Below are 57,671 nucleotides of genomic sequence, written 5' to 3' on the forward strand. Positions count from 1 at the left end.
TACTACTGGTGGAAAATGAACTGTATCAATCCAATCCCCTTCTTTATCCAAGAAAGTACCAAAAATCATGGTTTCCATTTTGATGGTCCTGGTGAATTTTGCTGTGACCAGGTAACCGATGATTTGTACTTGCCGATTAATGAATTTTTTAAAATCTTGCGCCTTTATTGTGGGGATATCTGGATTTTTTAACAATAAAAAAGGCGGAGCCAATGGAAATTCTAAAATGTCTAATTGGTCCAAGATGTCTTCTCTGGGGTCATTTTGCTCCAAACTGGGGATTTTAAGGTCTTTGTATTGGACCTGACCGAATAATTGTGGAGAAGGCTTTCGGTTGTTTTGCTTGTGCAATATAAAATGGGCTTCCCAAAGCAATGCTTGCTTACTTTTTGGGAGAAACCTGAAGGCGTCTATGCGGATCAGGATTAGTAATTGCTCTAAGCTGATATGAACCCGGTTTATCAAATCATTAATGCTTGAAAAAGGCCCTCCCACTTCCCTTTGACGGAGGATGGCTTCTGCGATTTCCTTTTGCAGATACTTCAGGTGAATAAAACCCAGATAAACCGTTTTGCCAACAATTTTTGTTAGGTAATTGCTTTCATTGATATGAGGAGGCTGTACGTCAGCTCCATTCATTCGGAGTTCATGGATGTAAAACTCAGTTCTGTAAAACCCACCAAAATTGTTGATCACCCCAACCATAAACTCCAAAGGATAATGGGCTTTAAGGAATAGGCTTTGATAGCTCTCCACTGCGAAGGACGCGGAGTGTCCTTTTGCGAAAGAATAACCCGCAAAGCTCTCTATTTGGTGCCAGACTTCCCTAGTGATATTGTCACCTCGGCCTTTAGCTTTTGATTTTTTGAAGAAACTTTCTTTGACACGCTCAAATTCTTCCCTTGACCTGAACTTGCCACTCATACCCCTTCGCAGGATGTCTGCTTCATCAAAGGACAAGCCTGCAAAATGGTGGGCCACCTTGATGACATCCTCCTGATATACCATGATCCCATAGGTTTCTGGCATGAGTTCGTATAATACCGGATTGGCTCTTTTTTTTCTCTCTGAGGGGGTGCGGTGCCGGTAAACATATTCCCGCATCATGCCGCTTCTGGCCACCCCAGGCCTGATAATGGAGCTTGCAGCCACCAATTCCAGGTATTCCTGGGTCTTGAGTTTGGCCAATAGTACCCTCATGGCAGGGGATTCCACATAAAAAGCCCCTATGGTCCTACCTTTTCTGAGGTGTTCTTTTATTTTTGTATCCTGTTTAAAAGTGGCTACCTGATGAATATCAATGGTCTTTCCCTGGTTTTCTTGGATGATTTCCAAGGTGTCCCTAATATGTCCCAGGCCCCTTTGGCTGAGAATGTCAAATTTTGAAAAGCCAATCTCCTCGGCCACCACCATGTCAAAATGGGAAATGGGATAGCCTTTGGGGGGAATTTCAGTGGCTGTATAATAATGGATGGGATGCTGGGATATGAGGATTCCTCCCGCATGGATGCTCAAATGGCTGGGCATACCCTGGATCAACTGTCCATATTTCAACACCAATTTCCCTAATTTGTCCGGAATGTATTTTCCGGGCTGAACGGCATATTGAATCAGGGCTTCGATATCCGTCTTAGGCATCCCAAATACCTTTCCCAGTTCCCGGATGGCCAGGTTCATCTGGAATGTGGTGTGCGTGGCCAGAAGGCAAACATGTTCATTTTCAGGGGAGTTGTATTTGTTGAAAATATATTCGATGATTTCGTCCCGGTCTTTCCAGGAAAAATCAATGTCAAAATCAGGAGGGTTTTTTCTGTATAGATTGATAAATCGTTCAAAATATAAATCAAGCTCTAATGGATCAACATCCGTAATGTAAAGGCAATAGGCAACCATGCTGTTGGCTCCACTTCCCCTTCCGACATAGTAGAAGCCTTTTTTTCTGGCATAGGTGACTAGGTCAAAATTGATAAGAAAATAGGAAACAAAGTTTTTTTGCTGGATGATGTCCAACTCTTTGTGGATGCGTTGAATTTGAATTTCCGAGAGCTGACCATATCGCTTTAGGGCACCTTTAAAGGTTTCATCACGGAGTTTTCGGTAATCTTCTACTTCCGAACCTATGATTTCCTTCCTGTTTTCCACTGGTAAATAGCCTTGGTAAAAGTTGCAGCCATATAATAAGTCCAAAGTGTTTTCCAGCAGCCATTCTGCTCCATCACATTTTTTGAGAAGCTCTTTTTTGCTTGTAAAACGGTCGGTATTTTGTCCTTGTTCTGATACAGGAAGCTTGCTAAGCAAAGTGTTCAGGTCCATAGACCGCAATAGCCGGTGAATATTGAAAGATAATTGGGAGCAAAAGGTGACGGGCTGTAACAGAACCCACTTTTCCTTTTGGTCTTTCCATTTTGAAAGTAAGGCCTTTTTGATCTGGGATGGGGCTAGCCCCAGGTATTCTCCATTTCTAAGCGGGAAGTAGTCCTTTGGAAATGGGTAGATGACCGCACAATGTGGCCATTCAGGTGCCCGGTCCTGAAATGGTTTTTTTTTCTTTTTGTAAAAAGAAAGGTGTTGGTTGAGGGAAAAAAAGCCATGATGGTTTCTGGCAAGTCCAATATACTGCTGTTGGGTGCCGTTCCTGAAGTCAATTCCAATTACCGGGTGCATATGTTCCTTTTTCATCTCTTGAAGAAAGGGGAAGACACCGGCGGTACAGTTGATATCTGTCAGGGCAAAGGTTTTTAACTCGTTAGATTGAGCCTCTTTTATCAATTGTTGGATGGACATGGTGCCATACTTGAAACTGAAGTAGGAATGACAATTAAGAAACATGACACTGGAAAATCATTAAGTAATCAGGGTAGATGTGTTTGTTTTATAAACATTTTAATGTTTGTAATTTAAACAAAAATTAAATAATGGACAAGAAGAAAGGGCCGGGTTAGGAAAGTAAGGGGATTTTCAAGTTTTCAGGCAGAAAGGTGATTTTTTATTATATTTGTATCCTGAAATCAGGATGGATATGAAAAGTAAGTTGGCTGCTATTTTGACAGCAAAATGCCCCAGATGCCGGAAGGGGAGCCTTTTTCCGGTTACATTATTAAGTTTTAGAAAGCTTTCGGCAGTCAATTCAACCTGTCCTCATTGTAAGGTAGTTCTGGAACCAGAGCCAGATTTTTTCTATGGTGCTATGTATGTGAGCTATGCTTTGTCAGTAGCATTGTTTATCTGTGTCATGGTTGTCCTGAATTTTGTCTTTGGCGACCCAGGCATTTTGGTTTATATTAGTTCTGTTGCCGGGACCAATGTTTTATTCCTGCCATTGATGCTCAGGTACTCAAAAGTCTTGTATTTGTATGCAGCCGGGAAAATCAAGTTTGACCCCAATCTTAATCAATGAGTTTTTAGAAGTACAAGAAACAATCTTTTTAAATTCATTAGGTATATGCTTGGGCTGATGATGATGGCTTAAGCTTTAGAGCAGGGGAAATGGGCTATATTATAAGGATAGCGTAACTTAGAGGCGATGACAATAAGGTGTTTTTTTTAATTGTTAATAATCAATTGTTTACTGATCTGGTATTTTCAAAATAAAGGTTAAATTTAGATAGGTAAATCTAACCTTTTTGGGTAGGAAAGCTTGATGAAATGAATAAAGGTCAAGTTTTGGAATGACCTTAGGAGGATTGGTGAAAAAAATTTTAATTGATCCATGATTTTCAGAATTCTGACACTTCCGGTAAGGTACACATTTTCCAAGGTGAAAAAAGCCGTTGGTAAATTGGGTGAAATCAAAATAGAGCCGCTATATGCTTTTGGGAATAAAAGGCATATTTATGTTAAGGGGAGAGTGATCGAGGCTTACAAACAGAGTAAACCTTCTGCAAGAAAAAATTATTTCCAAAATATTTTGGGCGCTTTGAGGCGGTATGCTGGAAGCAGTGTGCCTGATGCCAAGGTGGAAATTTCCTATTTGGGGGTGAAGAAAGTTGTAGAAAGTGATGAGGAGGGGATAATAGATTGTGTTTTTGATTCGGTCCATTATAAGGAAAATGAAAAGCATAAGGTAGGTTTTAAATTAATCCCTGAAGAGGGCCTGACTCCCGAAAAAAACTGGACCTTTATTCCCGTAAGGCAATACGAAGAACAGCACCATCGGGGAATTATTTCCGATATAGATGATACCATTTTGATTTCCAATGCGACTGTTTTGGGTAAAAAGCTTTGGTTGTCCATTTCCAAAAACGCTTATACCCGAAGACCGTTTCCAGGGGTAAGTGAGTTCTATCATTTGCTTACTGAAGGGGGGAAAAATCCAGTTTTTTATGTTTCCAGTAGTGACTGGAACCTATATGACTTGATTCGGGATTTTTTGAATTATAGAAAAATACCTGATGGCCCATTATTATTAAAGGATTTTCATGTCAACCTAAAAAATATTTGGAAATCCGGTGGTGGGGACCACCAACATAAACTTGAAAAAATCGAATTGTTGTTCGATCTGTATCCAGGGATGAAATTCATATTAATTGGGGATAGCGGGCAGCACGACCCGGAGCTTTATGCCCAGGTCATTAAGGATTACCCCGGAAGGGTTTTGTCAGTTTATATCCGGCAGGTCAAAAAGGAAATGAATGAGGCTAGAAAGATATTGTTGAAGCAAATCAATAATTCTCCAGATTCACCAGAGATGGTTTTTGTTAGTTCTACGGAGGAAGCTATTCGCCATGCCAAAAGCAATTCACTAATCCATTCATGATTATGGCTAAGCAGTTTTTATGTATTTTAAACCCAATATCCGGGGGGGATATCGACAGGAATGATATTAAAGATTGGATCAAGGGAAATCTCCATGGAATAGAACTCACCATATGGGAAACAACGGGAGACAATGATTGTGAAAAAATAAAGTCAATTGTTGATGAATCCTCATGGGATGGAATTTTGATCGGAGGGGGAGATGGAACCGTAAAAATGGTAGTCAGTGCTATTTTGGAGACATCCATTCCTTTGGGCATCATTCCCTTAGGATCAGCCAATGGCTTGGCCACCTGTTTGGGCATACATGGAGTTTCTGATGCTATTTATGCTGTGAAAAAAGATAAGGTTATGGCCATGGATTTATTGAGAATCAATGGCGAAATCTCTTTGCATTTGAGTGATTTTGGGTTTAATGCAGGGTTGGTGAAAAAATTTTCCAACCAGACACAGAGGGGGATGATGTCTTATTTCAAAAGTACACTTTCACAATTTTTTGAAATGAGGCCTTATCGGTTTGAAGTGAATATTGATCATAAAAAGATCAAAATAGAAGCTAAAATGGTGGTTATTGCCAATGGGAGTTATTATGGTACCGGAGCAAATATTAACCCTCAGGGCAAAATGGATGATGGATACTTGGAGGTAATTGCCTTGAACCCAGATGGCTTGGAGGATTTGGTTGGGCTTTCCCTGGATTTGTTTCGTGGTGAGCTTTCCGATTCCCCTATTACCAAAATTTGGTCGGGCCATGAGGTAGAAATCAAGAATTATGATGGAGCCGATTTTCAGATTGATGGAGAGGTGATGCCGGAAACCGAATTTGTTCACGTTATATGTGAAAAGCAGAAGGTCCACTTTTTTAGTTTAATTAAGAACTAAAATGAGCTGTCCGGTACTGGTGATTTTATAATAAAGGCCAATCAAGCTTTTAAGTCTATTTTTAATTGAGTTATTGGCCAATTGAAAATGTTTTTTTGGTTATTGGATTTAAAAAAAATCAATAAATAATATGGTTCTTTTTTATCCTCCAATAGGCTGCATTATTCCAAATGAAAAAAGATGAAAAATCGAGGAAAGGAGCTGAATGTTTTGATTTTTCAGCTCCAATTGATTTTTAAGAAAGTAAAGCTCTTTTTTGGGCCATAACATATCCTAAGTGCATAGCCTCATGCATGGCATCAAATGCAATGGCTTCCGAAATATTGTTTACTCTTATTCCAAAACTGGTGGTATAGGGATGGTATTCTGAAAACTTATTTTTTTCCAAATCCTCCTTTAATGCTTCCAGGTTAGCAATGGCCATGGATTTTAGCTTTTCCAGGACTTCACTGCTGATTTTTTTTCAGGCTTGCTCCCTTTTCTAAATGCATCCAAAATATCCTCATCAATTAATAAAGGAAGGCCTGAAAACTTGTTGCAGAGTAGTTGTTGAGTGACGATGATATGCCCAAAATTCCAGATGATATTGTTATTATAACCTTCAGGTATTTGGTTTAATTGGTCAATGTCCAGGTCACTGATTAGATTGATAAAATTCTTACGAGTTTGTATAATGTTGTTAATGTTCATGATGTTGATATTTTTCAAAGGTTAAATATAATCCCATAGATTTTAAATGTTGGGGTGTAAAGGTGTTTTTTAAGCTTTGTTATGGTTGAAGGCCCTCATCTTCCCCTTATAAAGCTTATATTAATATATTTGAGCTAGGGTTAGTTTAATTCTGAAAGTTCGGATGATTATGAATAGACTGGTTATCAAAATGAAAATATGGTGGGGTTATTTATTATTGGGCATAGTGGCTTGTACCTCACACCCTACAATTACGGAAGCACCATTAATTCCGTTGCCCAATTTGGTTAAAGAAGGGGAAGGAAAGTTCACCTTAGGGGATGATACACAAATCCTGATTCAGGAGAATAATAAGGAATTGCAGCGGATGGGGAATTATTTGGTTAATTTGGTCCGGCCCTCAACCGGGTTTGAATTGGAAATTGTACCCTATGATACTACAAGGAAAAGCGGGTTTATTTCCCTTGAGTTGGAAAGTGACCCCAAGTTGGGGGACGAGGGCTACCGTCTTGAAATTAAACCGGAATTTATCTCATTAAGTGCAAATACTCCAGCAGGGATTTTTCATGGGATCCAAACCATCAGGCAGTTATTGCCAAATAATATTGAATCCAAAGGTTGGTTTTGGACCTCCTGGGAGATCCCGTCTGGCTTAATCGTTGATAAGCCAGAATATGCTTACAGGGGAACCATGCTGGATGTGGCCAGACATTTTTTTGAGAAGGAAGAATTGAAAAGGTATATTGATATTTTGGCTTTATATAAGATCAATTTTTTGCATTTGCACCTTACAGATGATCAAGGCTGGAGGATAGAGGTCAAATCATGGCCAAAGCTTACCCTTATTGGCGGAAGTACAGAGGTTGGTGGTGGAGTAGGTGGATTTTATACCCAAAATGAATATAAAGAGATTGTACAATATGCACTGGAAAGGTACATTACCATTGTCCCTGAAATCGATATGCCTGGCCATACACATGCAGCACTGGCTTCCTATCCAGAGCTTAACTGCGATGGGAAAGCCCGTGAAAATTATACTAAAACCCAGGTTGGGTTTAGCTCTTTATGTTTAACCGAAGAAATAACCTATCAATTTGTGGATGATGTGGTCCGGGAAATTTCAGCAATCACTCCGGGGCCCTACATCCATATTGGAGGTGATGAAGCTCATGCTACTGAGTTGGGAGATTATATCCTCTTTATTGAACAGGTACAGGATGCGGTCAATTCTTATGGGAAAAATATGATTGGCTGGGATGAGGTGGCCCAGGCAGCTCTGAGGCCTGAGTCTTTGGTTCAGTTTTGGTCCAATCCAGAGAATGCAAAGCTTGGGGCAGACCAAGGAGTAAAAATAATAATGAGCCCGGCCTGGAAAACCTATTTGGATATGCAATATGATTCCACTACCCATTTGGGATTACATTGGGCAGGTTTTATTGAGTTGGACAGCGCTTATCTCTGGGAACCTTCTGAGCTTATAGAGGGGATCGGCAAAGATGAAATAATAGGAGTTGAAGCTCCCCTTTGGACCGAAACCATTACTAATATGGATGAATTGGAATACATGGTTTTTCCACGATTATTAGGAATAGCGGAAGTGGGCTGGACTAGAAACGAAAAGCGGAATTGGGGAGAGTACAGGAAAAGGCTTAAAAAACACCTGAATAGACTGGAAGCCTTGGAAGTGGATTATTACTCATCCAATTTATTAAAAAAATAGGCCAGGGGTTTAGAGCCTCGGGAATGAGAGTTTAAAGTTTGGAAGGGTCTTTAAGAACACCCATGAAGAGGATGGTTCCACTGTGTTTTTCTTGAATGAAAAATACAAATGGCCTGTCCAGTCGAATTACAGGTGGTTCTGCTGGAACAGAAGTCACCACTACCTCTACAGCTGTGGCAGCAGCTGCTTCTGTTCCTTTTTCATCTACCTCAATTAATGCTTCGTGAATTACCCGGCTTATTTTTAGGGGTTCTGTTGGGGTTTCAAATATTTCTGTGAAATTTCTTGGATCTTGCTGAAAAGGGGTGCTTAGCCCCATTTCAATTAGGTCTTCTTTTAAGTTTTGGATTTTGATTTTCATTTTGAATTTGGGCATTTCCAGCTTGATATTACCTTCTTTTGCTTCTTCCCGCCAGGCATGAAGATTATTCAAATTGAAATTGCTTTTTGCTTCTTCCAAGTTAAAGGCATCTGGCAATAATACTCCCATGATATATTGCCCTGTACTATAGGGGATTTCTAAATATTTGAACCCGTTTGCTTGGTATGTCTTTAATGTCGTAGCTTCCTCCAACCGCATCATTTCAACCGGCGTAGTTTGCGAGGAAGAAATGTGAAAAGGTTGTTCGGTGGTGTTTTGGGGATCAAATTGGTATTTCCAATCGCCATAATAATAAATGGCGTTGATCAAATACATGACAGCAGCAGGATCAACCTGGTCAATTAAGTCTTGAATTAATCCCTCCGTTTGATCGTCCACCCACTGATTAATAATTTCTTTGGAGCCCGGGGATTGCATATCCAGGCTGCTAATAGTAGCCAGGTATTGCATTTGAAGGGTTTCTTGAAATTGGGATTTTAAATCCAGTCCCTCTTGATACCAAATACTATTGGCAATGTTAATCTTTACATTTGGATCCACATCCTTAAGGAATTTAGTGAGTCCTTGGTTGGCCAAATTGGCATCTTCGAGCGATATATTATCAAAATGAAGTGTTTCCAGATATTCTTCGAGCAATTCTTCCTTATTGCCATTCATGGCCATAGACAATGCCTGATGGATACTGAAAGGGCTGAAAAATAGGTTCCCTTCTTCTTTACTGAGTTGTTGAAATAACCTGACGGAAAATGCTGTGCCGGCATTTACCAGTTTTTTTTCAGTTTCCTCTAATGCCCTCAAATTGGGAGTAATTTCCCCTTTATTGGGACTTTCATCCACGCAAGAAACCAATAGAAAGAAAAGAGTCAAGATGGAATAATAGGTGTATTTCATGGTAAAGGGCTTTTGTTATGATCTAGACGAAAAAAATGGACAAAGTGCGACAAAAAAAAAGCCCCTTTGGTGATCAAGTTTCCAAAGGGGTTTAAATGATTATTTGGATTTTTCAAGGGCTCTTTCTATATCCCCAATAATGTCATCAGGATGTTCCAAACCTGTTGAAACTCTGATTAGGCCAGGTAAAATCCCAACCCTTTCCCTTTCTTCCTCCGTCAACTTGCTATGGGTAGTAGAAGCGGGGTGGGTAATGATGCTTCTGGTATCTCCAAGGTTTGCCGTCACGGTAATTAGTTCCAATTGGTCAATAAACCTTTTTGCCCTTTCAATTCCTCCTTTTAAGGTCAGGGTAATGATGCCTCCGCCCAGCCTCATTTGTTTTTTTGCCAATTCATATTGAGGGTGGCTTTTCAGGAATGGATATTTGACAGATTCCAAATGAGGATTGTTTTCAAAATAGGTAGCCACTTTCAATGCATTTTCACAGTGTCTTTCCATTCTCACAGCTAGGGTTTCCATACTTCGGGAAAGGATCCATGCATTGAAGGGTGAAATTGATGGTCCTGTATGCCGGGTAAAATAACGGACCTTTTGGATTAATTCTTCCTTACCAAGGATCAGTCCACCCAAAACCCTACCTTGTCCATCAATATATTTGGTAGCACTGTGGGCTACGAGGTCCGCACCCCATTTGGCAGGTTGTTGTAAATAAGGGGTAGCAAAGCAATTGTCCACAGCCAAAATAAGGTTATGAGCTTTAGCAAAAGCAGCAATCCATTCCAGGTCAATGATTTCCAGACCGGGATTGGAAGGGGTTTCAATGAATATCATTTTGGTATTCGGCTGAAGCAATTTTTCCCAATTGGCGATATCGGAAATGTCCCCATAAGTCGAGCTGATGCCCCATTTAGGGAATATTCCGGTAAGCAGTTGGTGAGTGGAGCCAAATAGGGCTCTGGAAGCCAGAATATGATCCCCTTGTTCCAATATAGAAGCCATGGTTGCAAACATGGCAGCCATGCCAGAACCAGTGGCAATGCCGTCTTCTGTACCTTCTACTGCACATACTTTTTCTATAAGGTCAGTGCTGTTGGGATTGGCATACCTTGAATAGATGTTTCCTGGGATTTCTTCAGCAAACATCTGCCGAGCTTCTTCTGCACTATCAAAGGTAAAACTTGAAGTCATGAAGATAGGTGAGGAATGCTCCCTTTGATTGGTTTTGGAGGAAGCAATTCTTACTGCCTGGGTTTCAAAATGTTTTTCGGACATATTATTATTCTTGCAGTGTTAAATTCTGTTTAAATATTGAGTTTCCCCTTTTAGGGTTTCGTAAAAATGCATCCCGAAATGGAGAGGTAAATATATTTCTTCGGGTTTGTTAATAAAAATAATCGGTGTCAAAGTAAGTGTTCTCATTTCATCTAACTTATAGTCCCCTATTTTCGGGCAGGATTTGGCACCTTTTCGCCGCTGAGGATGGTTGCCAGAGGGTCAACAAGCCTGTTCTCTCACCTCTTCTGTATAAATCAGTTCCTTTGGGTCTTGCAAAGTAAAGGTAGGGTAATGGGAAATCCAAATTTTTGAAAATGCAGAACGGTATCTATAAAAATAAGGTAACATTTATGGGATAAATTCTTTCAAAACCTTAGCCCATAAATCATACCCTTTGGCATTCATGTGTAATCCATCCTCAATAAAAATATCCTCCTTTGGTTGACCATTTTCATCCAACATGATGTTCCAAACATTGGCAAAGGATACCTGTTTCTGCTTTTGACAATATATCTCCAGTAGGCGGTTGAGATTTTGGTATTCCTCTTGTAGGTGCCATCTTGCCAAGCTGGGTTTCGGGCTTATCAGGATAATATGGGCATCAGGTAATTGTTGATGGATTTTTGTTACCAGCTTTTTAGTGGTTTTTAATATGGTCATTGGTTTTTTTCCTGCGGCAATATCATTATCCCCTTCATAAATAAATATTTTTTTGGGTTGGTATTGGAGGATCAATTCCTGGGAATAATGAAGAAGTTCAAATGTCTGAGACCCTCCAAATCCTGTGTTAATGGTTTCAATTTCCGGAAAATAGGAGGAAAGATCTTTCCACATCCGGATACTGGAACTTCCTGTAAAAAGATAGACTGGTGGGCCTTGCTTTGGAATGGGGTTTTTTTGGACAATTTGTTGGACTTCTTCCTGGAATTTGCCAGATACTTCTTGAGTGTTTCCTGAAATGGAAATTCCAGCCAAAAGAATTACCGTTAAAAATATTTTGAAACAAGACTGTTTTGATAAATACTTCATTTGATTTAACCCGTTAATTGATGGGAATTTATGAAAAAAAATGGAGATCCTTATGATCAATTGATTTTTGTGGTACCTGCAAAAGTTTTGAAAAAGGAAAATATTTAGTGTAATAAGTGTTTAAAATACACTTTTTCAGGGGTTTTGTTAATAAAATGTCAATTTTTTCACCTGCCGAATTTTTTTTTTTGAATAAAAATTAAAAAAAATAGAAGGGTTGAAAACAGGAAAGAAACTTAGTGATCATTTTATTAATTGGGTTAAATATGGTTAATGATGTTGTTAATGTTTCTTAAATTAGGAGTTTTGCCTTATATAATACTGAGGAATTCATTTTTGTGTGTAGTGACATTTAAATTGGTTTAGGGGATTTTTGTTAATATTTTATTGAATTAAAAATTATTATCACTATGTTTAAAGAAGTTTTGGTTCAAAAAAAGAGGATCGGCGTCCTTTTTTCCAAAATATATACGGCTGTTAGTCAGTTAGAATAAACCCATTCGAGGAATCTTCTAAAGATTCCTCTTTTTTTTTGTCTTCCAAAAATGAACCATTTTATACTCTAACGAAAAAACATCAAAATGGTATATCATTTTCCCTAATTCTTTCGGAAAGTCCACTAAAAAATAAAAGTGAAATTGACACTTTTTCAACTATTTGATTTCACTGATTAAAATTTTTCGGGCACCTGAATTTTAGCCAATAGGTGTTTCTGGTCTGCTTCAAGTTAGAGATAGGTTGCCTCTTTTGATAAAATCATGTTTTTTCCCTTCAGGTCCATTATAAAAAAGGGCAAGGAAAATGGGCATGGAATTATTTTTCGGTTTATGATTTGATCAAGCATAAAACCAATAATCCACGGGAGAATTAGGGCCAAGTATAAGTCTGTAACCATTATTTGATGGCATAAACACATAAAATCCAGAATAATCAGAGTGTTTAAAACACAAAAGAATCACAGGGGACCCTGTGATTCTTTTGTGTAGTCCCAATAAGATTAGTCTATCTTAACCTTATCCTAAATTAAATTCAGGTTTCCAGTTTTCAATGGTTTTATTAAAGCTCGACTGGTTGGCCAAATGAATACAGAATGCAGTTGTTGCTCCACTGATAACATTGGATGCAGGTTTTGTGGAAGTATGAATAGATTTAAAAAAATCGTCCAGGGCGTACCAGGTTCCCTCTTTGGTTTTTTCTTCCAATATGGGAATACCTCTGCCTTCTTTCCAGGTGAGCTTGGTTGCTCCAGAAACACCATCCACAATTCCCAGCTCCTCCATTTTATCCTCCTCTGGGTAGAAATAGCCCTCATTCATTAAGAGCTCCACCGTTCCTTCAGTTCCTTTAATGCTAAAGGAGTAACCTTCCCTGGCATTGCTGCAGGTGGATCCAAAATTGCCAATCATATCTTCTTTCTCATATCGGAGAATGAGCTGGACATTGTCATAGGTAGTTCTCCCGTCTTTGTAATTGTCTATTCCACCCGTGCCCATTATTAAGTCAGGGTGGGTTTCAAAAGCCCAATTGATAAAGTCGATTTGGTGAGATAGTAATTCAGCAGGCAAGCCTCCTGAAAACTCCTTATACATCCTCCAGTTGATTATTTTCTCCAAGGAGGGATCAGGGACCGGCCTTCTCCAATTCCAGTTTCTGTCCCAACGTGAATCAATTTGAGTGATTTTACCCAAATAACCGGATCGGATCATATCCCTTACCTTATAATATAAAGGAGTGTACCGGTATTGGTGGCCCACCTGCAGGGTGAGGTGAGGGTTGGCTTGAGCGATTTTAACCAATTCAAATGCTTCCGGGATATTGTAAGTCATTGTTTTTTCCAGATAAACATGTTTGCCAGCTTGTAGGGCGTATTTTGCAGGAGCAAAGTGCATATTTAAAGGAGTAGCAATGACCACTGCATCTACGTTGGAATCATTTAATAATTGCTCATAATTTTTATAGGATTTCATGCTGATGTCCGGAAAAGTTTTCTTTGTTTCTGCCAGCCTGAAATCCATTATGTCACATATAGCGGTGATCTCATATTTCCCAGGTAATCCTTTCATGACGTGCATGATGCCTTTTCCCCTATCACCACAACCAATAATACCTATTTTTATGGGTTGATCATTTTCTTGAGATGAAAAGGCATTGATAATAGGGTAAGGGAAGATTGAGCTTCCCAGTGCTAAACCACCGGTTTTTATAAAATCCCTTCTTTTCATGGGGCGTTTTGGGTTTTGTAAATTGATGACCAAATGTAAACTTTTGGAGGAAAGAAAAAAAATCAGGGCTATTTGAGCGGGCCGAAAAAGGGATTAAGCTTTGATTCGGAGGGAAAATTTGTGGCTGGCCACAAAATTCAATTGGAAGTAATGGTTTTAAATCCCAAAGCTCGCTGGAGCAATTTTACGAAAACTGATTTTATAATAAGTAAATTTGACTTTGCAAAATAACCATTCAGAATTCAAGTTAAACTAAGCGTTTTTCATATGAAGGATTAAAAAGGGGGCTTATTTTGGATTACTTAATATATTGTAAGAGGAAAAAACAGGTCATATGTATATAATGGGTGCTTCTGGGCATGCAAAAGCAGTAATTGCAGCTGTGGAAAGTAAAGGGATAGAAATAAATGGGGTATTAGATGATAATCCTGAAATTAAAGAGTGCCTCAAATATCCCGTTTCAACACCTGAAAATTTTGATATTGCCCCAAAAAGTCAAATGCTGGTGGCTATCGGAGATAATAAGATCAGGGAAAAAGTGGTCTTAAAACTTGGAAAGAAGGTTTTCTATTCCAAAGTGGCCCATTCTTTTTCCTGGGTAAGTGAATATTCCAACTTTGGTGAAGGCACGGTAATAATGGCAGGAGCCATCGTCCAACCTCATACCGAAATAGGAAAACATGTGATTGTCAATACAGCAGCAGTGGTTGATCATGATTGCCTAATAGGAGATTTTTCCCATATTGCTCCTCATGCCACTCTTTGTGGTGGCGTAATTGTGGGAATAGGTAGCCTTATTGGTGCAGGTTGTACGGTTTTGCCGGGTATAAAAATCGGGGAAAATTGTGTGGTAGGAGCAGGGGCTACGGTGTTAAGGGACGTGTTGGACGGGGAGATAGTTTATGGGTCGTGAATTAAGTTATTGTAAAGGTATATCAAATGAGTATTGAGGAGTTAAAAGCAAAAGTCCCTGGGATTACAGATATCAGGTTGCTGGAAGATTTATTGGCTAAGGGCTCCCTGGTCCAATTAAAAGCGGGGCAAGCTATTATAGAACCTGGGAAGTTTATTAAAATGGTGCCGATTATTTTGGAAGGCGCTATCAAAGTGCTGCGTTTGGATGATGAAGGCAGGGAATTATTTTTGTATTACCTTAATTCTGGACAAACCTGCGCCTTGTCCCTTACCTGTTGCAATTCTTTACAACCCAGTGAAATTAAAGCGGTTGCGGAGGAGGATTCCCTTGTTCTGTCCATTCCGATTCGTTATCACGAGCAATTGCTGGAGCAATACCGGCAATGGAAAGATTTTGTTGCCCAAACCTATCAACAAAGGTTTCAGGAAATGCTGGAAGCTTTGGATGCAGTGGCATTTCTAAAAATGGACCAAAGGCTGGTTCGTTATCTTCAGGCCAAAAGGAAACAGCTGAGTAGCAATGAGCTTCAAATAACACATCAGGAAATCGCACAAGAGTTAGGTACTTCCAGGGAGGTTGTTTCAAGGCTGCTAAAACAATTGGAAAAAAAGAAATGGATTGAACTGGGGCGAAATAAAATATTTATGAGGGATAATTTTGAAGATTTAGTAGGAAAGTCCTGATTGGTGAGTCGTTAGATTAATTTTTCATGATTAATAATGGGACCTTGGTTCTTATGGCCATTTTTGAAGCAATACTTAAGTTAATAAAAGAGAAAAGGGTTGGTTTGGCTTTGGTGAAATAAACTATTAATGATTTTGACTTCTGCTCCGGGAGTTTTAAAAGGTCATTTTTGTTTGCAGATTTTTTCCCTACTTTCCAGGAAAATTGTTGATTGGGAAAATGTTGTTTTAGGAAGTCTAATGTTTTGGAAGGGGAGGTTTTGCTTTTAGCTTTCACCTTATTTCCGAGAAATAAAAGCCTGTAGGGAAGTCTAAACCCTTTTGTTAGTTCAATCATTTGCTCCCAAATAGGTAGGTTTTGATTGTTTTTACTGATTACCACCTCAATTGTCTTTAAACCCAAAAAGCTTTTGTTTGGGGGTAGGACAAGAATGGGTGAAGAACATGAGTTTATTAATTCAACTTTTTCTCCCGGCCAAAAATAATCCCATGGCTTTTTTGTGATGGGGCCGGGTAAAATGATGAGTTCAAAACTTTGTTTCTTGGTTATTTGTTGCGTGGCATTTTTAATATTTCCTTTTCTAATTTTATACCCTATCGTTAGGCCTTTTTTAAGGCCTTTTTTTTGAATTTTTTTAAGCCATTTTTTGGCTTTTTTCTCTATCAATTTTTCATACGCTTCCACCTGAACTGAAAAACCATAAACAGAGGAATAAGTGAAAAGTAGCGTTATTTTTGCATTATAAGCTTGCCCCATATCCATTGCAAATCGGATAGCATTTTTTGAATGTTTAGAAAAATCGGTGACCAACAGTAAATTCATGTTTTCTTATTTAGAAGCCAATAGAATATAACCAGAATCCCAATTTTTTTCAAAAAAGGAATTGGATTCATAAGAAGCTGGCCAATGGAAAGTATTTTGGGTTTTTCTGGTTGTGTAACAAAAGTCACCACTTCCAGGAAATGCCAGTCTTAGTTTTGTAAAAACATTTAAATAGGAATTCAATGGAAACAATTACAGTTTTGGGGTACTTGGCTTCTATTTTTATTGGTATTAGTTTAGGTCTGATTGGAGGGGGAGGTTCTATTTTGACCGTACCTGTATTGGTGTATTTATTTAGGGTTGATCCTATTTTAGCCACGGCTTATAGCCTTTTTGTAGTAGGAAGTACTTCAGTTGTAGGGTCTTTTTCTTTTATGAAAAGAGGAATTGTCTCTTATCGTGCCGCGATAGTTTTTGCGGTCCCATCCTTTATAGCAGTTTTTTTGACCCGGAAATTTGTTGTTCCTGCGTTACCTGAAATTTTATTATCATTTAAAGGATATGATTTGACCAATGATAAAGGGGTAATGATATTTTTTGCCCTTATCATGTTAGCAGCGGCCATATCTATGATCAAGAACGGCCATCAGATTCAGCATGCATCTGGTCCTACGAAATTTAATTTGCCTCTTATTGGCCTTGAAGGATTTGTAGTGGGTGGAATAACTGGAATTGTTGGGGCAGGTGGAGGTTTTTTGATCATACCCGCTTTGGTGTTATTGGCCAAACTTCCCATGAAGATTGCTGTAGGCACCTCTTTATTGATCATAGCGGCCAAATCCCTTATTGGGTTTACCGGTGATATTTCCAACCAACCTATCAATTGGGGCTTTCTGCTACTATTTACTTCTCTTTCTATAATAGGGATATTTTTGGGGAGTGGCCTGTCAAAAATGATTGATGAAAAGGCCCTTAAAAAAGCATTTGGATGGTTTGTTTTGGTGATGGGATTTTACATCCTGATAAATGAAATTATTTTAGTTTAAATGGGGCGTTTTAGATGCATGAAAAATCAGCTTGATGGTTTTTAGATTAAAGATTTGGAGTTTGTGTGATGAAAATTACAGCGGTAAATCCCTCTCTTACGTACATTAAATTAATAATAGGTGATAAAAAAGAATAAAAAGTGAAAACATTTAAAGAATTAATATCGGGAGATCAATTGGTGTTGGTTGACTTCTTTGCCACTTGGTGTGGACCCTGCAAAGCAATGCCGCCTATTTTAAAGGAGGTGGTTGGCCAGGTGGGAAATAAAGTAAAGGTTATCAAAGTTGATGTGGATAAGAATCCTGCTGCAGCGAGTCAGTTTCAAATTCGGGGAATTCCCACCCTCATCCTGTTCCAAAAAGGAACCCAGTTATGGCGGAAGTCAGGTGTGCCTTCTGTTCAGGAACTGTTGACCACTATTGAAAGTCATTATTCCAAAACCAGTGCTTAAATTCTTTAACATTTGGTTGAATAGGTTTGGAAATGGTGCGCGGAAAAAGTGGGGCGGACTGCTTATGTGATAAAAGTCCTATTCCCGGAGAAAAAGTAGATTTAATTTTGTCAATGAAAATAAAAAAAATTGAGATGAAAATTGAACAAATTTATACAGGGTGTCTTTCACAAGGTGCCTATTATATTGAATCAGACAATGAAGCGGTAATTATTGATCCCTTAAGGGAGGTGAATCCTTATATCCAGAAAGCCAAAAGGAGAAATGCAAAAATAAAATATGTGCTGGAAACTCATTTTCATGCAGATTTTGTCTCTGGGCACAAGGATTTGGCAGCAAAAACAGGAGCTACAATTGTTTTTGGACCAACCAATGTCCATTTGGGATTTGATGCAGTTATCGCCAAGGACGGGCAGGAGTTTAAGGTTGGTGGGGCCACCATTAAAGTCATTCATACTCCAGGCCACACCATGGAAAGTACCTGTTATTTATTAATTGATGAAGAAGGAAAGGAAAAAGCTCTTTTTACTGGAGATACCCTCTTTATTGGAGATGTAGGCCGACCGGATTTGGCCCAAAAAGTGGATGAGTCTCTAACCCAGGAAAAATTAGCTGGGCATTTATATGATTCCCTAAGGAATAAAATCATGCCTCTTTCCGATGATCTTGTAGTATATCCAGCCCATGGTGCGGGTAGTGCTTGTGGAAAAAATATGAGTAAAGAAACTTCTGATACTTTGGGTAATCAGAAAAAGACCAATTATGCCCTGCAGGAGATGGATAAAAGTACCTTTATCAAAAAAGTTACTGAAGGCCTTACTCCTCCTCCAAGTTATTTTCCTCAAAATGTAAAACTAAATATCCAGGGATATGAGAGTATAGATGAGGTATTACACCGTGGAGAACATCCTCTAAAACCCGAGGAGTTTGAAGCATTAGCAAATCAGACCGGTGCTGTTTTATTGGATACCAGGGCACCTCAGGAATTTGCTAAAGGTTTTATTCCTAATTCTATTAATATTGGAATTGATGGAAATTTTGCGGTTTGGGTAGGTACCTTGATACCAGATGTAAATAAAGAAATATTGGTCATAGCAGAAGAAGGAAGGGAAGAGGAAGTTATTACCCGTTTGGCCAGGGTAGGGTATGATCATGCGCTAGGCTACTTGGAAGGAGGCTTTGAAACATGGAAAAAAACCGGTAAAGAAATTGATTCCATTACCTCCATTTCTGTGGATGAATTGGCAAATAGAAAAGAAAGTGATCCTGATATTCAGGTCCTGGATGTCAGAAAAGGCAGTGAGTACGATAGTGAACATGTGGTTGGGGCTATTAATAGTCCATTAGATTATATCAATGAGCATATGGACAATATAGAAAAAGATAAAACCTATTATGTACATTGTGCAAGTGGTTATCGCTCTATGATTTTCAGTTCTATTATGAAAGCCAGGGGCTATGATCGAATAATTGATATCGATGGAGGATTTAAAGGGATAAAATCCTCAGGAAAATTTGAATTGACGGATTATACATGCCCCAGTTCCCAACTATAATAGAGTTGAGTAAAAAGTTCACCTAAACGAATTAGTTCAAGGATTTGTTGTGATAATTAATAAATGAAAATATAACCTGAACCTTTGTTGAGGAAAATTTGAGGAGATTATGGAGAGATTAATTGAATGGATAAGCCAACCGTGGCCATGGTATGTAGCGGGGCCGCTTTTGGGCTTGACTGTCCCTGTGCTGCTAATATTGGGAAATAAAACCTTTGGAGTGAGTTCTTCATTAAAGCATATTTGTGCGGCCTGTGTTCCGGCTAAAATTCCCTTTTTCAGCTATGATTGGAAAAAAGAGATTTGGAACATCTTATTTGTTTCAGGTATTTTGATGGGAGGAATAATAGCGGGGAATTTCCTGGCAGACCCGGAAGCGGTAGTGGTTGCTCAAAGTACCCAGGAAGATTTAGCTTTACTTGGTATTAGTCAGTATCAAAATTTATTGCCAGCAGAAATTTTTCCTGGAATAACCTGTTTTCAGTAAAAGGATTAATATTTTTTGTTTTGGGAGGCTTTATGATAGGTTTTGGAACCCGTTATGCAGGGGGCTGCACCTCAGGCCATGCCATTATGGGGATCAGTAATTTGCAATGGCCCTCAGTTGTAGCAACCATTTTCTTTATGTTGGGAGGTTTTGCAATGACTCATTTGCTTTTACCCCATTTAATGAAAATAGCTGGATTTTAAAATCGGGAGGAATATTATGAATGTTATAGAAAAAGAAAAAAAGTTTAGTGAAAAATTAGGGCAGCCCAATGCGGTTAAGGAAAAAGGTTTTCAACCCGAATTGCTAAAATACCTCTTTGTGGGAGTGTTTTTTGGTATTGTTTTGGTGAAATCTGAAGTGATATCCTGGTTTAGGATTCAAGAAATGTTCAGGTTGCAGTCCTTTTTTATGTATGGGGTAATCGGCTCTGCCGTAGCTGTTGGCATGCTGTCTGTGTTTATTATTAAAAAATGGAAAATCAAGTCACTTAACGGAGAACCCATAAAAATAAAAGATAAGGTATTCGATAAAGGCCAAATCTTTGGTGGATTCATATTTGGCCTGGGCTGGGCTCTGACAGGTGCTTGCCCTGGTCCTTTGTTTGCACAAGTTGGGGCGGGATTTACCGTTGTGGCCGTTACTTTATTAAGTGCTGTGGCCGGAACCTGGGTTTATGGGAAGTTTTCTGATAAACTGCCCCATTAAATTAATGACTTGGAAATATTATACCAATAAATAGTCCTTCATTGGCGAGGACTATTTTTTTTACTTAAATACTTTCTTGTAAACTGCTCTAATCAATAAAATAGCTAGAAAAAGGGTGATTCCAACAATGATAAATTCCATAATAATATTTATAAATATTCTGCAATGATAGCTATTCTTTAAAATTAATCTGGTCGGAATTTGAAAATAATATTACGAAAATTGGTTCATTTATTTTTTCCTTTCCTAAAGTGACCATTTGTGGCCAAAAAGTCCCTTACTTTGTAAAACAAACCTATTCCTATTGTAGAATGCAGTTATTAAGAAAGCGAAGAATTGCACTCAGCGGCCTGTTTTTTTTGGCAGGATTTTGTTTTTCCTCCTGGGCATCCAGGATTCCGGATTTTCAGCAGCAATTTGGGTTGAGTGAAGGTGAATTAGGATCCCTTTTATTGGGGATGCCTGTGGGGTCCCTAATTGCCTTGCCTTTGGCAGGTTGGGCCGTTCACCACTTTGGAAGCCGAATTGTGATTATTAGTGCCAGTATTGCCTATGCCATTTTTTTGGTCACTCTGGGGTTTACCCAAAGTATTTTTCAGTTGGCCATGACTGTGGTTGTATTTGGAATGATAGGTAATATTATGAACATTTCCCTCAATACTCAGGCTTTAGATGTGGAGGATGGTTATGCTAGAAATATTTTAGCCTCCTTCCATGGATTATGGAGCTTTGCCGGTTTTGCAGGTGCAGGGTTGGGAGCATTGATGATCCAGTTAAAATGGTCACCTCTTCAGCATTATTGGGTGGTAAGTGGGATTATGCTTGCCATTTTATTGGCCGCTCAGCCATTTTTATTTAAGGAAGAAAAAGAAAGCGATGGGGGAGGTCTTATTTTAAGGAAGCCGGATGCCCTTTTGTTAAGGATAGGGATGATAGGTTTTTTTGGAATGATGTGTGAAGGATGTATGTTTGACTGGAGCGGGGTTTATCTTAAAAAGGTGGTAGCCCCACCCGAAAACCTGGTTCCTTTGGGCTATGTAGCATTTATGGGAGCCATGGCTTCGGGGCGCTTTATCTCAGATGCCCTTTCCAATCTTTGGGGGAAAATTGTAATGCTTCGCATTAGTGGGGCATTGATAGGAGCGGGTTTGATTTTGGTAGTTACAATTCCAGTCTTGGAAACCGTCATTATTGGATTTTTGCTGGTAGGTTTTGGAACCGCTTCTGTCATTCCTTTGTCCTACAGTATAGCTGGTAGATCACAAATGTTTAGTCCGGGAATAGCATTGGCATTGGTGTCTACTATTGCCTTTTTTGGGTTTTTGTTAGGGCCACCTTTGATAGGTTTCATAGCGGAACTGTTTGATCTTCAGATTTCTTTTGCTGTTATCGCTGTCATGGGAATATGTATTTCTTTGCTCGTCAGTATCCAATTGGATGTTTTTGGTGAGCACCACAGTTCTCCGAAAAAGCAACAATCCACAGCTTCCTAATAAAATGGTTTGAGGAAAATAAAGTAAGGTTTCAATTATGGATTACGGGAATTGATGGGGGAAAATCTATGATTTTAGGAGACTATATAATGATTTTGGGCTTGGGCCATCCCAGTTAGATAGAATTTCAAATCAAAGGGAGGAATTGACCTTAAAACCTCATTTTTCCCTATATTTGCAGCCTATGAGCAAAAAAGATTTTAAGCGATTTACCATTACTTCTGCTTTGCCTTATGCAAATGGTCCATTACATATTGGGCACTTGGCAGGATGTTACATTCCTTCTGATATTTATGTCCGCTATCTAAGATCTTTGGATAAGGATGTGATTTACATTGGAGGTTCTGATGAGCATGGAGTAGCCATCACCATCAAAGCCCAAAAGGAAGGGGTTTCTCCGCAGGAAATAGTGGATAGGTACCATTCCATCATGAAGTCAAGTTTTGAGGAATTTGGGATCAGTTTTGATCATTATTCCCGGACTTCTGCCCCTATTCATCATGATACAGCTACTCAATTTTTTAAAGATTTGTATGAAAAGGGGGAGTTCGTGGAGCAAACCACGGAGCAATATTTTGATGAGGAGGCGCAACAGTTTTTAGCTGACAGATATATTGAAGGGACATGTCCTAAATGTGGCTATGAGGATGCTTATGGGGACCAATGTGAAAAATGCGGAACTTCTTTAAACCCTACAGATCTGATCAACCCCCGGTCTAAACTAAGTGGGAATGTTCCGGTGTTAAAAGAAACCAAACACTGGTTCCTGGATCTGGCACGTTATACTGATTTCCTGAAAAAATGGATTCTTGAAGATCATAAAGATGATTGGAAGAATAATGTGTTGGGGCAGTGTAGGTCCTGGTTAGAAACCGGAGATGGTCTTCAAGCAAGATCAATGACCCGGGATATGAAATGGGGTGTTCCCGTACCATTGGAGGGTGCCGAAGGGAAAGTATTGTATGTATGGTTTGATGCTCCTATTGGATATATTTCTTCTACTAAAGAATGGGCAGCTGCCAAGGGGGTCGATTGGGAACCCTATTGGAAAGACAAGGATACCAAATTGGTCCACTTTATTGGAAAGGATAATATTGTTTTCCATTGCATCATATTCCCTGCTATTTTGAAAACCCATGGGGAGTTTGTTCTTCCTGACAATATCCCAGCCAATGAATTTTTGAATTTGGAAGGGGAGAAGATTTCCACTTCTAGAAATTGGGCTGTTTGGTTGCATGAATATTTGAAAGATTTTCCTGGAAAGCAAGATGTATTAAGGTACGTGCTGACAGCTAATGCTCCTGAAACCAAGGACAATGATTTTACCTGGAGGGATTTCCAATCCCGCAATAATTCGGAGTTAGTGGCCATTTATGGGAATTTTGTCAATAGGGCAGTTGTCCTGACCCATAAATATTTTGAGGGTGTGGTTCCCCAAAGGGGAGAGTTGTCACCTTATGACCAGGAGGTTTTGAAATCAATGAAAGGGTATCCGGAAAAAATAGCCAGTTCAATTGAAAAATTCAGGTTTCGGGAAGCCTTAAGTATGGTGATGGAATTTGCCAGAATGGGGAATAAATACCTTGCAGATACAGAACCATGGAAGTCCATCAAAGAAGATAAAGAAAGAACAGGAACTGTTCTTAATATCGCTTTGAATATTGCGGCTAACATAGGAATAGTCTCCCAGCCATTTTTACCTTTTACGGCAGAAAAATTGGCCAAAATGCTTCAAATTGACCAATTTAAATGGGCAGATGCCAGTAGGGATGACTTGATCCAGGGTGGTGATACCATTGGAAAAGCGGCACTATTGTTTGAGAAAATAGAAGATAAAATGGTGGAAGCTCAGGTAAATAAATTGTTGGAGGCAAAAAGACAAAATGAATTGGCCAAGGCGGAAGTCCCTGAGGAAAAAGATACCATTGTATTTGAGGATTTTACCAAGCTGGATTTGAGGGTGGTAACTATTTTGGAAGCCGAAAAAATCAAGAAATCCAAGAAGTTACTAAAATTGACCGTTGACACTGGTTTAGGAAAAAGAACTGTTTTGAGTGGGATTTCTGAGCACTATGACCCTAAAGATCTTGTAGGAAAACAGGTGACCATGTTGATCAATTTGGCTCCGCGAAAAATGATGGGGATTGACTCTGAAGGTATGATATTGATGGCCGAGGATAAAGATGGGGCATTGAAATTATTACAACCCAATGGTCCCTCAGCACCAGGATCTCAAATAAGTTAGTAATTAATAAAGGATATCAACTTAACAAAAAAACACTTGCCCTGTAAGGGCAAGTGTTTTTTTGTTTGGGGGGATTTGTTGAATCTTATTTTTCATTTAGATACAGGAATTTGATGTTCGTAGGCTAAAAAATACCTTAATTGGGGTATTTTATTTGAATTAATATCTGGTAATTTTGCAGATTCATTAATGAGATTAACTAATTTTTAACTATGATATTCTTTTATTTAACAAATTTTCATCAAAAGGAGGGAGTGCATGAAATCCATGCACAAGGCTGTCCCCAGATGCCGGGTATGCTTGAATTAACCTATTTGGGTCCATTTAATAATCCTGAAGAGGCTGTAAGAAAAGCAAAGGTCAAATATGATGAAGTCAAAACTTGTCCAGAATGTTGCCAGTCAAAAAAAATGATGGCCATTAAGGACGAGTAAATGAAAGACCAATAAAAAAATAGGTCAATGAAGGGGGTGTCGGGGGTAATGTTTGAGAACAAAGGTTTTGGCGTTTTCAAAGCAAAAGTTTCGTACTGCTTTGGTAACATCAGCTTTGGATTGAATATGTGCCATAAAATCCAGGTTCCCTCTATTGTCCCGTCTTTCCTGTTCGATAATTTCTATAAGGTTTTGCTCAAAATCCTCAAAGTTCAAAACGGTGGGGTAATCATCAACGGGGTTGATAAGTCCTTCAAAATCAGTGCCTATGGTGATGCAATTCCAAATATTGTTTTTTTCTTTTTCCGCCAAGTCATTCCTGTTGTAAATGGATTTGATTACTGCTTTGATATTATTCCAAAGTCCCCTAATGTTATTGGGAGTGTTGTTTGCAAGTCCCGGGACCCCAATGATTCTTTGGTCAAAAGACAGCCCAAATAATCCAGAGGATTGGACAATTATCTTTAAGTCTTCCTCACACATATTGATGTTCCAGGCATTGAAGAAGCCGGAAGGATCGAAATAATCATCTTTCTCTAATGCTTCCTTTTCGATATGGGTGTTTAGATCCTTGATTCCTGAAAACCCACAATGGGAAGCAATTACAGGAATGGTTTCTTTGTCTTCAGCTTCCATACATGGAATGATGATATCATGATAATACTCTCTTCTGGCTCGTGCACTCATGTGTTTAACATCAATGAGGATGCGGTAACCCCATTTGGGCTCCGAATGGTTATTTGTATTGATCGAAAGAAATCTACGGATGATTTTTCTGCCTTCTGGCGAGAATCCTTCATTTTTTCTCGGGGACTGGTTGAGCAGCCATTTGCCAATATCAGGGATACTATGGGCATGCCCACACAATCCATTGTCAAAATGATGAGCAAAAGTGATGAAAAACACAGGAAATGGCCATTCCTTTTTGATGGTGGCCACCCTTTTTTTAAAAGTGGCAAAGGGTACATTATCGGTTCCAAGTGCATGGGCACCTTCTATGGTTATTACCATAGTTATTTGGTCTTTTTGCAGGGAGTTTTTCAGTTCTTCTCTGTCATTTGGAATATAATAACTACCCTTGGCATCCATAGAATCTGGATAAAGCCTTCTCCTGTTTCTCCTGCTTTCAAAGATCTGCCGAATTAATCCAGGGGTATAAATTTTATTGGAAGTGGATTTACCGTTTGAGGTGAGCATAAACTTCACTTCCTCATTAATAGCTTCCCAATAATCGTATTCCGGAGATTGGAAATGGTCTACAGCAATGTCCGGAATTTTCATATAAATGGTTTGAAGTAAATCCCGGATAGGGAGTTGATGGGAAGTGGCTACCCTGACGATTTGCCTGAACAATTTATTTCTCCCCTTACTCGGTTGGGATGGGGTTTGAAAAAAGCCTTTTTCGATGGGATAAAGGGAATTGAAAGTTAGTCTTACTTTTCCATTCCAGGATTTTACCAAATCACACTGACTATAAGAGGCAGTCATTTTTCCATTCCTTAAATTTTTCAGGTTGGATGAAATTACCGTCCAAGGCGTGTACATTCCTTTTCTGGTGAATTTTCTTTTTTTTCTTGCCAACCAAAAATATGGGCGCATATGGTTATGGCAATGTAGGTCTGCGAATTTCATGATTTTCAGTTCAAAGGGTGAAAACGGAATCTTGCCCCTGGATCACTTCGGTGATATCACGTACTACGGAAGGGGAGTTGTAATAATACCAGTGGTGAACCCTGTCATGGAGAAGGCCTTCGTCATCCTGGATATCGGAGACATCTGACTGGTAAATGTCATCAGGCAAATGAAGAGAGTTTTTGGCTCCCCATCTTCCAAGCCTGTTAAAAGCATTTTTGGTCAGTTCGGATATCCCTAAAGCCTGATCGTTATTATGATAATAAACATGGACTCTTTCTCCGAAGTCGATAAGCCGGTACAGGGGCTTGGGCTGCTCTAAGGCATTATAATCAATGTCCGCACCTACAAGGATTATTTCCCCAAATAGGGAATTGATTTCCACTCGAATGTCCAGCAGCCCGGTAAGCATAGCCTCTAATACCCGGTTGCCCATGGAGTGGCAAAGCAAATGGATTTTTTGTTGGCACATGGGCTGTTTATCCTTGACAAATTTCCTTACAAAAAACTCTTTTAGGCCGGCATAGGACCTTGCCAAGGCATAGCCCGATTGCAGGGCATCTTGTGCATCATTTCTGTACCGGAGGATTTTCTTTTTGGAAGGCCAAGTGAAAATAACAATATGTTTTATGGGAGAGTGATCGGGTTCGATATATTTTTCGTGCAACTCCCTTAGGGTTTCCATGGCCGTTTCCAGATCCGAGTTAAAACCATGAATAAAAAACAAAATATCCTGGCGGCCTTTGGCTTTCCTTCCTTCCTTGTAGAGGGATTCAAAAACCTGAGTGGAACCAAGTTTTTTTATTTCGTCATCTTTTCCTTCTGATTTTAGTTTTTCTAGTGCTTTATCAGAAAGATCCTCAATGATCTGGATATTATAATCCTCCAATTTTTTGGCTTTTTTAGGGTCAAAAGAAACCATTCCGTACCTAAGGTTGTGTTTGGCTTCTTCATCACCATCCTTCCTAATAAATTCTTTATCATTGACCTTGATGAAATTTTTTCTGTCATGAAAAGTACTGACCTCTCTATTTGTAATAATAAAATGGCTGACCATAGGTGAATTTTTTTAATGGAAAAAGAATTAGAAATGGAACCTTATGTGTCAATTGGTTCAAGAAACTTTCCTTGTAGAATTGGGAAAGTTACAAAAGTGGCTGATTATTAGATAAATATAAGGTTTTAGAAAAGGGGATGCCACTCATTGGGAGAATTCCTCGTTAAACCCTATAAATTTTATTATTAGGGGATAGAGGTAACCTGAGGTTCAAATAAACGAATTTGGTTATAGAAAACCGGGAAAGTAACACTTAGGGAATAGAGCTCCTCAAAAAACAAACTTTTGATCCTCCAGTCACTAAAACCTGCCCCCACTTCATAGGGTACATATTGAGTCCCATCCAAACAGTTAATTACATTTAAATTTTGGGTCATGCCTACTGAGGTGGCTTTTAATAAGGCTTCTTTCCTAGTCCATAACTTGAAAAATTCATGTCTTGGTGAATAGGCGTTTTCAATATAATGGGTTTCAGGGGTAGAAAACCAATTGTTGATTATAGGAATGAAATCAAAGTTGCTGTCAATAAATTCGATATCAACGCCCAATTCTTCCTCACAAAGTCCAAAGACCACCCAATCATTGGAATGGGAAAGGTTGAAATTTATTCCGTGAATTTCATTGAGCATAGGCTTATTGTTAATGCCCTCCTTAAAAGAAATATCCATTGGTGAGCATTTCAAGTAGCGGGCAAGCAGAATTTTTAAAAAACTTTTCCCGCCAAGGTACCTCAAGCGATCACCTTCTTGTTTAAATTTTGAAAATTTAAACATTTCCTCCAGGGTAAGATAACGTTTAAGGGCTCTTAGTTTATCCTTTATTTGATTCAAAGAAACCCTCCAAATATCTACATGATCCTTGATATCATAATCGGCCTCCTTCGTCCAGTTTGAAATGGACATTGGCTCACAATGGATCTTATTGATAAACATGAGATTATTCATGGCCAGTCTGTTTTAACTCACATGGATATCTCTTCCCAAGATTAGCGGGCTCAAAAAGATTTTTATTTAGAACATTCTCTTTTCTGGGGTTAAGTATAATTAGGTGGGTTTGGTGTTTATCTATTGGAAAAATTACGCTAAAAAAAAGCTTAACCAATTGGGTAAGCCAATTGAATTGAGATTTGTAAAAATGATATGTTGTTACCTTTTTCATGGAATTTAGTATGTTTTTTATTTAAAAAATAATGAAACATTGGCTACTGTTAAAAAGGTTTATAATAAGTGTTTATTTAAATATAGGTAATTTTTAAATCAAAAAAAATGCATTTTGAATAAACCAAAATGAATTAAATAAAAAGGTTATTCAATGAATGGAAATCGGGAATATAATTTTAATAAATTTAAAAACTTTTGGAGAAAATTAATTTTTGGACCTGAAAATGGAGGCTTTTTGGTGTTAAACCAATTGGAATTGAGTGGTTTAGGTGAGTTGGGGTTGGGTGAAAAGTAGAAAATAAATCCTTTGAGGGGAGCGACATTTTAATACTTTCAAAATGTCGCTCCAATTTTATAGTATTCAGTTATGATCCTAAGATATTCCAGCCAAATCCAAAATAAAGGCATATTCCAATGCAAGTTCTCTTAGGGTCTGGAACCTCCCGGAAGCTCCACCATGTCCAGCGTCCATATTGGTATAGAGCAATAGTTTGTTTTGATCGGTTTTGGTTGCTCTTAATTTGGCCACCCATTTAGAGGGTTCCCAGTATTGCACCTGGCTGTCATGCAGTCCAGATGTAACCAAAAGATGAGGATAAGCTTTTGCTTCCACATTATCGTAGGGAGAGTAAGACAACATATATTCGTAATATGCTTTTTCTTTGGGGTTCCCCCATTCGTCGAACTCCCCAGTAGTTAAGGGGATACTTTCATCAAGCATGGTAGTCACCACATCCACGAAGGGAACAGCAGCAATAACCCCCTTATACAATTCCGGCCTCATATTGATGATGCCTCCCATCAACATTCCTCCGGCGCTGCCTCCCATGGCAAATAACTTCTCTGGGGAAGTGTATTTTTCAGAAATTAACTGTTCAGAACATGCTATAAAATCTGTAAATGTATTACGCTTTTTAAGCATTTTTCCATGTTCATACCACGTTCTTCCCATTTCTTGACCGCCCCGAATATGGGCCATGGCAAAGACAAACCCTCTATCCAATAGGCTGATTCTGTTTGAGCTAAAAGAGGCGTCAGTGCTGAAACCATAGGATCCATATGCATATTGCAATAATGGATTGCTGCCATCCTTTTTGAACAGGTCTTTTTTGTAGACTAATGAAATGGGGATGGAGGTTCCGTCTTCTCCTTTAGCCCAAATTCTTTCTGCCTGATAAAGTTCTGGTTCATAACCACCAATAATCTCCTGTTGTTTCAAAAGCTTTTTTTCCTTTTTCACCATATCATAATCATAAACTGATGCAGGAGTGGTCAGAGAATTATAAGCCAATCGCAACTGGGAGGTTTCAAATTCCGGGTTAAACCCTGTCCAAGTGGAGTAGGTCGGTTCATTAAACTGCACATAATGGGATGAGGATTTGTCCCAGGGTCTTATCTGAATTCTGGTGAGTCCGTTATACCTTTCCTCCAGGACCAAAAAGTCCTTAAAAACTTCAAAACCCTCCAGTAAAACATCTTCTTTATGAGCAATAAGGGTATTCCAATGTTCCTTGGATGGTGTTTTTACAGAAGTTTTTACCAATTTAAAATTGGTGGATTTGTTTTCATTGGTAAGTATGAGAAATTGGTCTTCAAAATGTTCTACTTCATATTCCAAATTCCTTTCCCTTTTTTGAATAAGCTGGATGGCACCATTGGGGGTATTGGCATCAATGAACCGAACCTCTGAAGATACAGTACTCTCAGAGCAAATAAATATATACGCTTTGGTTTTTGCCTTACTGACATGGCAGATAAAGGTGGGGTCCTTCTCCTCGTAAACCAATTGATCCTCTTTATAAGAGCTGCCCAATTTATGTTTGTAAATTTGGTAAGATCGAAGGGTGTCCGGATCCTGTTTGGAATAAATAACGGTTTGATTATCATTAGCCCAAACCAAATTGCCTGTAATTTGAGGGATTTCATCCTTCAGATATTCCCCGGTTTCCAGATTTTTAAACTTAATAGTATAAATTCTCCTGCCCACATTGTCCTGGGCAAAGGCAAGGATTTTTTGATTGGTGGAAATGGCTATTGCACTAACCTGAAAATATTCATGCCCTTTAGCCAGTTCATTGACATCCAGTAAAATTTCTTCCTCAACTTCCAGATTTTCCTTTTTCCGGCAAAAAACCGGATATTCTCCACCTTTGATAAATTTTGTATAATAAAAATACCCGTCCTTAAAATAAGGCACACTTTCATCATCTTCTTTAATCCGCCCTTTCATTTCTTGGAAAAGTTTATCCTGGAAGGCTTCGGTATGTTGAAGTTGGTTTTTTACATAGTCATTTTCCAGGTTAAGGTAGTCGATGACCTCTGGGTTTTCCCTGTCATTCATCCAATAGTAGGGGTCAATCCTGGTGTGGCCATGGAAGGTTAATTTCTTAGGTTTTTGGACAGCTCGTGGAGCTGCTATAGGCGTAGTTTTATTCATTTTATTGCAATATCAATTGTGGTTTCAACTAATAAGTAGGATAGCAAAGTTAATGAGCTTGTCCCAACTTTCATGGAATTCAAACCCTTTATCTTCTCTGTCAATTATTATAGGAAATTAAAAAAATAATAGGGGATTATTTATTGAACCTAAGTCGTACCTGAAGATTCAATTGGCTAAGCCGGTTGCTTTGTACTTCCTGGAGCCCCGAACTGATTTTATCCCGGTCTGTATAAATCGTCCTACTCCAGCGGATCCAAAAATCCCATCTTCTGGAAGGCCTGTATTGAAGTAGGAAATAATACCTCATTCCCTGTCCATAATAAGCAGGAATGGAAAAGGCCCATAATACATTTTTTTCATATACATATTGGCGATTATCATAATCATCGGTATCAAAAATGGCCATACGAGTACTTAGCCTCCAATTATCCCAGTCAGCATTGATGTCCTGTACTAAGGCATATCCCCAGGTTTTGTTATCATTAAAATCAAAGTTACTCCACTGTACTCTGGACCGGATGGAATAGGAATCGGAAATTTTAAAATCCAGATTGGCTAGGTAATTTCTCCGCTTTCTTCCTCTTAACTGGTAAATGAGATGATCCGACTGGTCAATAGGGATGTTTCTATCTTTTAGTTCTTCTCTAATTTGAAAATAAATTTGAAGGCTTTTTTTTGGGGAAAAGGATAACCGCTGCAGCCATTCATGTCCATCAGAGGGGGCATAGGTCCTGAATTTCAGCCAAGGGAAACGGAAAAAATCAAAATAACCGCTCCATTTCAAGTCCTTGGTAATGGAATAATTCAGGCCAAGGTATATCCCCCGTTCATTGATGGCCCTGGAGTTTTCTCCAAAACTACTTCCATAAAAAGTATGAAAATGCCTGTCAAATCTCCTCAAAAGCAATGAAAAGTCCATTTCAGGGCTCAAGCTGCTCATCCAGCCCAATACCATTCCCTTACCTTTACTTTTTGAGATGGCTGCTTCTCCAAAGAAAAAGTGGTTTTGGTAATTATAAGAAAAGTAGGCGCTATGGATATGATTGATCTTGCCCCTGAATTCAAATTTATTATAAACCCTTTCTTTCCTTTTATAGGGCTGACTAAAGCGGGTCCAAAGGGTGTTTATCCCCAATTGAAAGTTTTTGTTAATAGAATGGTAATTGAAATTTGCTCCCAGGTTGTTTTCCCAAGCTTTGGATTTTTTGTTGATTTCTGTGGAAGTCCTGTGGTAGCCACTTTGGGAAAGGGAGGTGATATAACTGGAAAGTGATTTTGAAAGGCTGTCAGGGACTAATATGCTGGCGCTGCGAGGAGTGTGAGAAAGTAAAATAGAACCCTCAAATTGGTCAAATTGATAGGTGGCAGCTGCACCCCTGAAATATCCAAATTCAGTGGCAGAGGTATAAGGGCGGATTCCACTGGAACTTCTCCTTGTGGTGGTAATAGTTTCAGATCCTTTGCCAACAGAAAAACCGGCTCCAAATACTAATCCTTGTCCAAATTGAGCTTTATAATCTCCGACAGTTAGGATTTTCCAATGTTTATCTGGATAAAGTGAAAAATGGTAACTCAAAAAATTGAAGCCATATCTTTTGGAGGAAGTATCCCAAATAAATTGTTCCCCTGAATCTTTGTCCAGGGTAAAACCAAAACTAAAATCATTTATATGTTGGCTTCTAAAGCGTAAATAATAATTGTTGGGGTCACCAAGGTATCTTTGGGTAAGTCGCCCATTTCCAAGGGTGTCTGGTGGGGTATAACCCTTTCTGGTTTCCAGGTACCTTCTTGCTCTAAACATGATATAAGCATTTTTTTCTTCCAAAATCCTATTCACTAAGGGTTTTGGATGAATTTTTTTGTTAGAGGAAATGGAGACAAAGGGTAATATATTTTGAATGGTTGCCTTGTCGAATTTTGGAATGGCCTGAAGTTCGTAAATGGAAATTATCGGTCCAAAATTATTCCGATATTCCAATAATTGTTGGATTTGAAAAGGGGAAAGACTATAAAGTGATTGCAGTTCATCTGCAGTTGCTTTATTAAGGTCAAGTGGGGTAAAGTAAAATTGCATCAAGTTTTCATATTGTTGCGCCATTTCTTCATTTTCACCCTCCTGGAAAGAAAACATTTCCTCCATAAAAGCTTCAATGTCAAAATCAGCATTTAATGTTTGTCCAAGGGTCTGGAAGTGAGTCAGGAAAAATAAAAAAAACAATATGTAGGATTTCTTTTTCAATTTTTGTCCAACAAAAAGTTGACGGAAAAATGATGAGTAAAGCCCAGCTTATGATGATTGCTTGTAGCATAATTTAGATAAAAGGATTTTGGCTTAAATCCAATCCCAAAAAACAACTGGGAAGGTTGGGGTTGGATGCCGCACCTTGCCCAAAATTTCCCGGAAAAATTGTACTCCAGACCTGCCTTAACTTGAGGAGGAAGCAATATGTCCTTTTGAGTTTCCAGGTTGACCATAAGGGAAGGGCTTGGCCTGTAGGAAAGGCCGATTTGAATTAATGTGGGTAACCTGTCCTCAGATTTGTTGTTGATTTTTGCCCGCGTTGGATTGAATACATGAGCCCCAATCATTAAAGTCGGCATTAATTGGGCAACACCGCCCCATTCTATAAAAGGCTGCCCACTTCTTCCATAACCCTCCAGGTTGGTCTGCAGATAATTTACCTTTAAGCCCAAACTCACCAATCCAAAAGTATTGCTGTACCCCAGGCCAATATTTTGCTGATTAAATAGGCTTCCGCCAAAGTGGGAAATACTAAATCCTATATTTCCTAAATTGTTGGTAAAAATTCCTCCAGCAGAAAGTGTAGTCAATTCCCGAAGGCCCAACCGGTGGTCATAAGCACAAAATAGTTGGGTGTTTTTTACCCTTCCCATTGCCCCTACATTATTGAAAATGCTCCACCCATCTTCAAGGGTGACGTGGGAATTAGCTAAGCCACTGCTCCTTGCTCCATGTGCAAATGCTTCCCTATTGGCCTGACCATAGACAATAAAAGGGAGGGCCATGAAAAACACTAAAAAAACAAAAGTAGTTTTTTCCATTTTTGAAAAAAAATAAAGTAAAAAATGATACTTATGTATAATTTAATACTTGATTAATGAAAAATAAAATAATTATGATTTAAAAAGTAATCTAATGGTGGTGAAAAATTAATAATTTATAAAGGGGTAATTGTTTTTATTCCTTTTTTTATTGTGTGAAATTCAAAGTGTTGGGTATGAGTGTGATAAGTTGTGTTGTTTTTTTCTATTAAAAAAATAAATGAACTAAGGCCCTATAGTGGGGCTCCTATATTAATAAAGAAATTTCCAATGCCTTGGCTATTGATAGAATATTCAAAGCGGAAAACCTGGTCATAGAAGGTGATCAAATCGATGCCTAAGCCATAACCATAGAGGTATGAATTGGTAAGGGCGGCATTTTCAGGAATATTATTCCTGTCATTGACGTATCCTTGGTCAAAATTGGTACTGAGGTATGCGCGAATAGGAAAGGTGGAAAATTCTTCAATGGGCATCAGCTTTGAAATATCCAATTCCACATCAAGGAATTTGTACCTGAAGCTATTTTTATGAACCACGGTTTGTTGGCCCTCTATTACATTAACTTCAAACCCCCGTATAAAATTAGGGCTATAGCCAACCCCACGTATCAGGGTGTATGGCTGTGTGGGGCCCAGGTAAGTAGATCCTGTCAATCCTGAAACAAAATGGAACTTGTCACTCAACCTAAAATATTTATTGGCCATAAAGGATATTTCAGTTTCATTGACATTATCAGAACTAATTAAACCGTATCTATTAATTCCCATACTTAATAACTCACCATCGGTAGCATAGGCAACATTGTCCCTGCGGTCATGCCGGTAATTGTATCCAGCATAAAAGAATTTCAGTCGGGTGCCGTCGTGGAGGAAGTAATTGGGGTTTTGCTCAAGTACCTCTTCATGGATGGAGGTATTACTATAGCCAAATGTCAAATAATGAAAATTATAAAAACTACCCCTGTAAGTGTATTGCAAACTGGTGTTGAGGCTTTTTCGGAGGATATCTTCATTCTCATTTTTGTAAAAAACCTGTTTGTTAAAGGCTGATTTAACGGCAATAGTTTTATTGGTATTGTAGGTAAACCGTACTGCCAGGCCATGAAGTTGTTCTTTGTCTATATATGGGATGCTATACACAAGGTCAAAGGCCTGAGTAAAGCCTAACTGGCCGAGGATTTTTAATTTTTCATTTCTTCCTCCTACATTATTATGGCTGAGTCTGAGGCCATAAACTACTCTGGAGAGGTCTCTTCCCTGATTGATCCACCATTCTGAAAAGTTCCGGTCAGCCAAATCCAAAATGATGCTGGGAATAACATACCATCTCTCTTTAACTGAAATCAATAGTTCTATTTCCTCTTCACCCACAAACAGTGGAGTCACTTCCACTGAGGTGAAAAGTTGAAGGTTGTAGATTTTTTTTTGGTCGGCTAAAAGGAGGTTGATGAATTCATCCCAGGGATAGGTGGTATCTGTAACAATGTCCATTTCCCTTAGGATGATATTCTTCTGGGTTTTTTCATTCCCAATGATGAAAATATTATTGACTGTTACCCTTTCTGGAATGACATAATCGCTGTCTTCAGGAATAGTGTCATTTACCTGGGCAATGGCGGTTTGCCCAAATAGCACAATAAAGGCAATGGGGATGAAATATAAAATATTTTGAACCGCCTTTATCAAAATAGTTGTTGGGTTAAGGGAACTTTGGAGTTTGTTTTTACATTAGGAAATCAAATACGTAAAAATTGAATACAATTCTTAGAAAGATCGCCATTTTTCCAGTACTGGTTTATCAATACCTGATTTCCCCTTTATTTCCCGGGGCTTGTCGGTTCAGTCCAACATGTAGCGAATATATGAAAACCGCCATCCTCAAACATGGTGTTTTTAAAGGGGGATGGTTGGGGATCAAGCGAATTGCGCGCTGTCACCCCTGGGGTGGCCATGGTCATGACCCAGTCCCCTGAACATTGCTTGAGCCCACTTTTAATGCCCGGATAACTAAAAATATTCCACCAATAACTAAAGGGATGCTTAAACTTTGCCCCATGTTGAGGGCCAGATTTTCCTCAAAGTCCACTTGGTTTTCCTTGAAAAATTCCCAAATAAAACGCATGCCAAATACGGCAATCAAAAACAATCCTAAAAGGAATCCGTCTGGAACATTTGCTTTGTATTTGTTCCATATCCCATAAAGGATAATGAAAATGACAAGGTAGGAAAGCGACTCATATATTTGGGTGGGATGTTTGGCTATTCCATAAGTGTGGATAGTTGCCAAATAAGCGTCACCCTGGTCTTTTAGCTCATAATCCAATGGTGTGGAAGGATCTTCAGCCAGGTATTTTTTGGAACTCCCAAATTGGGTCAATACATATTTTACATCGGATTCTAGGGTGCTTCTCAAATTGGACTCTTCATATCTTCCTTTATTGATGACAATATCAATGTCCACAGGCACTTTTCCATTTCCCTTTAATTCATTGGCCCTGCTTTCCGGTTTATAGGCAAATACTTCTTCAACAGGAGCATTGAGGGTCATAAGGATTTCTTCAGTTTGACGGGCATAGACAAAACCATTGTCCGAACCTGTAGGTTTTCCGCCAATTTCAGAATTCATTAAGTTGCCAAAGCGGATCAAGGCACCTGTCATAGCTACCACAATGACAATCCTGTCTACCACCCAGAGGTACCTTTGAGTGGGCGTTTTTTTTACATAAAGCCAGAGAGCAACCAAAATGGCTATTGCAGCCCCATGGCTAGCCAATCCACCTTCCCATACCTTTAAAATTTCTATTGGATCACTTAGGTATTTGGCAGGTTCATAAAAAAGAACATGGCCGAGTCTGGCACCAATAATAGTGGCCAGAACCATGTAAATGGTCAAACGGTCTACTAATTTTTCGTCATGGCCTTCCTGTTTAAAAATATGGATGACAATTTGTTGGGAAATGATAAAGCCAAGGGCAAACAATAAACTATACCATCTGATTCTATCAAAGCCCGGAAAAACTGCTGGATCAGGGCTCCAGACCACGTAATCTAAAATGCTTTGGATCATTGCTTTTTGTTGATTTCTATGAGGGAAATTTTATGAAACATCTAATTGATCTAATTCTTCCAATTCCTCGGCAAAACCTCCAGACAATATTGGAAAGCGGTACCAGGTTTTGGGGTCCACATTAAATTCATCCAAATGAAAAGAAGGGGCAAGTCGTTCCCTCTTCCATTGGTTTCTGGACCAAAGTTGGTGGAATTTTCGGATATAACCTTTTAATTGAACGGGGGAAATGGACAATTCTTCCGAAAGAATCTTAAAAATATCCATGGGAGACCTCCTGTCCCTAATGGCGAGCCTTTCTATTTCCACTATCACCGAATAGGGCATAAGGTCATGTTCATCCGTTTGATGGTGTTCTAAAGGTCTTAATTCAGCAGTAGGTTGTAAAGAATTTACCCCCCGAAGCCCTTCATAACCTAATTTTTTTTCAGCCCATTGGAGCCATTGGAGGATAAAGAACTTATCCACTGCGGCGATAGGAGAGATACTCCCACTAGTGTCTCCATCCATGGTGGCATAGCCTACATCCCCCTCACTACGGTTTGAGGTAGTCAGAAGGAGTGCATTATTGAGGTTGGCCAACATCCAGATGATGGGCGATCTTGCCCTAGCCTGGATATTTTGGAGGGTTACATCATCAGTTTCCCAGGTCAAATCCCTGCCGATGGCTTTTTCTATCTTTTGGGTATAGGAGGCAACCTCTTCAGAAATTTTCCAGTCATAAAAAACGGCCCCTACGCTTTCAGCCAGCATCCTGGCACTTTCAAAGGTCTCTTTTGAACTATTATCGGAGCCTTGATAAGCAGTAGTCAATAGTTTTCCAGTGATTTCCTTTTCTGGATTATCAGTTTTAGGTGAAAAATTTAAATTGATTTTTTCCAGAAATGTATCTACTCCTAATTCAATTATACCTCTTCTTACCATCTCTGCCACCAAAACAGCTAAGGAGGAAGAGTCTGCTCCACCACTTAATGAAAGCACAAACCCGTGGCTCCTGCTTTTTCTCAGGTAATCAAATAAGGCAAGGGAAACTGCTTGAGTAAACTCTACTTTTTTGTCATGCTCTGTAGAAACTTCAGCCAATTTTTCAACATTTTCCCCAAGGTTGTAGGAAAAAATAAGGTAAGATTGAAAAGAAAGGAGGTCATTTTTCAGAAGGATTTTTCCTTTTTCTGCTACCAAAACCTCCCCGTCAAATATCATCCTGCCAGATTCATTACCCAAAAGGTTTACATAAAAATAAGTGGAATTCAAATGGATGGAGCTTTCCCTTACTAAATTTTCCCTATGCTCACTTTTTCCCATGGCAAAATGGCTGGCACTTGGGTTGAAAATCAGGTTGACACCTCGGTCTTTTAAACGGAAACCAGGTCTTTTATCCCCTTTCCAAGCATCCTCACAAATTTCAAATGCATATTTGAAACCTTTTTTTTCAAAAACGATGTCTCCAAAAGGAACCTCCTTGCCAAAAAAATCAAATTTACTGAGGGTATTGGCTTTCCAAGTTGTGAACCAACGGCATTCATAGTGAACCCCTTCAATTGCAAGAAACTGCTTTGCCATAAAGGCATTTAACTCGCCATCCTCAATGATGGCCATGCAATTGTAAAGTTGATCTTGAATTCTGACTGGAAGCCCCACACAAACAGTAATACCTAAACAATGTGGCAATAATTCCTTCAATTGTCTTAAAGCCTTTTGGGGAAACCAATAACTCAAAAATAAGTCTTCGCTTCCATATCCGGTTATGGCCAGCTCAGGGAAGCAAAGAAGTTCAATTTCCTGCTTTTTGGCTTCCTCAATAGCGTTAATAATATTATTGAGGTTTCCCTTCCAGTCCAGTGGGGTTTGGTTGACGGTGGCTCCACCAATTTTCAAATTGGGCATATATCAAATCTGTTGCGTCAAAATATTGCCGCATTGAAGAGAGTGAACCTAATAATGGCCCAAAAAGGCTCAACAATGCGGACATTGGGTTGAAATCCTAAATATCAAAGGCAAATATAGGGTACTAAATAGCCAATTTAAGTTTTTCGCAGGCATTTTTTGCTGCTTCCTGTTCCGCTTTCTTTTTGGTAGGGCCTTTTCCTTCTGTAAAAAATTCCTGATCTATTTTTAATTCCACAGTAAATTCTTTGAACCTTTGGCTTCCGGTAATGGATTTGAGCAAAAAGTCCACCTCACGGTTTTCTTTTTGGGACCATTCAATGATTTTACTCTTAAAGTTAATGGTGGTATTGATAATATTATCCAGGTCAAAATGGGGCGAGATAATACGAGAAAGGACAAATTTCCTGCAAAAATAATAACCTCTATCCAGGTAAACAGCGCCTACCAAAGCTTCTAAAGTATCCCCATAAATTGATTTATGAGTAAAAAATCCTTTTTCTGTTAGATCAGATTCAACAATTTTTTCCAATCCGATTTTTTTACCAACCTGATTAAGGGATTCCCTGTTAACAATTCTGGATCGGGTTTCTGTTAGGAACCCTTCGTCACGGTAAGGGAATTTGATAAATAGATGTTCTGCTACAATGGTACCCAGGACGGCATCCCCAAGGTATTCCAACCTTTCATTTGATACTTTGATGCCATGTTTGGTTTCTTCTGCTGCCGAGGAGTGTTTGACGGCCAGCTTGAACAGAGATAAATTTAAAGGCTTGCGGCCCACCATTAATTTTATGGCAGTTGCAAGCCTTTTATCTTTTTTATTATAAAGTAGTTCTTGTAATCTGAGTTTACGAAATATTTTCAAGATTTACTCAGTTAGTTTTTTGAAAATGATAGAAGCATTGTGCCCACCAAATCCAAATGTATTACTCAAAGCTACATTTACATCTCTTTTTTGCGCTTTGTTAAAAGTCAAATTTAACCTGGCATCAAATTCTTCATCATCTGTAAAATGATTGATGGTAGGAGGTACCGTATCATTTTTAATAGATAAAATAGATGCAATGGCTTCAATGGCTCCGGCAGCACCCAATAGGTGTCCGGTCATTGATTTGGTACTACTTACATTCAATTTATAAGCATGATCTCCAAAAATCCTTTGGATGGCTTTTACCTCACTGACATCCCCGAGTGGGGTGGAGGTACCATGGACGTTGATATAATCGACCTCCTCGGGACTAAGTCCGGCATCCTCTAGAGCAAATTTCATCACATTACCGGCACCTTCTCCCTCAGGATGGGGGGCGGTTATATGGTGAGCATCTGCAGTCATACCGCAACCTACCATTTCAGCATAAATTTTGGCTCCACGGGCTTTGGCATGCTCATATTCTTCAAGAATGATGGCACCGGCTCCTTCACCAAGGACAAATCCATCCCTGTCTTTGTCAAAAGGCCTGGAAGCAGTCTCTGGGGAATCATTCCGCTGGGAAAGTGCTTTCAAGGCATTAAACCCGCCTACACCAGCTTCTGTAACCGCAGCTTCAGATCCACCGGAAATAAAGATGTTGGCTTTGCCCATCCTGATGTAATTAAATGCATCAATTAGAGCATTGGTGCCTGAGGCACAAGCAGAAACAGTTACAAAGTTAGGACCCTGAAAACCATATTTTATGGAAATAAACCCGGCGCTGATATCAGCAATCATTTTAGGGATAAAGAATGGGCTGAAACGAGGGGTACCATCTCCAGTAGAAAAACTAGTCACTTCATCCTGAAAAGTTTTCAGTCCCCCAATGCCTGAGCCCCAAATGACACCAGCTTTGGTAAGGTCGATTTTGTCCAAATCCAATCCGGAATCTTTGATGGCTTCATCGGATACTATCATCGCATATTGCGTGAAAGGATCCATTTTCCGGGCTTCTTTTCTATCGATAAATTGCTCTATATTGAGGTTTTTTACCTCGCAGGCAAATTGCGTCTTAAATAAGGATGCATCGAATTTAGTAATTGGAGCAGCACCGCTTACACCATTAGACAGCCCTTCCCAGTACTCCTGAGCGGTGTTGCCTATTGGTGTAAGGGCACCCAAACCAGTTACTACAACTCTTTTTAAATTCATAAATGAATTTTGAGTGGTTAGATTATTTTACGTTAGCTTCCAGGTAGCTCACAGCCTGACCTACAGTTCCGATTTGTTCGGCTTGGTCGTCTGGAATAGAAATGTTGAATTCCTTTTCAAATTCCATGATGAGCTCTACCGTATCAAGGGAATCTGCGCCAAGATCATTTGTGAAGCTAGCTTCAGGAGTAACTTCAGATTCTTCAACGCCTAACTTATCAACGATAATGGCTTTTACTTTTTGTGCAATTTCAGACATTTTGTGATCAGTTTAAGTTTAAACACTCCGCAAAGAAATGTATTTAAAATCTTAATGTCAAAAAAAAACCTCAACTAAATTTAAGATATTCCCGTGAATCATTGAAGTTGAGAGAATATTTTTAATTTTGCTTTTTTAAATCGCCTTCCTTCATGAGGAAAACAAAACTCCAGGTAGAACATCAGTATGATTTTGATCTTTTAGGTCTTGTAGCCCCATTAAGGGATTACAAGATGGCCTGGGTGGTTAATAATTTATTGGGGATTAGGCTTATCAAGTGTGAGGATTTTGAATTGGAGTTTATTAATCAACCCGATTTGGTCATTTCCCAGTTTATTTTGGAAAAAGAACATGGTTTTATTCAACTTTTAAAGAACCGTTCCTTTTCAGATTCGGGACAAACGCTGTATCTTGTGCCGGAATTGAAAATCATGGACTATTTCCTCCTATTACAGGACTATACTCAAGAACTGAATCTGAATTTATATATGGAACAACTTTCCAAAAATAAATTTGTCCAAAATGTGGTCAAACTTGATATATCAAAATTAAAATCGAAAGAAAACCTATTAACCTATTAATTAAATCTAAACATGAAAGTACCTATCTTTAATAAAACAAAGATTTTGGCTACTGTCGGCCCAGCTTGCAACAATGAAAAAACACTTACTGACTTGGTGTATGCTGGAGCAGATGTATTCCGATTAAACTTTTCCCATGGAAACCATGAGGGACATGCTGAAGTAATCCGCTTGATCCGAAAGATCAACAAAGACAACACCTTAAATGTTGGGATCCTTCAAGACCTTCAGGGACCAAAAATCCGTGTGGGTGAAGTGGAAAATAATGGAGTCGAAATTAAAGATGGTGAGCCAATTACCATTACCACTGATCCTGTCGTGGGCACTTCAGAACTTATTAGTACAGTCTACCAAAGCCTTCCTCAGGATGTAAATGAAGGGGATAAGATTTTGATTGATGATGGTAATCTGGAGCTTGTTGTTATCAGTACAGACAACAATAGCGTGAAATGTACGGTAATCCATGGTGGAATTCTTAAATCCCGAAAAGGAATCAATCTTCCCAATACGAAAGTAAGTGCTCCTTCTTTGACTGAAAAGGACAAAGAAGACTTGGCCTTTGGTCTTGAAAATGAAGTGGATTGGATTGCTTTGTCCTTTGTCAGGTCTGCCGAAGATATCTTGGAGCTAAGAAGAAGAATAGATGAAAAGGGAAAGGGTTGTAAAATTGTTGCCAAAATTGAAAAACCTGAAGCCCTTGAAAATATTGATGCAATCATCGAAGCAACTGATGCATTGATGGTAGCAAGAGGTGACCTTGGGGTGGAAGTGCCAATGGAAAAAGTTCCTTTGTGGCAAAAGACTATCGTTGAAAAATGTAAATTGGCTTGTAAACCTGTGATTATCGCTACCCAAATGATGGAAAGCATGATCCAAAATCCAAGGCCTACCAGAGCTGAAACCAATGATGTGGCCAATGCCGTGTTAGACGGTGCGGATGCAGTAATGCTATCTGCCGAAACTGCTTCCGGTAAATTCCCTGTGCATGCTGTAAAAGCCATGAACAGCGTGATTGATCATATTGAGAAAAATGCGGACATCTATCACAACCTTTATAAGATCCCTGAAGATGACAACGCATTCTTGAGCAATAATCTATTATTGATGGCTTCCAGGCTTTCAAGAAACGTTAAAGCAAAAGCTATAGTAGGGATAACCGTTTCAGGTTTTACCGCCTTCCGTATTGCCTCTCACAGGCCATTAGCAGAAACCTTTATTTTTACCCGTAACAAAACTTTGATTACCCAATTGAGTTTGGTATGGGGAGTAAGGGCATATTTCTATGATAAGCAAACTTCGACTGATGGGACCTTCCAGGATATTCAGAATCAGCTGAAAGATGAGGGACATGTAAATGAAGGCGATATTATCATTAATACGGCAAGTATGCCGCTAAAAGCTAAAGGAAAAACCAATATGCTTAAAATCCACGTTGTGGACTAAAGCCGTAAGTATTATAAATACCTGTTCGCTTATGGTATATGGTTTCCGGGGTATACCGGTACTATATACTATAAGCAAATACAGGATTTTTTATTCTGGCCCTTTTGGAGGAACCATTACTACCTTTTCTTTATCTACCATCACTGCCCCGGCAGGAGATCCCTTAACTTTCCTTACATATTTACAAGGGGTATAAATAACAGGCGCCAAAGTTTCATTTTTGTTTTTAGAATAATAAGCAGCCATTTCTGCTGCTCTTTCAATTGTTGTTTTGGGGAAAGTTAATCCAGATTTATACTTGATAATTACATGGGAACCGGAAACATCCTTGGCATGAAGCCATAAATCATCCTTCCAGCTGTAATACCGGAGCATTTCATCATTGGCTTTGGCAGATTTCCCCACCAGGATTTCAAATCCATCAAATTCAAACCTTTTGAATGGAATCCGTTCCTCTTTTTCTTTGTGTTTGGGACCTAGACCATTTGTCTTGGCAAATTGCCTTAATGTTTTAAAATCTTTTATCTCATTCAATTCCTCTAATAATTCTTCCAGCTCCAGGAAATGGGTTTCCTTTTCGGAAATGTTATTTAGAAGTTGTTGTTCTTCAATTTTCCTGTTTTTGGATTTTCGGTAAAGATTTTCCGCCTGTTTTTGAGGAGAAACCCCATCTTTAAGTTTGATGACAATTTCTTTGTTTTCATAAAAATCAAATAGGGTGACCTTTTCCGCTCTTTTTGGAATTTGATGGAGATTGGCCATAATGATATCCGCTATTTGGTTTAGCGGTTTACCCTTTTGAAGAGATAAAAGCTTTTGGGTCGTTTTTTTTAAGTAAGCATGGGTTTTCTTTTTTTGTTCCTCCAATTGCTTTTGAATTTGGTGCTTTTCCTGGTCAAAAGCATGATGGACAATCGCAAATTTAAAGTATTCATTGCAGGCTTCGATGGGATTCTCTGTTGTGAAAATGGGATTTTCTTCCGGTAATAGGCTGAGGTAATACTGACCCTTTTCCCGGCAAATAGAGAAAAGAGGACTGCTGAGCATATCCAACATTTCTTGCATCAAAGTCCATTTGTTTTCCAGGTCAGCCGCTATATACCCTTTGTCCTTTAACCATGTTCTGGGGATTTTTCCTAGGGTAGGCAAAAACTTCGAGGCATTCCCTTCCAACTCCACAAATCTTTCTTTTGTAATAGACAAATCCTTAAAAAGGGAAGAAAGGGTCAATGAATGATCATCTTGGAGCTCTCCTCTGAAAAGGCCGGAAGGAAAGGCCTCTTTTTGAGGAAACAACAGTATATTACTTCTGTTTCCATGGAGTTTGAAAAGGAATAATGCACCAGATTCAAATTGCAGTGTAAATGCTCTTTCAAAAGGCAAAACTTCAAAGGACTGGACTACTTCTCCCTTTGCTTCGGGAAATAAATCCACACTGTTCTTTTTACTTCGGGCATATTCCTCCGGAAAACTAATGCAGGGATTGGAAGGGGATAAGTTGGCCCTGATATACTGGCTTTTTCCCTCCCTGGCAAAACCCATGATTAGTTCATCTTTATTTTGGGAAAAACATTCCAATAGTTGAAATCCAACCAGCTCCCGTTGGAGGGCAGGGCAAAGGAATTTGAAGAAATGATAATTTAAATGCATTAATCCAGGGTAATCTTTAAGCCATCATAGGCTAGGTACACTTGATCAGGCAAAAGTTGCTCGATGTCATGGTGGGTGCCCAATTTATGGCTTATATGGGTGAAATAGGCTTTTTCCGGTTTGATCAGGTGGACGATTTCCAGTGCTTCCTCCAATGTCAAATGGGATAAATGTTCTTTGATTTGAAGGGTGTTTAGTACCAATATTTTGCTGCCTTTTATTTTATTTAATTCTTCGGAGGAAATCGATTTGGCATCTGTGATATAGGTGAAATCCTGGATGCGGTAACCAAAGACCGGTAGTTTATAATGTAAGACTTCGATGGGTTGGAAGTTTACCCCATGGACCTCAAAAGGCTTGTTTTTTATTTCATGGGTAATTACCCTGGGGACTCCTGGGTATTTTTTTGCTGCAAAAATGTAAGAGAATTCCTTTTCTATCTGGTTGAGGACAGGGCGTGTCCCATAGACGGGCATATCTTTCATTTGCATAAAATTAAATGGCCGGATGTCATCCAGTCCGGCAGTATGGTCTTTATGCTCATGGGTATAAATGACAGCATCCAGGCGCTCTACGTTTTCACGGAGCATTTGCTGCCTGAAGTCAGGGCCAGTGTCGATCACAAAATGTTTGCCATCAATTTCTATAAGGATGGAGCTTCTTAAACGTTTGTCCCGGTAGTCCAGGGAAGAACATACTTCACAATTACAGCCAATAACGGGAACTCCTTGGGAAGTTCCTGTTCCTAAAAAGGTGATTTTCAAAGCTTCAATTCGGTTTGTTGGAGTTCGGTATAGAAATCCTGATTTTTTTTATTGCTAAACTCCTTTGGGTTGAAATTTAACTCTTTGAGGATATCAATGAGGGTGTTGATTTTTCCTTCCAGGGTGTAATATTTATTTATAATAACGACTTTGGTGTCTTTTAGAATACAATACCCTGACTTAAAATTACCCTTTTCATACCTCAACATATAATCAGATTCTGCAAATAAGCTTTCTATCTTGTCCAGGTAATTTTTGGTGTATTTTACGGCCATTGCAGGAATTTATGATTGGGGCATGTGTTTTTTTACCGTGCTTAGCAAGAGATCATAATCTAATGGCTTTTGAAGATAATCATCAAGCCCAGCCTGTTTAAATTCATCCATGGTGAAATTCTGGTAATTTCCTGTGATTGCGACAATAGGGATTTTTGCCTTTTCGCTGTCCTTGAGGGCCCGGATGGCTTTGGTGCATTCGATCCCATTCATTACTGGCATATTGATATCCATCAGGATAAGGTCAAAATCTTCCTTTTGGAGTTTATCCAATACTTGTTTGCCATTTTTAACAGCTGTAATCTGAAAGTTTTCAAACATCAAAACGTTTTTGGTCAAATTGATGATGACAGAACTATCTTCGGCAACCAGTACTTTTTTCGTATCACTCATGATTTATTCAAATGATTGTATTATTAAGGAAATCCCTGAAAGTATTTATTTGCTTTTGCAATGTTATATAATCCTCTAAAATTTCTTCAAACTTTGCTGCTTTTATTTTGGATTCGAAGTGGGAAGCATGGAAAAATAAACGCATTGCTCCCAGTGTACCTGCATTTCCCTTTAATATATGAAGTTTTTGGCCAATATCAAGAAACTGTTTTCTTTCGATCAGCAATTTGATCTCATCAGTTAAGTCTTGAGCTTCTTTTATAAAATCTTCATATACGGTGGAAATGTTTTCTCTGGAATTATATTTTTTTAACTGGTTGAGGACTTTTTCGTCCAAAATAAAATTTTCATCAAGTTCTTCAGGTTGGTTCTGAATGTTTTCGTGATTGCGGAATTGGTGATAAATACAGTTAAGGAGTTCTTTAGGTTTGACCGGCTTGGGGATAAAATCATCAAAGCCTGTGGCCAAGAAGTATTCCCTGTCATTTTGGTGGGAATAAGCAGAAACTGCAATAATGGGGGAGTCGGTTAACTTTTCCTCCTTAATTACCTTGAGGGCAGTGATTCCGTCCATTTCTGGCATTTGGATATCCATAAGGATAAGGTCAAATGAGCTTTTTTTTATTTTATTGATTGCCTCCTTTCCATTTTCTGCTGAATCAAACTGGTAATTGTGGCGGATGATATTTTCAAAAACTTTCCTGTTGAGGTCGTTGTCATCCACAATTAATACCTTTTTGTTTATCATGGCCTAATAATTCCTATTTTTGGGCTTTGCCGAATAGTTTTGACAGAATACCTTTTACTTTGGTACAAAAAAATAAATATTTACTGGTTATTGCTGGCCCAACAGCGGTGGGAAAAACAGCTTTATGCATAAATCTAGCGAAAAAATTTAATACTGTAATTATTTCATCTGACAGTAGGCAGTTTTTTAGAGAAATGGAACTGGGGACAGCTAAACCCTCCCAGGAGGAATTGGGACTTGTCCCTCATTATTTTATTAACCAACTGTCAATTCATGATCATTATGATGTACGGGATTTTGAAAAGGAGGCCCTCCATCTTTTGGACCAACTTTTTCAGGAACATGATTTAATCATTATGACCGGTGGTTCCGGCTTATATTTTGATGCGGTTTGTGAAGGTTTTGATGATATTCCGTCAATTGACCCAGAAATCAGGAAATATCTTAATCAGCTGTATGAGGAAATGGGGATTGAGGCTATCCAAAAGAAATTGTCACAATTGGATCCGGATTATTATGCTCAAGTGGACAAAAACAACCCTCAGCGGCTGATTCGTGGTTGTGAGGTGACCATGGGAACTGGTAAGCCTTTTAGTATTTATAGAAAAAAGAAAAAGGCAAATAGGCCATTTAAGATAATAAAAGTTGGTTTGGAAAGGGACAGAGCTGAATTGTATGAGCGGATCAATTGGAGGATGGAGGAAATGATCAAAGCGGGCCTTTTTGAGGAAGCTGAAAGATTGTTTCCCTTTAAACACCTAAATGCCCTTCAAACAGTGGGGTATTCAGAGATTTTTGGATACTTGGAAGGTAATTATGACAGGGAAGAGGCTATTAGACTTTTGAAAAGGAATTCCCGGAGATATGCAAAAAGGCAAATGACCTGGTTTAGAAGGGATGAAAATATGCACTGGTTCCATCCACAGCAAATCGACCAGATAGCCTCTTTTGTTGAAGATCAAATGGAAGTATGACCCATGATTTTGGCGATTAGATTATAGGGCTTTTCTTTTATTAATTCCTGGTACCGGTGGCGTAAAATTTTGGCAGTTCCCAGTTGCTTTTTGATGGAGGAAGATGGGGCCGCAGAAGCAGATTCTTCCAATTCATTCAAGTTTCTACTGGAAAGCCCCGAAGGAGGGAGTGGCTTATGAAGCAATTCTGCTAATTGCTTATAAGCCAATAAAAATTGCTCCTTTTTATTCTTGATGCTGATATGGACCACCATCACAAAGAGCAACACAAATCCTCCAAGGGTGAGAAATATTGGAACAAATCCCATTTTCAATTAAATACTTAGGATTTCAATTAGTTTAAGAGTGTCCTCGTTTAGGGGTTTGTTTTTGGAGATGCAATCCTCAAACTTGGTGTAAACAATCTCGTCGTGGATAATTCCAGCCATGCAGTTGGCTTCACCAGACAATAAACCATCCACTGCAGCCATTCCACATCTACTGGCCAACATTCTATCTTTTCCTGTTGGACTTCCTCCTCTTTGAATATGGCCTAAGGTGGTTACTTTGAAATCCTTGGTGTCATCTTTAATGGTATTCTTAACCTTTTCCATGATTTCAGCGGCACTTCCTTCTTCATCCCCTTCTGCTACAACTACCACACTTGAGGTTTTGCTTTTTCTCAAACCTTTCAGTTTTTCTACCACTTCATTCAAGGTGGTTTTGGTCTCAGGCACCATGACCATTTCAGCACCACCCCCAATGCCACATTCTACCGCAATGTATCCACTGTCTCTTCCCATTACCTCGATAAAGAAGATTCTGTCATGGGCTGCTGCAGTGTCCCGGATTTTATCAATAGCTTCCAAAGCTGTATTGATAGCTGTATCAAAACCGATCGTATAATCAGTTCCGTAAATATCATTATCAATAGTACCCGGGCAACCGATGGTAGGAATACCGAATTCCTCAAAGAAAATTTTGGCTCCGGTAAAAGTACCGTCACCTCCTATGGCTACCAGGCCTTCAATGCCGTGCTTTTTTATTTGTTCATAGGCTTTTTGTCTGCCCTCCTTGGTCCGGAATTCATTACTTCTGGCAGATTTTAAAATGGTTCCGCCCCGCTGTACAATGTTACTAACGGAATGGGATTCCATTTTATGAATTTCTCCTTTGATCATGCCATCATAACCGTACATAATACCATATACCTCAAGTCCATGGTAAATACCTGTTCTGACAACTGCCCTAAGACAAGCGTTCATTCCTGGAGCATCTCCTCCTGAAGTTAGTACTGCAATTTTTTTCATTAGTTCAATAGGTTTTTTCGCGGGCTAAAAATAGTGATTAATGAATGGAAAATTAATTTTTACAGAAAATCATTTTAAACACCCTGTTTTTCTTTCAAATTCGATTGAATATATTCCAACGGCGTTTTTTGTTCTTTGTTTTGCTTTTTTTCCAATTTTTCAGTAACAAAACTAACCAAAAATAAAATTTAAATATGTTTTATGGGTGTAAAATCATTTGCGTTTTTTAATTTCCTTTATATTTTTAGTAAATATATTATGTTTATGAATTGTTTTGCTGTTTTTTGGTAAAAATGATAGCGAATTTTGTTAGTTGTATTTTCAATGTGTATTTGTTTGGAATTAATTATTATTTAACAATTTGATTTGTGTTCGATATGAAAAAAAGTTTACTGTTTAGTATTATTGGGATTTTCCTTTATACCAAATTATTTTCTTTCCCAGATTTTCAGGAACCAGGGCTTCCTCCCGCAATTACCCTTTCAACAAAGATTTCCACCTTTGAAGTAGGAAAGGGACCTGTAAGTATTGACTCAGAAATAGTGGTAACTGATGAGGATTCGGAAGTGGCTTCAAGAGCTAAAATAAGGTTGACCAACAGGCCAGATGGTGGAAATGAATTTATCAATATTAGTCCGGAAATCATCAATTTAGCTGATGAGAATGGGTTGGACCTTACTTATAGTTTTACAACCGGGCAAATTGAGATTATTGGCGAAGCAGGATTTGACCTTTACCAACAGATTTTTAGACAATTTAAGTACAATAATCTTTCGGATTTTCCAGATAATTCTGACCGATTGGTTGATTTTACAATTTATGATTTGGAAGGAACTGAAAGCGTAACCAAATCCAAAATTGTAAAAGTTAAAAATGTTACTGCGGTCATTTTAAATATTGAGGTTCCAGAGGAAGGGTCCTTTAAAACAGGGGATCAGATTGAAATTTCTCTAGAGTTTAATCAGCCGGTTTTTGTGGAAAATGGTATTCCTCAATTACTGTTTAATTTGGATGGAGATGAAGCATTGTTTGATTATAAGTCAGGTTCTGGAAGCAATCAGTTAGTTTTTCAATATACCGTAAATGAAGGTGATTTTTATATTGGAGCTGAGGTAGAGGTTCCTGAATTTATATTAGGAGAAAGCACAATTAGAGATGCTAATGAAGAGAATGCGGACTTATCCATTAATTCCTTCCCATCCCTGGAAGGAATACTTTTGGACGGGATTAATCCCTATGTGGCTCAAATTGACCTTCCTGAAATGAGAGAATATGGTTTATGTGAAGGGGATTCTTTGGTTTTTGGGTTGAAAATGAATGAGGAAGTTTCAATTACCGGGGAAAGTTTGGTGTTGCAAATTGCTTTTGAATCTGGAGTTGTTGAGGCTTTATATAATCCAGAAAAAAGTAATAATGAAGTTTTGGTTTTTCAATATAAAGTTCAACCAGGAGATCGGGATTTAGATGGTCCGGTGATCAATTCCTTGGTTTTGAATGGGACCATTATTCAGGATGGGGTTGGAAATGCCTTTGTTGATAGTGCCTTTTCCAATTCGGAAATCCCAACAACTGCAGGTATTCTGATTGATACTGAAGCCCCCCCAGCTCCAACCTTGGGAGGAGTAAATCCTGATACAGGGAGTCTGGATAATGATGGACTTTCCAATACCAATGAAATAACCTTGGTAGGGGAGTCAAACCCTAAATCAATGATTAAGGTGTTTGTTGATGGCGACCAGGTAGGGACCGTTGAAGCGGATGAAAATGGTCAATGGGAGATGGATTTAAGCAGCCTTGAGTTGGAGGAAGGCAAGTATTCATTAACCGCCACTGCAACGGACAAAAATTGTAATGAAAGTGAGCAAAGTGCTCCCTTTAATTTAGAATTGGACTTGACAGCACCAGAAGTAATCACCCAGAATATTACTCTAGACCTTTCACCAGAAGGGACAGTAAGTTTGATGTCCTCTCAAATCAATAATGGAACCTCCGACAATGTAAGCGAACCTGAAGCATTGACTTATTCCATCAACAAGGAAAGTTTTAATTGTGAGGACAAAGGGGATCAGGAAGTGGAGTTGAAAGCAGTAGATGAAGCGGGGAATGAAGGGACCAATACAGCGGTGGTAACCGTACAAAACACTAATGCCCCTACATTTGGAGTCCAAAATGTTACCATAGCCTTGAATGAAGAAGGTGCTGCTGAATTAAGTCCTAAAGCCGTTTACAATGAGGTTTCTAGTGTTTGTTACTCTTTAGAACAGTTGGAGTTTGAATTGGACCGGTCTAGTTTTGGATGTAATGATTTAGGGGATAACTCATTAACGTTGACAGTAACGGATCCTGATGGAAATTCCACATCGCATGATTTTGTATTAACTGTTGAAGATAATATTGCTCCTGGTATAAGCGGAACCCCTGAGGAGATGGAGGTTTTCGGTGGAATATCTGGAGAATATGAAGTGCCTGATTTCTTGGCTGACATGGAAGCAACTGACAACTGTTCGGTACAAGAATTCAAACAAACTCCTGAACCAGGAACACTACTTTCAGGATATAATGAACCCCATACAATTTCCTTTATTGCTACCGATGCCTCCGGAAATGAGGTTGAAAGTTCCACCACTGTAGTGATCAAAAGTAATGTGGTTGCAGAGGTGACTGACCCAGAACTGATTTCAGTTGATTGGGGGACTCCTTGGGAGGATTTGGACCTACCTGAAGAAATGGAAATATCTTTAACATCTGGTGAACCTATGACGGTTCAAGTTCTATGGGAACCTCAGGAATTTGAGCCTAAGGACCCGGGTGCATATCAAAATACAGGAACTTTGGAATTACCAGAGGGCTATTTAAATCCCGAAAATATTGGGCCAACAATTTCAATTTTAGTGGGAGATAAATTACCACCAGAATATATTTCATTAAGCAATTACTTCATTTCAGTAGAATCCGAGGTAAATGATTTGGTTGGAGAATTTACTACTCAGGATCCAATGGATGATGAGCATACTTATATGTTCCATGGGGAAGGTGAGGATAATCAGTATTTTAAAATTTCCGGGGATAACCTTTACTGGAACACTTCCGAGATTCTACCCAATAAGGAGGAATTTAATATTAAGGTTACTAGTACAGATGTGGAAGGAAACTCGGTAACGGCTGTATTTGTCATCCACCGTACCAAACCTGGTTTGGAGGAGATGGAAATTCCAAATGTTTTCAGTCCCAATAATGACGGTATCAATGATGAATGGGGAGTGAAAACCCTGAATCATTATTCCGGAGTTAAAATTATGGTTTTTGAGAAAAGTGGACGCCTTCTGTTTTCTTCAACAGACCCAATGGTTCGTTGGGATGGTAAATTTAATGGAAGGGATGTACCTGAAGGGAGCTACTTTTATGCAATTGAAATTGCAGAATCGGGAGAAAGAAGACGTGGAGTGTTGACTTTATTACGTAATTAATTTGTTTGGCTTAAATTCCTAAAAAGATGAATAAATATATTCCTATTTTTCTATTGGCATTTTTGATGTCTTCATTGCCTGTTTTTGGGCAAAGTAGAAAATACATAACCCAGTTTAGTTTTTTTCCAAGTTACTTTAATCCCAGTCTTGTTGGGTACGGGGGTAGCTCGGTCAATGGAATCATTAGAAACCAATGGGGTGGTTTTGATGGTGCTCCCAAAACAATGTTCCTAAATGGAGAAATTGATTTTGATGAATTACCTGGAAGTGGATTTCCCGATAATTTGGGACGAAATTCCATTGGACTCAATATTATGCATGATCAACAAGGCCCTTTCAATGAAACCGGGGTATTGCTTAATTATGGGAACCGCTTACCCATTTCAAATAAGCACCATGTCAGAATGGGGATGGGACTTAATTTTACCTCTTTGAATATGGATGGAAGTTCCCTAACCCCTGAACAATCGGATGATCCCACACTTAATAAATATTTGGGAGGCTTTGCAGAGATGACAATTTTTGATTTCAATATCGGAATGGCCTTGACCCACAAGAAATATTATTTTGCCTATTCCATGCAAAATGTTAGCAAAGGCAAAATTTCAAGTGGGGATCCAATGATTTCAGAAAGACCTAGTATTTCAAATTTTCAAGCAGGTTACCGTAGATCAATAAGTGAAAAATGGGGCTTGATTGGGAATGCCCTTTACCGGACCCAAGTGGGCGTGCCTAATGACTTTGAGTTTAATTTGAAGGCTTTATTGATGGACCAGTTTTGGGTTGGGGCTGGGCATAGGTGGAATAATTCTACCCATCTCCTGGCTGGTGTATCCAAGGATAGATTCAGGGTTGGATATGTATTTGAAATAGCAACTACTAGTGGTGCCAGAATGAGGGGAAGTACTCATGAGTTTATGGCATCTGTCCAATTGTTTGAGGATTATGAAAAAGGCATTTTTGGAATCTGGTAATTAAATACGATTAACTTTTTTAATGAAGCCTGATTTGACTTAAAAATTTAACTTGGCCTTAGGAGGCATGCACTGAAAAAAATAAAAAATATATATTTGTGCATTAAAAGAATACTTATATTCAACAAGCCTTTTTTTTCCTAAGGCCAAGTTATTTCTTATATCACAATTCTGGATTTCGGTTTAAATCACCCCAAAATTAAATCCATGATTGCATAATCGGATAAAATAAATATGAAATTTTTAGTTACTGGAGCAGCAGGCTTTATTGGATATAGTTTGATAAAGCAACTTCTGGAAAAAGGGGAATCCGTAGTGGGGATAGACAGCATCAATAATTATTATGATGTGCAGTTAAAATATTCCAGGCTTTCCGGATTGGGAATTTGCCAATCCCAAATTAAGCCTTATCAAGAAATAAAGTCGGAAAAATTCAAAGACTTTAAATTCATCCAAATAAAACTGGAGGACGAAGAAAGGCTCAAGGAGTTATTTAAAAAGGAAAAGTTTGAGGTGGTTTTACACATGGCAGCTCAGGCCGGTGTAAGGTATTCCATTACCAATCCCAAAGCCTACATTGATGCCAATATAAGTGGCTTTTTAAATGTTTTGGAGGCATGTAGGCATCATCCCGTGAAGCATTTGGTTTATGCTTCATCAAGTTCGGTCTACGGCGCTAATACCAAGATGCCTTTTTCAACTCAGGACAATGTGGACCATCCGGTAAGTTTATATGCCGCTTCAAAAAAAGCTAATGAATTGATGGCCCATACCTATAGCTACCTTTATGGAATTCCTTCTACGGGCTTACGTTTTTTTACCGTATATGGCCCTTGGGGAAGACCTGATATGGCCCTTTTTCTTTTTACCGATGCAATATTAAAAGGAAAACCTATCAAGGTTTTTAATTATGGCAAAATGAAAAGGGACTTTACCTATATTGATGATATTGTAAATGGTGTTTTGAAAGTTGCGCACTTACCCCCCAAAGGGATAAAAGAACAAAAAATAGGAAAGGAATTAGCGACTTCTTCCAATGCTCCGTATAAAGTATACAATATTGGGAATTCCCAATCTGTTTTATTAATGGATTTTATCAAAGCTATTGAGAAAGCAACCGGGAAAGAAGCGGAATTGGATATGCTCCCTATGCAACCAGGGGATGTGGCCGCTTCTCATGCCGATGTTGAGGACCTTTTCGAAGATGTCGGTTACAGGCCAAATACTCCGATTCAACAAGGGATAAATGCTTTTGTGGAATGGTTTAGGGAATATTATAAAATTTAGTTGGAATTCATTTTGCTTAGGTGAAACCTCCGTGTCGCCAAAAGTCTAAAATAAATCATGAAAAAAACAATTTTGATAACCGGTGGCGCCGGTTTTATTGGAAGCCATGTGGTTCAATTATTTGTAAAAAAATATCCTTATTACAATATTGTAAACCTGGATTGCCTGACCTATGCAGGTAATTTGGAAAACCTCCAATTGGTAGAAAATGAACCCAATTACTATTTCTCTAAGGTCAATTTACTTGATGAGGAAGGATTGAAAAAGGTGTTCCATGATTTTTCTATTACGGATGTAATTCATTTGGCGGCAGAATCGCATGTGGATCGGTCCATTTCAGATCCTTTGGCCTTTGTGAAGACCAATGTATTAGGCACAGTAAATCTTCTCAATGCAGCAAAAACATATTGGAAGGAGCTGGACAGCCATTTGTTTTACCATGTTTCTACAGATGAGGTCTATGGATCTTTGGGGAAAGATGGGTACTTTATGGAAACCACCGCTTATGACCCCAAATCTCCATATTCAGCTTCCAAAGCCTCATCAGATCATTTTGTAAGGGCTTACGCCAATACTTTTAAAATAAATACCGTAATAAGCAACTGCTCCAATAATTACGGGCCCAATCAATTCCCTGAGAAGTTAATTCCCCTTTGTATCAACAACATTCAACATGAGAGAGCCTTACCCATCTATGGGAAAGGAGAAAATGTCAGGGATTGGCTATATGTGGAGGATCATGCTCAGGCTATAGATTTAATATTTCACAAAGGGAAAAGAGGAGAGACCTATAATATTGGTGGCTGGAATGAGTGGAAGAATATTGATATTGTAAAACTCATTTGTAATATAATGGACAAAAAGCTTGGTAAGGAGCCGGGAAGTTCTGCTCAGTTGATAAAATTTGTTAAAGACCGGGCTGGCCACGACCTGAGGTATGCAATTGATGCTACCAAACTTCAAGAGGAATTGGGCTGGAGGCCATCTTTGCAGTTTGAAGAGGGAATTGAAAAAACCATTGACTGGTACCTGAAAAATCAGCAATGGTTGGAAAATGTAACCTCCGGCAATTATAAGGAATATTATGCTGCCCATTATCAATCCCCAGAATAAATTTGGGGGGATTAAAGGGGAGAAAAGATCTCAGTAATTGATATTTTGCCATTCAAATACTCTTTTTTACTTTTCCTCAAAGGGGTTGTTGGAAGGTTTAAATTTGAGCTCCTCAAATAAATTTAAGTCCATTTCCAAAACTTATTTATTTAAGTATATTTGAGTAAGATAATTACCAACCTTTAAAGGATGAAGCGAAGTTTTTGGGGCTTGATACTGCCAATATTATTGGTGTCTTGTATTAGCAATAAGCGAATCAATTATTTACAAAACCTCCCAGGAAATGACCCTATAGAGTTAAATGAGTTTGTTCCCTATGCCGAGGTGGATTATGAGTATGTCCTACAACCATTTGATATTATAGACATCGATTTTGCTTCTTCGAATGAAGAGTTGACCAAGGTTTTTGAATATCAGGGTTCTAGAAGTGCCAGAGGGGGAGGAGGCGGAGGATCCGGATCAGGGGATATGTTTTATTTTACAGGATATTCCATTGATAAGGATGGGATGGTTAGGATTCCAAAATTGGGATTGATAAAAGTTGCAGGGTTGACTGAGGAGGATGCTAGGATAAAGGTTGAAAGGAAAATTAATGAGTATTTTAAAGAAAAAGTTTTTGTCCGCCTTAGGACCGGAGGGATAAGGTTTACAACCTTGGGAGAGTTTGGAAGCTCCGGAACAAAAGTAATCTTAAAAAACAGGGCAACAATTTTTGATGCTTTGGCCATGTCTGGGGAAAGTAATATCCTGGCCAAGAAGAATGAATTGTATTTGATTCGTCAATATGACGGAGGGGTGAAAATACACCAGATCAATTTAAATGACCGGGCTTTATTGGCATCCCCTTACTTTTTTATTCAGCCCAACGATATCCTTTATTTGAAACCAATGAAAATAAGGCAGGTAGGTAATGCTAATAATGTTTCATCCTCTCTGCAATTAGGATTGGGATTTATTGGCTCTATATTATTTCTTTTGGCTTTAATCCAAAATTAGGCAGGTATGATTGATCAAAAAGATATTTCGAAATTTGAGGAGGAGGTTAAGCCAATTGACATCAAGTATTACCTGATCAAGTATTCCCGTTATTGGCCGTTTTATTTGATTTGTATTTTGATTGGGTTAACGGCAGTTTTCCTTTTCCACCGATACTCAGTAGAGCGATATGAAGTAAGGGGAAGTATACTAATAAAAAGAAATGCTTCTCCTGAAGTTCGGATTCTTGACCGTTCCAATATTTTCTCCGGGATGAATAATCTGGAAAATGATATTTTACTTTTTACATCCAAAAACCTGGCCTCTGAAGCTTTGGATAAATTGCATTTCGATGTCAGTTATTTTGCGTCCACTAATATCAAAGAGGTGGAGTTATATGATAAATCACCCATT

The 57,671-nt window shown here is 38.8% G+C and carries 50 protein-coding genes, 1 pseudogene and 1 riboswitch (2 of these 52 running past the window's edge); of the genes and pseudogenes, 24 read left to right on the forward strand and 27 right to left on the reverse strand.

What is annotated here, in order from left to right:
* Positions 1-2,829: the 5' portion of a helix-hairpin-helix domain-containing protein gene (locus QWY93_RS11965; RefSeq protein WP_290248491.1), read on the reverse strand. The gene continues 129 nt to the left of window position 1, outside the view; 2,829 of the gene's 2,958 nt are visible here — the first part of the coding sequence; its start codon is at positions 2,827-2,829; its stop codon lies off the left edge, out of view.
* 190 nt (positions 2,830-3,019) lie between these two features.
* On the opposite strand from QWY93_RS11965, the gene QWY93_RS11970 reads away from it, so the two are divergent.
* From QWY93_RS11970 to QWY93_RS11980, 3 genes are all read left to right on the forward strand, one after another.
* Positions 3,020-3,397, forward strand: coding sequence for a DUF983 domain-containing protein (locus QWY93_RS11970; RefSeq protein WP_353959638.1), 378 nt, complete (start codon positions 3,020-3,022; stop codon positions 3,395-3,397).
* 312 nt (positions 3,398-3,709) lie between these two features.
* Positions 3,710-4,756 carry an App1 family protein phosphatidate phosphatase gene (locus QWY93_RS11975; protein WP_290248493.1) on the forward strand — a complete coding sequence of 349 codons (1,047 nt, stop codon included), beginning with the start codon at positions 3,710-3,712 and terminating at the stop codon, positions 4,754-4,756.
* Between the two features lie 2 nt (positions 4,757-4,758).
* On the forward strand, positions 4,759-5,637 hold the full coding sequence (locus QWY93_RS11980; protein ID WP_290248494.1) for a diacylglycerol/lipid kinase family protein: 879 nt from the start codon (positions 4,759-4,761) through the stop codon (positions 5,635-5,637).
* Between the two features lie 235 nt (positions 5,638-5,872).
* Here the strand turns inward: QWY93_RS11980 and QWY93_RS11985 are convergent, their stop codons facing one another.
* Both QWY93_RS11985 and QWY93_RS11990 read right to left on the reverse strand, forming a co-directional pair.
* The gene (locus QWY93_RS11985) at positions 5,873-6,061 is read right to left on the reverse strand and encodes a hypothetical protein (protein ID WP_290248495.1); all 189 of its coding nucleotides are present in this window, start codon (positions 6,059-6,061) and stop codon (positions 5,873-5,875) included.
* A gap of 5 nt (positions 6,062-6,066) precedes the next feature.
* On the reverse strand, positions 6,067-6,327 hold the full coding sequence (locus tag QWY93_RS11990; protein ID WP_290248496.1) for a DinB family protein: 261 nt from the start codon (positions 6,325-6,327) through the stop codon (positions 6,067-6,069).
* 169 nt (positions 6,328-6,496) lie between these two features.
* Here QWY93_RS11990 and QWY93_RS11995 point away from each other — a divergent pair, with 169 nt between their 5' ends.
* Positions 6,497-8,047 (forward strand): beta-N-acetylhexosaminidase, encoded by a 1,551-nt coding sequence (locus tag QWY93_RS11995; RefSeq protein ID WP_290248497.1) that lies wholly within the window; start codon positions 6,497-6,499, stop codon positions 8,045-8,047.
* Positions 8,048-8,078: 31 nt separating this feature from the next.
* Here the strand turns inward: QWY93_RS11995 and QWY93_RS12000 are convergent, their stop codons facing one another.
* The 4 genes from QWY93_RS12000 to QWY93_RS12015 all read right to left on the reverse strand — a co-directional run bounded on the left by QWY93_RS12000 (position 8,079) and on the right by QWY93_RS12015 (position 13,849).
* Positions 8,079-9,320, reverse strand: coding sequence for a serpin family protein (locus QWY93_RS12000; RefSeq protein ID WP_290248498.1), 1,242 nt, complete (start codon positions 9,318-9,320; stop codon positions 8,079-8,081).
* A 99-nt stretch (positions 9,321-9,419) separates the two neighbouring features.
* On the reverse strand, positions 9,420-10,595 hold the full coding sequence (locus QWY93_RS12005; protein ID WP_290248499.1) for a trans-sulfuration enzyme family protein: 1,176 nt from the start codon (positions 10,593-10,595) through the stop codon (positions 9,420-9,422).
* Positions 10,596-10,749: 154 nt separating this feature from the next.
* Positions 10,750-10,854, reverse strand: a riboswitch (SAM riboswitch).
* A gap of 92 nt (positions 10,855-10,946) precedes the next feature.
* The gene (locus QWY93_RS12010; protein WP_290248500.1) at positions 10,947-11,627 is read right to left on the reverse strand and encodes an SGNH/GDSL hydrolase family protein; all 681 of its coding nucleotides are present in this window, start codon (positions 11,625-11,627) and stop codon (positions 10,947-10,949) included.
* Positions 11,628-12,640: 1,013 nt separating this feature from the next.
* Entirely contained in the window at positions 12,641-13,849 is a 1,209-nt protein-coding gene (locus QWY93_RS12015) for a Gfo/Idh/MocA family protein (RefSeq protein WP_290248501.1), read from the reverse strand.
* Between the two features lie 334 nt (positions 13,850-14,183).
* Here QWY93_RS12015 and QWY93_RS12020 point away from each other — a divergent pair, with 334 nt between their 5' ends.
* Positions 14,184-14,762 carry an acetyltransferase gene (locus QWY93_RS12020; RefSeq protein WP_290248502.1) on the forward strand — a complete coding sequence of 193 codons (579 nt, stop codon included), beginning with the start codon at positions 14,184-14,186 and terminating at the stop codon, positions 14,760-14,762.
* Between the two features lie 26 nt (positions 14,763-14,788).
* A complete protein-coding gene (locus QWY93_RS12025) occupies positions 14,789-15,448 on the forward strand; it encodes a Crp/Fnr family transcriptional regulator (RefSeq protein WP_290248503.1) in 660 nt (219 codons plus the stop codon).
* A gap of 16 nt (positions 15,449-15,464) precedes the next feature.
* Here the strand turns inward: QWY93_RS12025 and QWY93_RS12030 are convergent, their stop codons facing one another.
* Entirely contained in the window at positions 15,465-16,271 is an 807-nt protein-coding gene (locus QWY93_RS12030) for a universal stress protein (RefSeq protein WP_290248504.1), read from the reverse strand.
* Between the two features lie 182 nt (positions 16,272-16,453).
* Here QWY93_RS12030 and QWY93_RS12035 point away from each other — a divergent pair, with 182 nt between their 5' ends.
* The 8 genes and pseudogenes from QWY93_RS12035 to QWY93_RS12070 all read left to right on the forward strand — a co-directional run bounded on the left by QWY93_RS12035 (position 16,454) and on the right by QWY93_RS12070 (position 24,632).
* Positions 16,454-17,257 (forward strand): sulfite exporter TauE/SafE family protein, encoded by an 804-nt coding sequence (locus QWY93_RS12035; protein WP_290248505.1) that lies wholly within the window; start codon positions 16,454-16,456, stop codon positions 17,255-17,257.
* 140 nt (positions 17,258-17,397) lie between these two features.
* Positions 17,398-17,709, forward strand: a complete 312-nt coding sequence (trxA, locus tag QWY93_RS12040) for a thioredoxin (protein ID WP_290248506.1) — start codon at positions 17,398-17,400, stop codon at positions 17,707-17,709.
* Positions 17,710-17,843: 134 nt separating this feature from the next.
* Positions 17,844-19,265 (forward strand): MBL fold metallo-hydrolase, encoded by a 1,422-nt coding sequence (locus QWY93_RS12045; protein WP_290248507.1) that lies wholly within the window; start codon positions 17,844-17,846, stop codon positions 19,263-19,265.
* 109 nt (positions 19,266-19,374) lie between these two features.
* Positions 19,375-19,955: pseudogene (locus QWY93_RS12050) on the forward strand (YeeE/YedE family protein).
* Positions 19,956-19,971: 16 nt separating this feature from the next.
* On the forward strand, positions 19,972-20,460 hold the full coding sequence (locus QWY93_RS12055; RefSeq protein ID WP_290248508.1) for a DUF6691 family protein: 489 nt from the start codon (positions 19,972-19,974) through the stop codon (positions 20,458-20,460).
* A gap of 311 nt (positions 20,461-20,771) precedes the next feature.
* On the forward strand, positions 20,772-21,953 hold the full coding sequence (locus QWY93_RS12060) for an MFS transporter (RefSeq protein ID WP_290248509.1): 1,182 nt from the start codon (positions 20,772-20,774) through the stop codon (positions 21,951-21,953).
* A gap of 184 nt (positions 21,954-22,137) precedes the next feature.
* Positions 22,138-24,198 (forward strand): methionine--tRNA ligase, encoded by a 2,061-nt coding sequence (gene metG / locus QWY93_RS12065; protein ID WP_290248510.1) that lies wholly within the window; start codon positions 22,138-22,140, stop codon positions 24,196-24,198.
* A 212-nt stretch (positions 24,199-24,410) separates the two neighbouring features.
* Positions 24,411-24,632, forward strand: coding sequence for a hypothetical protein (locus QWY93_RS12070; RefSeq protein WP_290248511.1), 222 nt, complete (start codon positions 24,411-24,413; stop codon positions 24,630-24,632).
* 24 nt (positions 24,633-24,656) lie between these two features.
* Here the strand turns inward: QWY93_RS12070 and QWY93_RS12075 are convergent, their stop codons facing one another.
* From QWY93_RS12075 to QWY93_RS12105, 7 genes are all read right to left on the reverse strand, one after another.
* Entirely contained in the window at positions 24,657-26,264 is a 1,608-nt protein-coding gene (locus QWY93_RS12075; protein ID WP_290248512.1) for an amidohydrolase family protein, read from the reverse strand.
* 10 nt (positions 26,265-26,274) lie between these two features.
* On the reverse strand, positions 26,275-27,321 hold the full coding sequence (locus tag QWY93_RS12080) for an alpha/beta hydrolase (protein WP_290248513.1): 1,047 nt from the start codon (positions 27,319-27,321) through the stop codon (positions 26,275-26,277).
* Between the two features lie 185 nt (positions 27,322-27,506).
* Positions 27,507-28,265, reverse strand: a complete 759-nt coding sequence (locus QWY93_RS12085; protein WP_290248514.1) for a 4'-phosphopantetheinyl transferase family protein — start codon at positions 28,263-28,265, stop codon at positions 27,507-27,509.
* Between the two features lie 589 nt (positions 28,266-28,854).
* Positions 28,855-30,918 (reverse strand): S9 family peptidase, encoded by a 2,064-nt coding sequence (locus QWY93_RS12090; protein ID WP_290248515.1) that lies wholly within the window; start codon positions 30,916-30,918, stop codon positions 28,855-28,857.
* A 136-nt stretch (positions 30,919-31,054) separates the two neighbouring features.
* Entirely contained in the window at positions 31,055-33,160 is a 2,106-nt protein-coding gene (locus tag QWY93_RS12095; RefSeq protein ID WP_290248517.1) for a ComEA family DNA-binding protein, read from the reverse strand.
* Positions 33,157-33,984 (reverse strand): PorV/PorQ family protein, encoded by an 828-nt coding sequence (locus QWY93_RS12100; RefSeq protein ID WP_290248518.1) that lies wholly within the window; start codon positions 33,982-33,984, stop codon positions 33,157-33,159. Before QWY93_RS12100 ends, QWY93_RS12095 begins: the two co-directional genes overlap by 4 nt.
* Before the next feature lie 233 nt (positions 33,985-34,217).
* Entirely contained in the window at positions 34,218-35,672 is a 1,455-nt protein-coding gene (locus QWY93_RS12105) for a BamA/TamA family outer membrane protein (protein WP_379945389.1), read from the reverse strand.
* Positions 35,673-35,737: 65 nt separating this feature from the next.
* On the opposite strand from QWY93_RS12105, the gene yidD reads away from it, so the two are divergent.
* Positions 35,738-35,959 carry a membrane protein insertion efficiency factor YidD gene (gene yidD, locus QWY93_RS12110; protein ID WP_290248519.1) on the forward strand — a complete coding sequence of 74 codons (222 nt, stop codon included), beginning with the start codon at positions 35,738-35,740 and terminating at the stop codon, positions 35,957-35,959.
* On the opposite strand, the gene QWY93_RS12115 is transcribed toward yidD, so the two are convergent.
* The 5 genes from QWY93_RS12115 to QWY93_RS12135 form a co-directional block, all read right to left on the reverse strand.
* Positions 35,941-37,053 (reverse strand): prolipoprotein diacylglyceryl transferase, encoded by a 1,113-nt coding sequence (locus QWY93_RS12115; RefSeq protein ID WP_290248520.1) that lies wholly within the window; start codon positions 37,051-37,053, stop codon positions 35,941-35,943. The two genes, yidD and QWY93_RS12115, sit on opposite strands and share 19 nt — an antisense overlap.
* Before the next feature lie 30 nt (positions 37,054-37,083).
* Positions 37,084-38,940, reverse strand: coding sequence for an NAD(+) synthase (gene nadE, locus QWY93_RS12120; RefSeq protein WP_290248522.1), 1,857 nt, complete (start codon positions 38,938-38,940; stop codon positions 37,084-37,086).
* Between the two features lie 124 nt (positions 38,941-39,064).
* The gene (gene rnc, locus QWY93_RS12125) at positions 39,065-39,808 is read right to left on the reverse strand and encodes a ribonuclease III (RefSeq protein WP_290248523.1); all 744 of its coding nucleotides are present in this window, start codon (positions 39,806-39,808) and stop codon (positions 39,065-39,067) included.
* Between the two features lie 3 nt (positions 39,809-39,811).
* On the reverse strand, positions 39,812-41,065 hold the full coding sequence (gene fabF, locus QWY93_RS12130) for a beta-ketoacyl-ACP synthase II (protein ID WP_290248524.1): 1,254 nt from the start codon (positions 41,063-41,065) through the stop codon (positions 39,812-39,814).
* Positions 41,066-41,087: 22 nt separating this feature from the next.
* On the reverse strand, positions 41,088-41,324 hold the full coding sequence (locus QWY93_RS12135) for an acyl carrier protein (protein ID WP_010855324.1): 237 nt from the start codon (positions 41,322-41,324) through the stop codon (positions 41,088-41,090).
* A gap of 152 nt (positions 41,325-41,476) precedes the next feature.
* Between QWY93_RS12135 and QWY93_RS12140 the strand changes: the two genes are divergently transcribed.
* Positions 41,477-41,905, forward strand: coding sequence for an IPExxxVDY family protein (locus tag QWY93_RS12140; protein WP_290248525.1), 429 nt, complete (start codon positions 41,477-41,479; stop codon positions 41,903-41,905).
* Positions 41,906-41,917: 12 nt separating this feature from the next.
* Positions 41,918-43,348 carry a pyruvate kinase gene (gene pyk / locus QWY93_RS12145; RefSeq protein WP_290248526.1) on the forward strand — a complete coding sequence of 477 codons (1,431 nt, stop codon included), beginning with the start codon at positions 41,918-41,920 and terminating at the stop codon, positions 43,346-43,348.
* 90 nt (positions 43,349-43,438) lie between these two features.
* Here pyk and QWY93_RS12150 read toward each other — a convergent pair whose 3' ends face one another.
* The 5 genes from QWY93_RS12150 to QWY93_RS12170 are packed head-to-tail and all read right to left on the reverse strand — an operon-like array spanning position 43,439 to position 47,178.
* Complete coding sequence (locus tag QWY93_RS12150) at positions 43,439-44,998, reverse strand: NFACT RNA binding domain-containing protein (RefSeq protein ID WP_290248527.1); 1,560 nt, start codon at positions 44,996-44,998, stop codon at positions 43,439-43,441.
* The gene (locus tag QWY93_RS12155; protein WP_290248528.1) at positions 44,998-45,762 is read right to left on the reverse strand and encodes an MBL fold metallo-hydrolase; all 765 of its coding nucleotides are present in this window, start codon (positions 45,760-45,762) and stop codon (positions 44,998-45,000) included. The genes QWY93_RS12150 and QWY93_RS12155 overlap by 1 nt, the downstream gene beginning before the upstream one ends.
* Positions 45,759-46,037, reverse strand: coding sequence for a hypothetical protein (locus tag QWY93_RS12160; protein ID WP_290248529.1), 279 nt, complete (start codon positions 46,035-46,037; stop codon positions 45,759-45,761). The genes QWY93_RS12155 and QWY93_RS12160 overlap by 4 nt, the downstream gene beginning before the upstream one ends.
* 9 nt (positions 46,038-46,046) lie before the next feature.
* Positions 46,047-46,430: a response regulator gene (locus tag QWY93_RS12165; protein ID WP_290248530.1), complete on the reverse strand. Its 384-nt coding sequence runs from the start codon at positions 46,428-46,430 to the stop codon at positions 46,047-46,049.
* A gap of 7 nt (positions 46,431-46,437) precedes the next feature.
* The gene (locus tag QWY93_RS12170) at positions 46,438-47,178 is read right to left on the reverse strand and encodes a response regulator (RefSeq protein ID WP_290248531.1); all 741 of its coding nucleotides are present in this window, start codon (positions 47,176-47,178) and stop codon (positions 46,438-46,440) included.
* Positions 47,179-47,237: 59 nt separating this feature from the next.
* On the opposite strand from QWY93_RS12170, the gene miaA reads away from it, so the two are divergent.
* On the forward strand, positions 47,238-48,152 hold the full coding sequence (gene miaA, locus QWY93_RS12175) for a tRNA (adenosine(37)-N6)-dimethylallyltransferase MiaA (RefSeq protein ID WP_290248532.1): 915 nt from the start codon (positions 47,238-47,240) through the stop codon (positions 48,150-48,152).
* On the opposite strand, the gene QWY93_RS12180 is transcribed toward miaA, so the two are convergent.
* Both QWY93_RS12180 and pfkA read right to left on the reverse strand, forming a co-directional pair.
* Positions 48,137-48,460 (reverse strand): hypothetical protein, encoded by a 324-nt coding sequence (locus QWY93_RS12180; RefSeq protein ID WP_290248533.1) that lies wholly within the window; start codon positions 48,458-48,460, stop codon positions 48,137-48,139. The genes miaA and QWY93_RS12180 overlap by 16 nt on opposite strands.
* A gap of 6 nt (positions 48,461-48,466) precedes the next feature.
* Positions 48,467-49,441 carry a 6-phosphofructokinase gene (pfkA, locus tag QWY93_RS12185; RefSeq protein WP_290248534.1) on the reverse strand — a complete coding sequence of 325 codons (975 nt, stop codon included), beginning with the start codon at positions 49,439-49,441 and terminating at the stop codon, positions 48,467-48,469.
* A gap of 377 nt (positions 49,442-49,818) precedes the next feature.
* Between pfkA and QWY93_RS12190 the strand changes: the two genes are divergently transcribed.
* The 6 genes from QWY93_RS12190 to QWY93_RS12215 all read left to right on the forward strand — a co-directional run.
* Complete coding sequence (locus QWY93_RS12190; protein WP_290248535.1) at positions 49,819-52,908, forward strand: T9SS type B sorting domain-containing protein; 3,090 nt, start codon at positions 49,819-49,821, stop codon at positions 52,906-52,908.
* A 26-nt stretch (positions 52,909-52,934) separates the two neighbouring features.
* The gene (locus tag QWY93_RS12195; RefSeq protein WP_290248536.1) at positions 52,935-53,882 is read left to right on the forward strand and encodes a PorP/SprF family type IX secretion system membrane protein; all 948 of its coding nucleotides are present in this window, start codon (positions 52,935-52,937) and stop codon (positions 53,880-53,882) included.
* A 234-nt stretch (positions 53,883-54,116) separates the two neighbouring features.
* Positions 54,117-55,169, forward strand: coding sequence for an NAD-dependent epimerase (locus QWY93_RS12200; protein WP_290248537.1), 1,053 nt, complete (start codon positions 54,117-54,119; stop codon positions 55,167-55,169).
* Positions 55,170-55,226: 57 nt separating this feature from the next.
* The gene (gene rfbB, locus QWY93_RS12205) at positions 55,227-56,282 is read left to right on the forward strand and encodes a dTDP-glucose 4,6-dehydratase (RefSeq protein WP_290248538.1); all 1,056 of its coding nucleotides are present in this window, start codon (positions 55,227-55,229) and stop codon (positions 56,280-56,282) included.
* A gap of 189 nt (positions 56,283-56,471) precedes the next feature.
* Positions 56,472-57,278, forward strand: coding sequence for a polysaccharide biosynthesis/export family protein (locus QWY93_RS12210; protein WP_290248540.1), 807 nt, complete (start codon positions 56,472-56,474; stop codon positions 57,276-57,278).
* Between the two features lie 6 nt (positions 57,279-57,284).
* Positions 57,285-57,671 carry the 5' end (the start) of a GumC family protein gene (locus QWY93_RS12215; protein WP_290248541.1) on the forward strand. 2,064 nt of this gene lie beyond the right edge of the window, so only the first 387 of its 2,451 coding nucleotides appear in the window; the start codon lies at positions 57,285-57,287; the stop codon falls past the right edge of the window.

The sequence above is a fragment of the Echinicola jeungdonensis genome (assembly GCF_030409905.1).
Taxonomy (GTDB): Bacteria; Bacteroidota; Bacteroidia; order Cytophagales; family Cyclobacteriaceae; genus Echinicola; species Echinicola jeungdonensis.

Excerpts from the sequence above, each read along its gene's own strand:
- QWY93_RS11970 (WP_353959638.1), top strand. The coding sequence starts at position 3,020 with ATGAAAAGTAAGTTGGCTGCTATTTTGACAGCAAAATGCCCCAGATGC.
- QWY93_RS11975 (WP_290248493.1), top strand. The coding sequence starts at position 3,710 with ATGATTTTCAGAATTCTGACACTTCCGGTAAGGTACACATTTTCCAAG.
- QWY93_RS11980 (WP_290248494.1), top strand. The coding sequence starts at position 4,759 with ATGGCTAAGCAGTTTTTATGTATTTTAAACCCAATATCCGGGGGGGAT.
- QWY93_RS11985 (WP_290248495.1), bottom strand. The coding sequence starts at position 6,061 with ATGGCCATTGCTAACCTGGAAGCATTAAAGGAGGATTTGGAAAAAAAT.
- QWY93_RS11990 (WP_290248496.1), bottom strand. The coding sequence starts at position 6,327 with ATGAACATTAACAACATTATACAAACTCGTAAGAATTTTATCAATCTA.
- QWY93_RS11995 (WP_290248497.1), top strand. The coding sequence starts at position 6,497 with ATGAATAGACTGGTTATCAAAATGAAAATATGGTGGGGTTATTTATTA.
- QWY93_RS12000 (WP_290248498.1), bottom strand. The coding sequence starts at position 9,320 with ATGAAATACACCTATTATTCCATCTTGACTCTTTTCTTTCTATTGGTT.
- QWY93_RS12005 (WP_290248499.1), bottom strand. The coding sequence starts at position 10,595 with ATGTCCGAAAAACATTTTGAAACCCAGGCAGTAAGAATTGCTTCCTCC.
- QWY93_RS12010 (WP_290248500.1), bottom strand. The coding sequence starts at position 11,627 with ATGAAGTATTTATCAAAACAGTCTTGTTTCAAAATATTTTTAACGGTA.
- QWY93_RS12015 (WP_290248501.1), bottom strand. The coding sequence starts at position 13,849 with ATGAAAAGAAGGGATTTTATAAAAACCGGTGGTTTAGCACTGGGAAGC.
- QWY93_RS12020 (WP_290248502.1), top strand. The coding sequence starts at position 14,184 with ATGTATATAATGGGTGCTTCTGGGCATGCAAAAGCAGTAATTGCAGCT.
- QWY93_RS12025 (WP_290248503.1), top strand. The coding sequence starts at position 14,789 with ATGAGTATTGAGGAGTTAAAAGCAAAAGTCCCTGGGATTACAGATATC.
- QWY93_RS12030 (WP_290248504.1), bottom strand. The coding sequence starts at position 16,271 with ATGAATTTACTGTTGGTCACCGATTTTTCTAAACATTCAAAAAATGCT.
- QWY93_RS12035 (WP_290248505.1), top strand. The coding sequence starts at position 16,454 with ATGGAAACAATTACAGTTTTGGGGTACTTGGCTTCTATTTTTATTGGT.
- QWY93_RS12045 (WP_290248507.1), top strand. The coding sequence starts at position 17,844 with ATGAAAATTGAACAAATTTATACAGGGTGTCTTTCACAAGGTGCCTAT.
- QWY93_RS12055 (WP_290248508.1), top strand. The coding sequence starts at position 19,972 with ATGAATGTTATAGAAAAAGAAAAAAAGTTTAGTGAAAAATTAGGGCAG.
- QWY93_RS12060 (WP_290248509.1), top strand. The coding sequence starts at position 20,772 with ATGCAGTTATTAAGAAAGCGAAGAATTGCACTCAGCGGCCTGTTTTTT.
- metG (WP_290248510.1), top strand. The coding sequence starts at position 22,138 with ATGAGCAAAAAAGATTTTAAGCGATTTACCATTACTTCTGCTTTGCCT.
- QWY93_RS12070 (WP_290248511.1), top strand. The coding sequence starts at position 24,411 with ATGATATTCTTTTATTTAACAAATTTTCATCAAAAGGAGGGAGTGCAT.
- QWY93_RS12075 (WP_290248512.1), bottom strand. The coding sequence starts at position 26,264 with ATGAAATTCGCAGACCTACATTGCCATAACCATATGCGCCCATATTTT.
- QWY93_RS12080 (WP_290248513.1), bottom strand. The coding sequence starts at position 27,321 with ATGGTCAGCCATTTTATTATTACAAATAGAGAGGTCAGTACTTTTCAT.
- QWY93_RS12085 (WP_290248514.1), bottom strand. The coding sequence starts at position 28,265 with ATGAATAATCTCATGTTTATCAATAAGATCCATTGTGAGCCAATGTCC.
- QWY93_RS12090 (WP_290248515.1), bottom strand. The coding sequence starts at position 30,918 with ATGAATAAAACTACGCCTATAGCAGCTCCACGAGCTGTCCAAAAACCT.
- QWY93_RS12100 (WP_290248518.1), bottom strand. The coding sequence starts at position 33,984 with ATGGAAAAAACTACTTTTGTTTTTTTAGTGTTTTTCATGGCCCTCCCT.
- QWY93_RS12115 (WP_290248520.1), bottom strand. The coding sequence starts at position 37,053 with ATGATCCAAAGCATTTTAGATTACGTGGTCTGGAGCCCTGATCCAGCA.
- nadE (WP_290248522.1), bottom strand. The coding sequence starts at position 38,940 with ATGCCCAATTTGAAAATTGGTGGAGCCACCGTCAACCAAACCCCACTG.
- fabF (WP_290248524.1), bottom strand. The coding sequence starts at position 41,065 with ATGAATTTAAAAAGAGTTGTAGTAACTGGTTTGGGTGCCCTTACACCA.
- QWY93_RS12135 (WP_010855324.1), bottom strand. The coding sequence starts at position 41,324 with ATGTCTGAAATTGCACAAAAAGTAAAAGCCATTATCGTTGATAAGTTA.
- QWY93_RS12140 (WP_290248525.1), top strand. The coding sequence starts at position 41,477 with ATGAGGAAAACAAAACTCCAGGTAGAACATCAGTATGATTTTGATCTT.
- pyk (WP_290248526.1), top strand. The coding sequence starts at position 41,918 with ATGAAAGTACCTATCTTTAATAAAACAAAGATTTTGGCTACTGTCGGC.
- QWY93_RS12150 (WP_290248527.1), bottom strand. The coding sequence starts at position 44,998 with ATGCATTTAAATTATCATTTCTTCAAATTCCTTTGCCCTGCCCTCCAA.
- QWY93_RS12160 (WP_290248529.1), bottom strand. The coding sequence starts at position 46,037 with ATGGCCGTAAAATACACCAAAAATTACCTGGACAAGATAGAAAGCTTA.
- QWY93_RS12165 (WP_290248530.1), bottom strand. The coding sequence starts at position 46,430 with ATGAGTGATACGAAAAAAGTACTGGTTGCCGAAGATAGTTCTGTCATC.
- QWY93_RS12170 (WP_290248531.1), bottom strand. The coding sequence starts at position 47,178 with ATGATAAACAAAAAGGTATTAATTGTGGATGACAACGACCTCAACAGG.
- QWY93_RS12180 (WP_290248533.1), bottom strand. The coding sequence starts at position 48,460 with ATGGGATTTGTTCCAATATTTCTCACCCTTGGAGGATTTGTGTTGCTC.
- pfkA (WP_290248534.1), bottom strand. The coding sequence starts at position 49,441 with ATGAAAAAAATTGCAGTACTAACTTCAGGAGGAGATGCTCCAGGAATG.
- QWY93_RS12190 (WP_290248535.1), top strand. The coding sequence starts at position 49,819 with ATGAAAAAAAGTTTACTGTTTAGTATTATTGGGATTTTCCTTTATACC.
- QWY93_RS12195 (WP_290248536.1), top strand. The coding sequence starts at position 52,935 with ATGAATAAATATATTCCTATTTTTCTATTGGCATTTTTGATGTCTTCA.
- QWY93_RS12200 (WP_290248537.1), top strand. The coding sequence starts at position 54,117 with ATGAAATTTTTAGTTACTGGAGCAGCAGGCTTTATTGGATATAGTTTG.
- rfbB (WP_290248538.1), top strand. The coding sequence starts at position 55,227 with ATGAAAAAAACAATTTTGATAACCGGTGGCGCCGGTTTTATTGGAAGC.
- QWY93_RS12210 (WP_290248540.1), top strand. The coding sequence starts at position 56,472 with ATGAAGCGAAGTTTTTGGGGCTTGATACTGCCAATATTATTGGTGTCT.